Annotated in this window: 28 protein-coding genes (1 of these 28 cut by a window edge); 10 read left to right on the top strand and 18 right to left on the bottom strand. The window is 37.5% G+C overall.

Annotated features, from left to right (window positions below; genetic code table 11):
• Positions 1-40: 40 nt before the first annotated feature.
• From NEOC65_RS08790 to NEOC65_RS08770, 5 genes are all read right to left on the bottom strand, one after another.
• Positions 41-4,669, bottom strand: coding sequence for an ankyrin repeat domain-containing protein (locus NEOC65_RS08790; RefSeq protein WP_213156279.1), 4,629 nt, complete (start codon positions 4,667-4,669; stop codon positions 41-43).
• 29 nt (positions 4,670-4,698) lie between these two features.
• Positions 4,699-5,337, bottom strand: a complete 639-nt coding sequence (locus NEOC65_RS08785) for a hypothetical protein (RefSeq protein WP_166156251.1) — start codon at positions 5,335-5,337, stop codon at positions 4,699-4,701.
• A 623-nt stretch (positions 5,338-5,960) separates the two neighbouring features.
• Complete coding sequence (locus NEOC65_RS08780) at positions 5,961-7,358, bottom strand: alanine/glycine:cation symporter family protein (RefSeq protein ID WP_166156254.1); 1,398 nt, start codon at positions 7,356-7,358, stop codon at positions 5,961-5,963.
• A 16-nt stretch (positions 7,359-7,374) separates the two neighbouring features.
• Positions 7,375-8,766 (bottom strand): alanine/glycine:cation symporter family protein, encoded by a 1,392-nt coding sequence (locus NEOC65_RS08775; protein WP_166156257.1) that lies wholly within the window; start codon positions 8,764-8,766, stop codon positions 7,375-7,377.
• 170 nt (positions 8,767-8,936) lie between these two features.
• Complete coding sequence (locus tag NEOC65_RS08770) at positions 8,937-10,490, bottom strand: hypothetical protein (RefSeq protein ID WP_166156260.1); 1,554 nt, start codon at positions 10,488-10,490, stop codon at positions 8,937-8,939.
• A 193-nt stretch (positions 10,491-10,683) separates the two neighbouring features.
• Between NEOC65_RS08770 and NEOC65_RS08765 the strand changes: the two genes are divergently transcribed.
• Both NEOC65_RS08765 and NEOC65_RS08760 read left to right on the top strand, forming a co-directional pair.
• Complete coding sequence (locus NEOC65_RS08765; protein ID WP_213156278.1) at positions 10,684-11,775, top strand: 3-deoxy-7-phosphoheptulonate synthase; 1,092 nt, start codon at positions 10,684-10,686, stop codon at positions 11,773-11,775.
• Position 11,776: 1 nt separating this feature from the next.
• The gene (locus tag NEOC65_RS08760) at positions 11,777-12,220 is read left to right on the top strand and encodes a hypothetical protein (protein WP_166156267.1); all 444 of its coding nucleotides are present in this window, start codon (positions 11,777-11,779) and stop codon (positions 12,218-12,220) included.
• 189 nt (positions 12,221-12,409) lie between these two features.
• Here NEOC65_RS08760 and NEOC65_RS08755 read toward each other — a convergent pair whose 3' ends face one another.
• The 8 genes from NEOC65_RS08755 to NEOC65_RS08720 form a co-directional block, all read right to left on the bottom strand.
• Positions 12,410-12,769 carry a hypothetical protein gene (locus tag NEOC65_RS08755; protein ID WP_166156270.1) on the bottom strand — a complete coding sequence of 120 codons (360 nt, stop codon included), beginning with the start codon at positions 12,767-12,769 and terminating at the stop codon, positions 12,410-12,412.
• Positions 12,766-14,991, bottom strand: a complete 2,226-nt coding sequence (locus NEOC65_RS08750; RefSeq protein WP_213156277.1) for a hypothetical protein — start codon at positions 14,989-14,991, stop codon at positions 12,766-12,768. Before NEOC65_RS08750 ends, NEOC65_RS08755 begins: the two co-directional genes overlap by 4 nt.
• An 814-nt stretch (positions 14,992-15,805) precedes the next feature.
• A complete protein-coding gene (locus tag NEOC65_RS08745; protein WP_249299140.1) occupies positions 15,806-18,670 on the bottom strand; it encodes a valine--tRNA ligase in 2,865 nt (954 codons plus the stop codon).
• A gap of 793 nt (positions 18,671-19,463) precedes the next feature.
• Positions 19,464-22,541, bottom strand: a complete 3,078-nt coding sequence (gene pknD, locus NEOC65_RS08740) for a serine/threonine-protein kinase PknD (protein WP_213156276.1) — start codon at positions 22,539-22,541, stop codon at positions 19,464-19,466.
• Positions 22,542-22,957: 416 nt separating this feature from the next.
• Positions 22,958-23,326, bottom strand: a complete 369-nt coding sequence (locus tag NEOC65_RS08735) for a hypothetical protein (protein WP_166156281.1) — start codon at positions 23,324-23,326, stop codon at positions 22,958-22,960.
• 190 nt (positions 23,327-23,516) lie between these two features.
• Complete coding sequence (locus NEOC65_RS08730) at positions 23,517-24,038, bottom strand: DUF192 domain-containing protein (RefSeq protein ID WP_242678205.1); 522 nt, start codon at positions 24,036-24,038, stop codon at positions 23,517-23,519.
• Between the two features lie 99 nt (positions 24,039-24,137).
• Positions 24,138-29,834, bottom strand: a complete 5,697-nt coding sequence (gene uvrA / locus NEOC65_RS08725; RefSeq protein ID WP_213152482.1) for an excinuclease ABC subunit UvrA — start codon at positions 29,832-29,834, stop codon at positions 24,138-24,140.
• Between the two features lie 359 nt (positions 29,835-30,193).
• Positions 30,194-30,571, bottom strand: a complete 378-nt coding sequence (locus NEOC65_RS08720; protein ID WP_166156288.1) for a hypothetical protein — start codon at positions 30,569-30,571, stop codon at positions 30,194-30,196.
• A 74-nt stretch (positions 30,572-30,645) separates the two neighbouring features.
• Between NEOC65_RS08720 and NEOC65_RS08715 the strand changes: the two genes are divergently transcribed.
• The 6 genes from NEOC65_RS08715 (at position 30,646) to pyk (ending at position 38,292) form a co-directional block, all read left to right on the top strand.
• The gene (locus NEOC65_RS08715) at positions 30,646-30,852 is read left to right on the top strand and encodes a hypothetical protein (protein WP_166156290.1); all 207 of its coding nucleotides are present in this window, start codon (positions 30,646-30,648) and stop codon (positions 30,850-30,852) included.
• A gap of 258 nt (positions 30,853-31,110) precedes the next feature.
• Positions 31,111-32,529: an AAA family ATPase gene (locus tag NEOC65_RS08710; protein ID WP_166156292.1), complete on the top strand. Its 1,419-nt coding sequence runs from the start codon at positions 31,111-31,113 to the stop codon at positions 32,527-32,529.
• A 17-nt stretch (positions 32,530-32,546) separates the two neighbouring features.
• Entirely contained in the window at positions 32,547-33,191 is a 645-nt protein-coding gene (locus tag NEOC65_RS08705) for a hypothetical protein (RefSeq protein WP_166156294.1), read from the top strand.
• Between the two features lie 208 nt (positions 33,192-33,399).
• On the top strand, positions 33,400-34,278 hold the full coding sequence (locus tag NEOC65_RS08700) for a hypothetical protein (RefSeq protein WP_166156296.1): 879 nt from the start codon (positions 33,400-33,402) through the stop codon (positions 34,276-34,278).
• 633 nt (positions 34,279-34,911) lie between these two features.
• Positions 34,912-36,096 carry a hypothetical protein gene (locus NEOC65_RS08695; RefSeq protein WP_166156298.1) on the top strand — a complete coding sequence of 395 codons (1,185 nt, stop codon included), beginning with the start codon at positions 34,912-34,914 and terminating at the stop codon, positions 36,094-36,096.
• A gap of 426 nt (positions 36,097-36,522) precedes the next feature.
• A complete protein-coding gene (gene pyk / locus NEOC65_RS08690) occupies positions 36,523-38,292 on the top strand; it encodes a pyruvate kinase (protein ID WP_207391806.1) in 1,770 nt (589 codons plus the stop codon).
• A gap of 250 nt (positions 38,293-38,542) precedes the next feature.
• Here the strand turns inward: pyk and topA are convergent, their stop codons facing one another.
• The 4 genes from topA to NEOC65_RS08670 form a co-directional block, all read right to left on the bottom strand.
• Positions 38,543-41,128 carry a type I DNA topoisomerase gene (gene topA / locus NEOC65_RS08685; RefSeq protein ID WP_166156300.1) on the bottom strand — a complete coding sequence of 862 codons (2,586 nt, stop codon included), beginning with the start codon at positions 41,126-41,128 and terminating at the stop codon, positions 38,543-38,545.
• A 486-nt stretch (positions 41,129-41,614) separates the two neighbouring features.
• On the bottom strand, positions 41,615-42,718 hold the full coding sequence (gene aroB / locus NEOC65_RS08680) for a 3-dehydroquinate synthase (RefSeq protein ID WP_213156275.1): 1,104 nt from the start codon (positions 42,716-42,718) through the stop codon (positions 41,615-41,617).
• A gap of 439 nt (positions 42,719-43,157) precedes the next feature.
• Complete coding sequence (locus NEOC65_RS08675; protein ID WP_213156274.1) at positions 43,158-43,355, bottom strand: hypothetical protein; 198 nt, start codon at positions 43,353-43,355, stop codon at positions 43,158-43,160.
• A 456-nt stretch (positions 43,356-43,811) separates the two neighbouring features.
• Positions 43,812-44,627: a RagB/SusD family nutrient uptake outer membrane protein gene (locus NEOC65_RS08670; RefSeq protein ID WP_213156273.1), complete on the bottom strand. Its 816-nt coding sequence runs from the start codon at positions 44,625-44,627 to the stop codon at positions 43,812-43,814.
• An 89-nt stretch (positions 44,628-44,716) separates the two neighbouring features.
• On the opposite strand from NEOC65_RS08670, the gene NEOC65_RS08665 reads away from it, so the two are divergent.
• Entirely contained in the window at positions 44,717-45,538 is an 822-nt protein-coding gene (locus NEOC65_RS08665; protein WP_213156272.1) for a ParB/RepB/Spo0J family partition protein, read from the top strand.
• 1,124 nt (positions 45,539-46,662) lie between these two features.
• On the opposite strand, the gene NEOC65_RS08660 is transcribed toward NEOC65_RS08665, so the two are convergent.
• Positions 46,663-47,409 (bottom strand): IS5 family transposase, encoded by a 747-nt coding sequence (locus tag NEOC65_RS08660; protein WP_213156271.1) that lies wholly within the window; start codon positions 47,407-47,409, stop codon positions 46,663-46,665.
• 622 nt (positions 47,410-48,031) lie between these two features.
• Here NEOC65_RS08660 and NEOC65_RS08655 point away from each other — a divergent pair.
• Positions 48,032-48,249: the 5' portion of a PP2C family serine/threonine-protein phosphatase gene (locus NEOC65_RS08655; protein WP_213156270.1), read on the top strand. 892 nt of this gene lie beyond the right edge of the window; 218 of the gene's 1,110 nt are visible here — the first part of the coding sequence; it begins with the start codon at positions 48,032-48,034; its stop codon lies beyond the right edge, outside the window.

Genomic DNA, 48,249 nt, shown 5'->3' with positions numbered 1-48,249 from the left:
GGATTACCGATGCTAGGCGAAATGCTACTTATGCACCTAATTATCTGAGAGGATTACTAGGTAAGGTGTTTATCAAATAATTCTCATCAAAATGCCCTGTATGTAAGATGGCTTCAAGAATTTCCTTATTTCCTCGGAATGCAGCTAGCATTGTAGGAGTCCATCCATAGGGGTTAGCATAGTTGAAGGAGGCAAAATTCTTGCGTAAGAGAAAAAAAGCCTTATTAGAATGGTGAAGAATGGCCTCATATAAAGCATCGTCTAAAACAGCTTGTGAAGGCTTGGTAAGCATTAATAAATCAAAAATCCTTTCATCATCTTTTCGTGCAGCTTCACATAAATCCTCTCCACTTATAAGGATTTTGTGCTTGAGTAGGAATGTGACCAATTCTAAGCTATTGGATCGAATAGCATAAAATAAGGGAGAATGGTTCTTATCGTCTATTTTTGAAAGGTTGGCACCTTTTTCTACCAATAGCTGTACTAATGCCTGTGAACCTGTTTGGGCAGCTAAATGAGAAGCGCAGCAATTACGATCATCAAGAGGAATGTTGACTAAATCGATGGTTGTAAAGCTCTCCAACAGCAGTTCAATGCAAGCCTGCTGCCCTGATTTCATAGCTGCATAGAAAAGGTGTTTTTTTCCATAATGATTCTCTAAAGAAATATTGTTTTTCTTTACTATTTGAATAAGGAAATGCAATACACGTAAACTTCCATTTTCTGCAGCAATATAAGCAAGTGTTTTACCATATTCTTTTTCTAACGGTTGCATTCTATCTTTTACCTTATAAATCAAACTTCTAAAAAGAAAGATACCATCAGCCTTTGCAAGATAATGTAACAGCTTCCATCCGTTAGGTCCCTCGATGGCTTCTAAATTTGCTCCCATAGGTTTAAGAATGAGTGAAATAATCTCATAGCTTCCTGCCTGCGCGGCTACTAATGTATACTTATCCAGCTCCTCAGAAGATATATCTATAGAATTAAATATTTTTTTGATGCAGGCGTTATAGGTACTTGTTAATAAGGGCCGTGGGTAGATGGAGGCATGTTTTTTGAAAAGTTGTTTGACAATAGACCAAGCTCCTAGGGAAGCAGCTATGCTAAAAGGTGTTTCATTTTCTATATTAACGCTATTTAAATCTTCTGTAAAATTGATTAAGAGCTGTGCTGCAGAAAGATTGCCATAACGAAGTGCAATATGTAAGGGAGTATCGCCACAGCAGCTTTTATATTGGCTAAATTTAGGAGTATTAAGTGCTACAAACTCTATAACTTCAGAGGATCCTTCTTGCGCGGCTGCTTCAATGGCAAGAGAAGAGGGTTGGGTGGCTTGAAAAAGTAATTTAAGGATAGGAAGGCAATTATTTCTTATAGCAATTTCTATAGCTGTAACGCCATCTTGGCGCTTGATAGATGGATCAGCTCCTTTTTCAAGTAAAATGCTTACTACTTCCACTAAATTATGCTCGCAAGCCATCATCAGGGGAGTTCCTCCTTCAGCAGAGCAAATGTTTATGCAAGAATTGACGATAGATTTACTTTCCAATAGCCTGTGAATAATTGGAAGGTCTCCCTCATGTAAGGCGCAATGCAATTCTGTATATCCGCCAGTGAGAGTAGCTAAGACAGATTTCCGTTTTAATAAATGATGTATGAACTCTAGCTGTCGATGTTGAATAGCGATAATTAAAGCAGTCGATCCATTATTGCTTGCTGCAGAGAGCAAATTTGCATTCTTTTTTAATAATAACTCTAAGTGTTTTACATTTCCTGCCATAGCAGCATAGTGGATAGGTAAATAGCCGTGCACATCTTTTAACTCACAGGCTAGAGTTTGACTCAATAAAGTGTCCAAATAAAAAGGATTTCTAGCTAAAGCAGCAATATGGAGAAGTGTTCTTTTATATCTATCGACCATTTTATGCAAAGGCGGCTTTGTTGCCATTAATTTCATAAATTCATCTTTTTGGTCCGCCTGGATAGCTTTTTCAAGCTTTTGCCTTTGCTCTACCGCTTTCCAGTCGCTTCCTTTAGGAACTAGAAGATAGGATTCCATCCAACTGTAATCTTCAATCCGTTCTAGGGGAGCATCTTCATGCATTAAACTAAAGGCAACTCCTTGGAAATTTTCGCTTTTTATTTTAGTCCATGTCTCGGGAATTAATTCATGTAATTTGCTCCAGTTATCGTGGACAATGGTATTGGCCAGGGGAGAACCTTGTATCTGCTCGGTGACTAGCTCCATTCCGCAACCTCCTACCACTCTTTTGGACTTTTCTTTGATCTCTTTGCTAACCTGGGGTGAAATATGAATTTGATCATATTGAACTTTATTAAGAGTAACAGAGTTATTGCTAATTTTATTTAGATCAAAAATCGCCTCAAAAAGCTTGAGGTATAAACGGCTTCTAATTTGTGAGTCGCTAAGATTCCACGAATAATAATTGTTTTTTAAATTTTTTAAAATTTCAACGTAGTCTGACAAAGTTTGCTCAAAATAAAGAGAAGCTACTCGTTTATAAGTAGGTTGGAATAGATCATTTTGATTTAAAAAAGTTTGAAGCGATGAATTCGCACGTTGGAAAACATTTTGTTTGACGATGTCTTGTAAGAGATCAAGGAGGTCTACTTTTTGATCTAAAAAAAACTTTTTTTCTAAATTTTCTTCTTCTCTATGAAGTAGCATTAGCTCGCTAAGGTTTTTAAAGTAATTTTTTAGTTTTTCTTCGTGGTTTTTCAAAAATTGACGCATGACTTCACGCTTATTAACTTCAAGCTTCTCTGTATGGTGTACAGAGATAGGAAGATAAGGAAATAAGGGAGGGCATCCGTGCACAAGAGATTGCTCACATGATGGTAAGATAGGAACTTTGCCATATTTTTTTAATGTGGAAAAATAACTAGAAAAAAAGTTGATGATCCCAAGCATAGAAAAATAATGGCGACAAAGAGGCATCTTGACCATATGATTGTGAATTCTCTCTGACATGAGTTCATAAGCATTTTCCAAATCGGTATAGGCTGCAGGCATACATCCATATTTTCTCACATGCTTTGCGAGCGCTTCATTATAGGCTGGAGAAGGCTCTATGGTATAGTGAACCTCAAAATCTGTATCAATTAAGAATAAGTTTTTTTCTTTACGATAACTATTTTGTTTGGCAATAATTCTAAATGAATTTTTGAATCCCTCCTGGCTTTCAAAAATTTTTTCGTAGGGCTCATCTACAAAAAGAGCATCATGGATTTTATCCCATAATCTTTTACTTTTAATTAAATGAGTTAAGCCATTAACTGCAAAATAATTTTTATCTCCATCATTTAAATAAGCTTTGCAGTATTCTTCAAAGCTTATTAGCTTTTCTAAAGCAGAGGCCGACTTTTTATCCCAGTCTGGATTTTTATACCATTCATCTACGAACTCTTCGGAATAAATGCCCCCATTTAGGTAACCCTTCATCATATAATCTAGCATGCTGATTACACGACCTACGAGAGTATTTTCATAAGCTGGATGAATGACGGGAAATAGATCAGCTGTTCCCTGTTTGAAATGCAAGCTGAAAAAAGGTATAGCATTATCTACATAAATCCCTACAGCTAGCTCTCGCAAAATTTGCTGAAGCTCTTCATTTGAAAAAGGAAATTCTCCTTCAGGGAGTTGGGGGGTGCAGAAAAAGTGAGTGTTTTCAAATAAAGCGTCCGGTGAATCGAATAAGCCTTTAATATATTCCATGCTGCAGGCTACTCCGCCAATCTCTCCTTCTGCTCCACCTTTAACAGGGATAGGAGAATGGGGATGGGTAGAGTTATAAGAATTTGTCAGTCGCGTTTGTTGCAAGGTTTGATAGAATTGTTTACGGGCTGGAGTAGCTGCTTTAGTGGTAAATTTGCGAGAATCATCTAAAATTTTACTTGTTTTAGCTAAGATACTCTCGAGCTCTTTTCTCTCATCGGCTGTAAGGTCATCAAAACGCAATCGTAATTTAATGTCTCTTATAATTTTTTTTGCCCCGTTCTGCTGATCACTTACATCTTTTATATGGTCATAAGGCTTACCGTTTTTCGGGTTTAGGAGAGGTTTTCCTTCTCTGTTTAATAGTACTATGCCTTGTGCTTCTTTTCGATAAGCTGTATAGTGATAACGATTCAAGGCTCCCTTTTCAGTCAGACGCATTAAGCGTTCATTCAAATCTTTAATCACTTCCTGGCAAGGCTTTTTATCATACTGGCTTTGAGCTACTTTTCCTTCTAGAATGTAATTATGCCTACCTGCAGCTTCAAGATGGGGCCAGATAGAGAGGCATAATATGTTAATATCATACACCACATCCCACTTACGCAAGCTACAGCTTGTTAAACGAGTAATAAGCTTAGCCGGTGGCTCTTGAGGATTTAAAGAATTAATGATGTTTTTTTCAGGTACAATCACCAAGTGGCCTTCTCTATCTAACACAGCCCCTACCAGTTTATCATCCATTTTCCAAAGCTGAATGATGCTGCCCTCAATATCGTAAAAGGGAAGCATAAGAGGAATTAATTTTTGTTTTAGAAAATGCACCTTATCGTAGTTGATAGGTTGAATACGTTTATTTGTAAATCCTTCCCGGGTAGAGAGATTTAAAGGAAGATGTAAAGTAAATTGTGAAGGCGAGTTAACCATTTTTTATTCTTCCTTTATTAGAAAGGTAGTTAAAATTTTTGCTTGAGCCTTTGGCGAGCTTTTTCTAGCACACTTAAGTCTAGAAGCTCCATTTGACTGTTGAGGAGGCAATTTTCTATATCATCAGTATCAGGAAGGTTCTGATACTTTTCTCCCGAAGCAATAGCTAAAGCATTAAAGGCGCAGCTTCGTATAAATTCGCGAGCATAAGTACTATGTTCATGAAAACTATCCAGTTTTCCAAGGTTTTCAAAAACATCTAACACAAGCTGTAAAAGCTCTGGATCATAATTTTCTTTAAGAAAATCTCCGGCAATGCTTAACGCCCATAAGCGTATGTCATCATGAGGATCCCACTCTACACCTCTAATAAACATTTTAAGTTCTTTCAAATAATCTTTAGTGTACTCCCAGTAAGTGCAAAGGGCTTTTAAAGCTTGCATGCATACCCATGGTTCCGTTTGATGATAAAGAAATTTTTCCAATAAAGGGCGGTGACGAATTAATCCTAATCTGCCTACAATAAATATCCATGTATCTAAATCCTCATCTTCATCAGCCTTCTTATCTTGAAGTTTGTGTTCCACATAGGCAATTTCTTCAGGGGTTAGCTTACCCCATTTTGCTTCATGGGATAAATCGCTTGCTCTGCGCATTTTTTTTGGCATATCTTCGTTGATCCCCTAATAAGCGTTATAAGATTAAAGCTCGCCTAATTTTCTCTTAGTATAATTTATTATATAAATCAGGAATCTTATTGTTTTATCGTAAATAATACAAGCATTACTTTTACTAATGTTAGTTTTTTATTAGTTTTCCCTCTGAAAAAAAACTAAGCAGCGTGTTTATTTGATAATAGAATGATTTATAGTTCCTCAAAGAAGATTGTTATAAAAAGTGGGTTAATAGGTAGCTGGCAACCAACGTTTTAGATTCTATGATGCAGCTAAAAAGCGAAGTAGGACACGATGAATAACTTTTAAGTCGGAAATTTTCAATTTGATTTGATAAGAAGTTTTAGTGAAATTTAAGTCTATAATTTCAATAAGACATTTAAATCTTTCCCAGCTAACCCTTTTAAATTAAGGCTATAGTTTTTTTAAAGCAGATGATTAAATAAAGAGCTGCTTAAAAACTTATGACTGATATATCAAAGAGCAAAATAAAATGATTAGTGAACGATTTTAAGAAGCGCTTTCTTAATTTAATCTTATTCTTCTTTCTAACCCGATTATCCTACTTGAATTATAGCTGCATTGCTAAAGAGGCAGTTTACCTTAAGAAAAAAGTTTTAAGCCCTATCTTCTTGTTCATGGGAAAGCACTTTAAGAAATGAGCGGCTTTCAGCGATCACTACTTTTGACAGGGCACAGAGACCAATTAAGTTTGGAAAGGCCATTAAGCCATTGCATATATCAGAGATTTTCCAAACGACATCGAGCTCTAAGATGGCGCCAGGAATGACTACTAAGGTAAAAATAGCCCTATAAAAAGGAACGGATTTAGAGCCTAGTAAATATTCCACACATTTTTCTCCATAATAAGCCCATCCTAGGAGAGTGGTAAAAGCAAACAGCACAAGGCCTAGAGTCACTACATAGGCTCCCCCTGAAAATGTTTGGTTAAAAGCTGCAACGGTCATCGAAGCTCCGTTGAGGAGCTTACCCTCTGCATCTAAGCTACCAAAGACTTCGGTGACACCTAACACCAACGCCGTAGCGCTGCACATTACAATGGTGGCTAAAAAGCATCCTGTCATGGAGACTAAAGCTTGCCGTCCTGGTAAATCTGTTTTGGCGGCTGCGGCAGCAATCGATGCTGTTCCTAATCCTGCTTCGCTAGTCATGAGGCCACGGCTGACACCCACCTGAATAGCCATTAACATAGTCGAACCTGCAAATCCCCCAAAGGCGGCTTGTCCCGAAAAGGCATACTGAAAAATGTGTGATAAAGCAGTAGGCAAGCGATCATAATATTTACACAGTATCACGCCTGCTCCGCCAATATAAATGATGGCCATAAAAGGAACTAATAAACCGGCAACCTTACCTATCGATTTGATTCCTCCCAAGAGGGTAGCCCCTGTTAAAAGTGCTACAATGAAGCCAGTCACCCATGGCTCGATGTGAAAGACATTTTTCATTACATCTGCCACAGAGTTGGCTTGAAGCATATTACCGCCTCCAAAGGTTCCAATGGCTCCAAAGATTGCAAATAATACCGAAAGCCACTTCCATCCTAATCCATATTCAATGAAATACATGGGCCCCCCACACATCTCGCCTCGCCCATCCATCTTGCGATATTTAACAGCTAAAATGGCTTCCGCATATTTAATGGCCATACCTATCAATGCGGTGACCCACATCCAGAAAAGTGCCCCTAAGCCGCCTATGGCAATAGCTGTGGCTACACCCGCAATATTTCCTATTCCTATGGTAGCTGCTAGCGCCGTCATTAAAGACTCAAAATGGCTAATGTCACCTTGACCTGATACATCTTTTTGTCGGCCAAAAGCTATTTTTAAGCCATAGGGGAGGTAACGAAATTGTAAGCCTTTTAAGGCTATGGTAAGGTAGAGCCCCACTCCTATTAATAAGATTAAGAGGGGAGCGCCCCATATCCAGCTGTAAATATTATCTAAAGTGTGCAGGAGTAAAAAGCTTAATTCTAAATCTGGGGTTGCCATCGCTAAGGGGTCCTAGTTATTGCTTTGATTCAAAGGTTTTTTGTAAAGCTAATCTTTCTTTTTGAACTAAAGCTAAGAAATGTTCATTTTCTGCCACAACCACTGCCGATAGACCTATCAAGGAAATTAGATTAGGGATGACCATTAATCCATTCGTAATATCTGCTAAATACCAAGCGACCTCCATCTTGGTTACAGCACTGGGAATAATAATCAAAGTGAACAAAATGCGATAAACATTTACAGAATTAATGCCAAAAATGTATTCAAAGCATTTTTCTCCATAGTAGGCCCAAGCCAGCACGGTAGAAAAAGCAAATAAAATAAGGCCAATAGAAACGATATAACTGCCGCCAGGGAGGGTGGATTCAAAAGCTGCAAAGGCCATCGCAGCCCCATTTAAAACCTCTCCAGAATCGTTTATAGCTCCTTGCACTTGGGTAACTGCTAATACAAGGCCCGTTACTGTGCAAACAATGACTGTAGAAATTAAAGCACCCGTCATCGTAATCATGCCTTGACGCCCGGGGCTATCCGTTTTGGCCGCCGCCGCTGCTATAGAAGAAATCCCTAAACCTGCTTCATTGGAGAACACGCTACGCGAGACTCCTGATTGTATAGCCATCATAAGAGTAGCTCCTACAAATCCACCAGTGGCTCCTTGTCCTGTAAAAGCAGTTTTAATGATAAGGCCAAAGGCATGAGGTATTTTATCAAAATGAAAAGTAATGACGATAAGCCCGCCGATAATATAAAATAGAGCCATAATAGGGACTAATACTCCGGCCACATGTCCAATACTTTTAACCCCTCCAATAATGACTAATCCTGTAATGCCCGCTAGCACAATTCCTGTCCAAAAAGGATCCACCGCTTTAAGATGCTGAATAGCTTCGGTAATAGCATTGACTTGCACTAGATTGCCAGTAGTGATAGCTGCTAAAGCTCCTAAAAGAGCAAACAGTAGAGCCATCCATTTCCAACCCAAACCTTTCTCTATATACTGCATGGGGCCACCCATCATCTCACCACGATCATCTATTATCCGATATTTCACGGCTAATATAGATTCTGCATATTTAGTAGCCATTCCTACAAACGCTGTGACCCACATCCAAAAGATTGAGCCTAAGCCGCCGACAGCTAAACCTGTAGCTACTCCCACAATTGCTCCTGTTCCAATAGCGCCAGCTAAAGAGGTCATTAAAGCTTCAAAAGGGCTAATATCTCCTTTAGAATTTTGGCGTGTGCGGGCAAATACTTGTTTGATTGCATAACCGAGATAACGAAACTGCACACCTTTCAAAATAATAGTCAAGTAAGCCCCGGTGCCGATAAGAAAAATAAGAAGAGGTGCACTCCAGATAGCGTTTTTAAAGTTACTCAGAAAAATATCCACATTTTCCATCAGGAAGTCCTTTGTTTGAGGAAGAAAAAGGATATCTTAAAAAAGCTTTTTATTAAAGTCTAAAGCGGTTAACAGCAGCTAGGCGATTAAACTAAAAATTATATTAAATACTTTTGTATGAGTTAATTTCTTTAGCTTTTAAAGCCCCTTCAGAAGAGCGGGCAAAGAAGTTAAAAAAGAAATTCCTTTCCTTGCTTTTGCTCATGCATCAAGCGGCGTTTTGAACGCTGCTCTAAAGAGCTTTGCCTATCTTTCTCATTAAGTAAATGAGGAAGCGATAGGTTAAGGTCAGGAAGAATCTGCAAAATAATGAAGCGAGCATCTTCGGCGAAAAATTTAAAGTATTCTCCAAGGGCGATATTTTCGCTTTTTTGTAAGCATTTTCTTTCTTCTTTATCAATTCTACTGATAAGGGTATCGATCTGGACAAGAAGTGAATCTACAAATAAGCGGCATTCATGGCTAGATGGATGGCCGGCACTTTGCTGTTTAGCTAAAGAACGCAGTTGGTTTAGCTGTTTTGATAATAGGCCTATTTGGTAAAAAAAAGGAGCATAAAAATTGTAATTCCAATCAGGACGATGAGCGGAAAACCATGTTTCTACCCACATAAAGGCAGGTATCTGGGCCTTCCACATCATTTGAGAAGCTGTCCATAGGTTACAGTGGTGAATTCCTTTTTTAGCAGGAAGTTGATTAGCTACGCATAAGACTCCTAAAAAATGCTCATTTTGGCAACGTAACATGTATTCATCAATTAAATCGTGCACTAAAAGAGGCCATAAGCCCTCACTTTGAGGCACTTGCCCTACATTGAGGACAGGCATTAAAGGGGAGAAAGATTTCTCAATTTGATGACGGAGTTGATTCCAAAAGGGATGCGGGGATTGATTATTAAGTAAGCAATCTTCAGCCGTAACAGAGTAAGCTAACACGGTGTTTTGTCGCAAATCGTTAGCTAGGCGAGACATCCAGCTAGCGCTTTGCTGAGCAGATTCTTCTTGATCTGCAGGCACATAAAAAATTAAAGTTTTAGACTTTTCTAAAATATTTTCCACTAGGCGTGCTTCTTCTAAGACCAGTTCGGGTAGAGTATAAAAATCCATCCCTGGGGCTTCTAAAAATTCAGGATGTTGCCATTGGCTTTCCCAAAAAAGAAAATCATAATGGGCATTTTGAGAGGAAATTTGGTTAATGTAGCTTTTAACTTTATCGCTATAAGCGGGGGTTAAAGGTGAGCAAATAGCTTGTTGCTGAGCTTGAAAATGCGAAAGTTTTAAAACAACTTTTAGTCCATAACTTTGCAAAGCTGCGCAAAGGCTCGTAAGATTTATTTCATCGTTATATTGATCGACAACAATTGTATTATATCCTAATTCCAGCACGGTTGTAACAAATTCTTCTATTTTATGAGGCTGGCCCAAAAGGGCTTTAATACTATCTTCTATCCATAAAGGGCGGATTTTAAATCGAGGTTTAATATGCCCTAAGAAATCGGCAAGATGGCCGCTGCGTATTCCGGTATGGATTTGCTGCAGAGCATAAATTGCTCCTAGATAACCTTGAGCTTTTATGTTTATCCTTCCTGCAGCATGGCTAGCGCGGAAGCTTTCCAACCCGCTATTATCGATGGATAGCCAATGAATTTCGGGATAAGGCTTGAGGGCTTTAATAGAAGAATATTTTTTTCGTAGCGTTTCGAAGAGTAATTTTATTTTTTGCATTTTTAAGAAGAGATGGGTTTAGCTCATTATAAAAATTTATAATTCCTTTTTTATTAGTAAATGTTTTTAAAAACCATTATATAGCTTGTAAAAAGAAAAAGTCTGCCATCAGGCTGCGTATCCTAGTTGGTATTTAATCTTGCTTTTTGCTAACCTTCAGCTTTTCAATTCATATTTAATTTAATACTAGCTTATGCTTCATTATAAACCACTTCCGTCACCGAGGGAGTTAAAAACCTTATATCCTTTAGATGCTGAGGCTATCCTATTTATAGAAAAGGCACGAAAAGAAATCTCTAATATTTTGGAAGGAAAAGATCAAAGGCATCTGATCATTGTGGGACCTTGTTCTATTCATGATATGAAATCTATACGAGAATATGCTCTTAAATTAAAACCTTTAATGCATGAAGTTGCCGATCAATTTTTACTTGTCATGCGCACCTATTTTGAAAAACCTCGTACCGTCGTAGGCTGGAAAGGTTTTTTGCATGATCCTGAACTTAACAATAGCTATAATATCGAACAGGGCCTTAAATTAACAAGGCAACTTTTAATAGATCTTACCCGTTTAAAAATTCCCACGGCTGCAGAATTTCTTGAGCCTCATTCTTGTGCTTATCTTGATGATCTAATTGCATGGGGATGCATTGGAGCGCGCACTTCAGCTTCTCAGATACATCGCCAAATGGCTTCTGGCTTGCCTATGCCAGTAGCTTTTAAAAATAGTGTAGAAGGAAATGTGGAAATTGCTATTCATGGCGTTATTTCTGCTGCCCAACCCCACTCTTATATGGGAATAAATCAGGATGGCCAAATCTCTGTTGTGCATACGCAAGGTAACTCTAAAGGGCATATAGTTTTAAGAGGAAGTGATTCGGGTACCAATTTTGACCATGCCTCTCTTGCGCAAGTTATAAAATCTTTGGCAAAATTTAGTTTACCTTTGAGTTTTCTTATCGATTGCTCACATGGTAATTCTAAGCGTCTGCATGAGCAACAGCGCCAGGTGTTTCATTCAGTCATTGATCAAATTACCGAGGGCAATGCTTCCATCCGTGGTCTAATGTTAGAAAGCCATCTACATGCAGGTAATCAGCCCATGCTGGAGAACCCCCAGCTTCTACGTTATGCTGTTTCTCTTACAGATCCCTGTATAAGCTGGGAGGCGACCGCTGCACTTATTCGTGAGGCTTATAATAAAATGCGCGATGCGCTTCCTATTGAGAACAACTCTACTCAGACCTTGTATTCTGCAGGCTGTAGTTTCCAAAAAAGCAGGTAATGTGAGAATCATTTGTTTCGTATTATTTTTGTATATTTTGGGTGGATGCTCCAAGAACGCTTATCTATCCGTCCAATCTTCCTATTTTACAAAAGAGTCTTTAGCAAGCTATCATGTAGGAACGCCCGATCCTATGCTTGCCAATCCGCCCGCAGAACAGCAACTACTCATCTCTTGGTCTTTTCCTTATACCTATTTAAAGAGTGAGAATTTGCATTTGGATATCCATATCCAACTGCGTAATAAAGAGCAGGTGAAATTAACTCTTCCTTTAAAAAAATCACATGGCTCATATCTCTATGTATTGGCTAATGAGCGCTACTTTAAAACTAAAGGAATTTTAACTTATAAAGTTGACTTAATAGCTAATGGTAGGATTGTAGAAGAATGGCGGCATCATTTGTGGCATGAAATTATTCAAGTAGGAGAAGATGAACCGGACTAAGCAAGAGAGATTGGTTATTAATAAGCTCGATTCCTTACTTATAGCCTCAGCCATTATCCGCCAAGGTAGCGAAAATTAAGCTGTCTAATCATTAAGATTAGTCAATTCAAATAAGGGCCCGAGCAGCCCTGTAAAGGTAGCGATAATTTCTATCTGCTGGCTTAATAAATATGCTAGTTATTTGAAAATTTAATAGCCATAAAAATTGGTATTTAAGTAATAATTTTGCAGCTCTTGCGTGGTCCCAAATTTGGGTTGCATAGCTGCATTTTTAGAAATATGTTTATCAAAAATTTCTTTAGTAAGGTAGACTAGCTTAAGCTGATGGGTATCTGAAATAGGAACGATGATTTCTGTAGGACAATAAGAAATCATTTCGTCTTTAGTACTAGGGCTTGTCTTAAGTTTGCTCCAAAATCCATGGCCTGTGTCTTCCCACTCAATTACTTTTCCTTGATTCTTTATTTGTGGGCGTATTGCCAAGGGGTTGATGCCACCTTGTTCGCTTTCCAAAACATAATAAACAGCTGAGTAAGTTGGTACACTCATTTCCACATCTCCATATTAAAGCTATCATTTATGATAATAAAGTCATTTATATTTCTGTTAGGTTGCTCGATTAATCCTTTAATGTGCCATTCATTTTCTTTTTTTTCAACAATATTATCGTGAATAAGTCTGCTAATAATGTTTTCTTTAGCTTCTTCAGTTTGCACAACAATTTTTTTTATGAAATGGGGAGCTATGTAATCCCTAATCATCACTTCATTACTTCTTCCAGGATGATCATCGAGACTAGAGGACTCCATATTAAAAGTTAAATCTTTTAAGCTGACTCGTCTAGCAGTGCGTGAGCCGAAGGCATCATGCCGATGACCGTAAGAATTGGCAGGATTTACAGCTTTTAAATCTATTAACAGTTGAATATGTCCAGCTTTAGCAAACTCTTCTACCTTATAATTCAACATCTTTTTGGTCACTAGTCGAGTAAAGACAGATTCTGCTCCTCCTGATTGGTAGTCTTGCGGCACACTTGATCCTTGAATGAAATTTCCAGCGCTATATCTTAATTGGCTAGAAAGCAAACCTACTTTAAGGATAAGAGATAAGGTTCTTTCAGGGTGCGGACCTGTTAATCCTAGCATAAGGCCTAGGGCCCCTTCTTGGCGCATTTTATCAGACATATTAAAAGAAAGTACTTTTTTACCAGGGAGGGTTTCCACCCAACAGTATTTTTTATTATCTATGTATTCCTTTATATAGGGGTTCATCTCAGGCTTTTGCTTGATAATCACGGTTTTTAAGGCGTCTAAAGATAAATTAAAGTATCCTGGCTGCTTATTTAATATCTTAGCATCATCTGGGAAAAATGCATTAAAAAGCTGATTAAAAACTAGCCTTTCCTTATCTATGTTGCGACTAGGAACTAAAGCGGGAGGACAGCCTACTATACTTAAAAGCATGTGGACTTTATTAACTACTTCTTGAGGCAGAGTATCACCTTTTAGATCAATATTGACCTCTACAATGACTTCTATTTGATCTGCTAAGGTTTTGATCTTATGAGAATGAGGGATGATAATTTGCCCTAAGTTTTTAAAATCAATGATAATGGTTGGAGCTTCCGGCAGCTCATATGCTTCAGTGGGCACAAACTTTCCATTGATTTGTTTTTCATAGCGGTATCCTCTTTCCTCAAGTTGTGGAGAAAGATCGATTAAAGAAGTTAAACTTTTTTTCCATAGGTTTTCTTGTTGAATGATAACTTCCAACCATTGTTGTAGGTGTTCGCAGGCTTGACCGTTCAGTTTAATTTCCCAGCAAAATTTTTTTTCGTTATCATAAGTTTTAATAAAGGAGCGAATGGCTTGATCCTTGATCGCCCAGGTGCCTACATCGTTTAATACGATGCCATTTAATGTATCCACGGACATTTTTATTATCTTTTCAATTTCGGATAAATTCTCTGGCGAGAAAGGAATCGCTTGCTGGGCAGCTTCGGCTAATAGTTCAAAGCCCATTTCAACATTACCAGCAAGCAGGTTACTTCTGGCAGCTTGATGATAAAGCAGCTGAGAGGTAGTGATAATATAAGACTCATCTATAGATGTGGGAAGGCTAGCTAAATGCTTTGCTTGATGGATCATTTCTTTAATCACTTCATCTTTAGAGAGCTTGCCTAATTCTTCGAAATTTTCTATTGTTAAAAGATTGTTGGCAGAAACATAGAGAAGGTAATTTTTTTCTTTCGAGGAAGCGAGGAATGTTTCTGCGTCATTAATACTTTCCTTTTCTTCTTTTTCTTTACCTTTTACTTTTTTTCTTTCCTCTATCTTTACAGGAGTTAATGGAAGAGATTTTTCAGAAAAAGGAGGGAAAACAGTAATGCTTTCAGGAGTAGAAATAGTAGTATGAATAGGCTGCCCTTCTTGCACTTTCTCAAATAACTTTTTTAATTTTTCAACTTGTCTAGGTCTTTCAAAATGCGTGCCTTTATCATGTGTAGGTAAAATTTCTGATGAAAAAAGCTTGTCTTCAGGATTGTGAGTTTTAATGGAAAGCTGAGTAGCTCGTGTGCTATTCGCTCTCTGTCTTTCTTCAAGAGTGCTTAAAGGCAAGGTGCTATTTGCCAAACTTTCCTTGGCTTGTTCACTTATCTTTGCCTGTTCTAAATTATGCTTTTGGCTTGAACTTAGATTGTGATTTTCTTCAGGTTGCGTCGCTGATTTTTTCCAAAAATTTAGTAAGCTATTGTAATCGTTACTCATCATTATCCTAAATAGAAAATTTCTTAATTACAAATTATATATTATATATGGTTTATTTAATAGCTTTAATTTAATTAAACATTGATTTAAAATTAAACTATGTTTTATTTAAATTTTTATTTTGAATAAGTTAAAGAGTTGCTAGCTTGAGATATTTTAATTGAAGTATAGCTATTATGCTTTGCTTAATGAAAAAGACTAAGTATCGTGGATTCTAAGCGATTAAAGGAAGTTACGTAAGCGGCCACGGGAGGGATCATTACTTAAGGCGTCAATGCCTAAGGGCTTACTATAAATCAAAAAGGGCAATAAATAGAAAAACAGTTGCCTGAGAGCATTCTTGACATTGCAGATGCCCGCAGAATCGCACCTAAAGCTGGGTATACCCCGTGACCGCTTACGAAGTTACACCTTTTAAAGAAACTACGTCTGTATAACCCAAAAAGAAATTAGCGTTTTTCCAGACCGATTCTATCCCTAAAAACTAGCTTTTTATTAAGTATATGATTACATAAAGAGCTGCTCAAAAGCGTATGATGTGTAACCGAATAAATGCTAGAGAATGTGTAGTAAGATCTTTTTTCTTCTCCTGCTATCCCTCTATTTATCATTTTTCAGCATTTATAGATGTTTTCCAGGGCTTTTGATAAGGGAAAAAAGTTAGGGGAAAAAAACTTAAAGTAAGTAAAATTTATTTATACTAAAAGGGGGGATCTACTTATTTATTTAAGTCAGTTCAAAAATTTTATCTACCTACCAGGTAGATAAAACTTCTTAAACTATTTTCGAAAGACGTGAATCTTAAGTTTTCTTGCATTTATGCCAATTGGCTTAATTTTGCGGTAACTTCCTCTAAGCTTTTCTTGGCTTGTACCAACTGTTCTGTATGTTTTTGTATCAAGGCGGCAGGAGCTTTGGCTACAAAATCATGATTAGCTAATTGTATATTAATTTTATCAATGACAGAGTTTAAGCGCTCTTTTTCTTTCAATAGGCGAGCTTTTTCCTGCTTCATGAGCTCTTCGGGTATAGGAATAATGATCTTAAGACTTTGATAAAAGGTAGAGGAAGAAAGTCCAAATTCTTTTTCCACATGGTGGAGTTGAAATTCATTAATTTTTATCAGTGCTTTAATAATGCTTATATTTTCTTTTATTAACCTAAGAAGCTTATTATCTTCTTTTCCCACGATGTGCACATTGGTAACTGCATTAAGAGGTAGCTTCATTTCACCCCGCAAGTTACGAATGAGGTAAACGATATTTTCGATAACATTAAAAGCATGATCGATTTCAGCATGGCAATCTAGCTTATGAGTCACTTGGGGATAAGGGGCCACAATACAGGCTGGGCTCTGTAATGCCTCTATAGCTTCTTGCGTATAAAGATCCACGTCGGTATGCCTTGGGCTAGCCCCTAGCAAACGCTTGAGTTGCTGAAAGAGCTCTTCACTGATAAAAGGTGCCATAGGGTGGATAAGACGCATTGACTGACAAAGCACAATAGCTAACAGCTTTTGTTTGTTTTTTCGGTCTTCGCTTGTTCCTTGTTTACCAAAAAGTATGGGTTTGGCAATCTCCAGATAATAAGAACAAAATTCTTTCCAGAAAAAATCGTATGCTTCCAAGGCAGCTTGATCAAATTGATAATGAGCTAATTTAGTATTAACTTTATGGACCACGCGATTAAGTACAGAAAGAATCCAGCGATCTTCTAGAGCAAGAATATTTTCATTAAGTCCTCGAGCAAATTCTTCGGGGCTTAAAGCATGCTCTCCCTGAAGATTCATAAAAATAAAGCGGGCTCCATTCCAAATTTTGTTAGCAAAATTACGAAATTCTTCAAAACGTCGTCGATCTAAATCGATCTCTCGCGCTTGATTAGCACTAGCACATAAAGCCATGCGCATCGCATCCGTGCCATACTCATCGATAATTTCTAAAGGGTCAATAACGTTGCCTTTAGTTTTGGACATTTTTTCCCAATTTGATTGGACATCGGGAGGGGTCGGCTTGCCTAGATCATATTCTAAGCGTTCTTTATCGGTAAGATAGGAGATTCCTCCTTCTGCTGTCTTTCTCCAATAAGATTTGCCGTAAATCAAGCCATGTAGATAAATATCAGGAAAAGGAACTTGCTCCATAGCCTGCTCACCCATAAAAATCATACGGGCTACCCAAAAGAATAAAATATCATGACCGGTAATTAACACGGAATTAGGATAAAACTTTTTAAGTACGGCGTTCTGTTCTGGCCATCCTAATGCTGCAAAGGGCCAAAGGCCTGATGAAAACCAGGTATCCAATACATCTTCTTCCTGCACCCAATCGTCAGGATTTTTTGCAATCTCCGGAGGCAGTCCTTCTCCTTCATAGCAGATAATCTTCTCAGGGTTTTTACGATGGTACCATACCGGGATGCGGTGTCCCCACCATAGCTGTCGGCTAATGCACCAATCACGTAAGTTATCTATCCAATGGAGATAGGTGTTTTCCCAATTTTTAGGAATAAAATGAATGCGCTCTTCGGTCAAAGCAGCACGTAATTTTTTAGCAAAGCCCTCCATCTTGATAAACCATTGCTTAGACATGTAGGGCTGAATGATGGCTTTAGAACGGTAGGAGACTCCTACGCGGTGAAGATGAGGAACCACCTGTTTCAAAAGGCCTTGCTGTTGCATCTCTTCTATTACCGCTTGGCGCGCTTCTTCCATCGATAATCCTGCATACTTTCCGCCTTTTTCGTTAATTTTGCCATCGGGTGTCATGATATTAATAAAAGGAAGATGGTGTGACAAACCTATTTGATAGTCGATAGGATCGTGGGCAGGTGTAATTTTGACCACTCCCGTTCCAAAGTCAGGATCTACAAGATGATCAGCAATGAGGGGAATATGCTGTTTAGTTAAAGGGTGATAAACAGTTTTACCTATCCATTGTGCATAGCGTGGATCTTTAGGGGATACGGCAAGAGCTGTATCTCCCAACATAGTCTCAGGGCGGGTAGTGGCAAAGCTTACAAAACCAGAAGCGTCGCTTAAAGGATACTGGAAAAACCATAGAAAAGATTGCTTTTCTTCATATTCTACCTCGTCATCAGCCAGAGCGGTTTGGGTCACAGGATCCCAATTCACCAGATAATCTCCACGATAGATCAACCCCATCTCATAGAGTTTTTTAAACATCGTTTTGACGGCGCGGTTATTTCCTTCATCGAGGGTAAAGCGTTGGCGTGTCCAATCACAAGAACAGCCCATCTTTTTTAACTGGTTGGTTATACGGCTTTCATTTTCTTCTTTCCATTTCCACACATGTTGTAAAAATTCTTCTCGGGAAAAATCTTTACGTTTTTTACCAGTAGTTTTAATTAGATGGCGTTCCACTACTGTTTGAGTAGAAATACCTGCATGGTCAGTTCCTGGAACCCACAGAGTTTCAAATCCAGACATGCGTTTCCAGCGAATAAGAACATCTTGTAAAGTATTAGTAAGTGCATGCCCCATATGAAGCTGACCCGTCACGTTAGGGGGGGGGATAACAATACAAAAAGGCTTTTTGGGAGAATTTGGATTGGCGTTAAAATACCCTTTGCTTTCCCAAAAACTAAACCACTTGGTGTCAACCTGCTTGGCCTCATAAGCTTTAGGTAGTTCGGTAGACTCAACAGGTAAGGGGCTCATCATAAACTCTCAATTTTATAAAAGAGCATGATTATAGCTAAGCCGCTATTTTTTAATAGATGCATTTTATAAGATTTTTAAGGAAGCCAGCTTGTTTTTATTTTAATCTAAGCAACTAGGCAATGTAAGTGATTAAAAAACAATTGCTAAAACTCTTAAAATTATTTTTTGTAAATCATGGGAGAAATTAAAGATCTCTTTCACAGGGTTTGCTTAGCAACTCGGGCACTAGAGGCTTAAGAATGGGCTATCGCAAAAAAATTAGAAAACAATGAATTTTTTAATAATACGCTTTATAAAAACTTCGTCTGCATACCCAATCCTCCGAAAGATGTCCCTCTGCTTAACAAAAGGGATTTTATAAATTACGTGATTGCGTAAGGAATAGACTAAAAGCGTATAAATAGAATGTTACAAAAAAGGTAGAAAGATAGGTAGATAAGATAATGAAAAGCGCTTAAACAATTAAGCTCTCTAGAATTTTTATGCGCGCGTGATGTTATAATTATTTATAAGTATTGAATCCATGAACTATAAATTGATGATTGTCATTGCGGTAAGCTCGTTTAGCTTAATTTATCCCTATCTTCTTTTGAGAATGATTATACGCTTTCAAGCTACTTCTTATGTAATCCCATACTTTATAAAATGGCTCTCATTAAATAGAGAGGTAATTTTTAAAGGTTAGGTATCTAGTATCTAGACTTAATTTTTTTCAAAACGTATTATTAAAAAATTAGGATGTACCCCCAGCTAGCCTAAAGTTTTTTAGCGACAGATGAAAAAGAGGCTCGCTTTAGATTTTAGCATAAACATATTGCTGGGCTTCAAGGCGAGAGTAATGAGCATGTTTTTCTTCGTCGCCAATACAATGGAAAAAAAAGGAAGCCTGTGAATAGAGCTGGCGCTTTTCCCAAGTGAAAGCTTTATTTAACCAGGCAGGACTTTCATCGATTTTAAAAGCTATCATATGGCTAAATAGAGTCCACGAACGAGGAAAAGGCACCTCTAATACTTCTGAAAAGTGTAGGTAAGCTCTCTCCTTGCCTTTAGTCATGTATAGCCATATGCCGTAGAATAGGTGGAGAGGATGCCATTCCTGATTGATAATTTCAAAAGGATATTGTTGCAGCAATTCACCCGCTTTTTCCCAATTTTTTTCAGCCAGATGAGCGAAAATCAGGGCACAATTAAGCCCAATTGAAGCTTCGGGAGCTAAGGTAAAGGAGTGCATTTTTTTTACGGCTTCGAAAATAAAAGGGTAGTTGTGCTTCTTAATGGCAAACCTGATAAGATGGGTTAAAGCTCGAAGCTCGTTTCTTTCAAGAGAACGCTTAGGTAATAGTTTAATTAGGTGATCCAAACATTTTTCGATAGGCTGTTGGTAAACTTTTATAGCGATTGTAAGAAGCTCTGTTTCATGTAAAAGCGCTTGAGAAGAAGGGGTTTTTTTATTTAGCTCGTTCAATTTAACTTTGGCAAGGGCATAGCTGCCAAGCTCGATAAGCGCATAAATAGCGTTAGTGCATAAGGTTAAGGGAATAGGCTCAAGCTTAATAAGATCATCGAGGATTTCACTTAAGGCATAAGGCTTTGCTGTCCAAAAGGCAAGATGGATAGCAAAGTCAAAATTTTTCAATTTCTCAGAATTGGCCATCTCTATTTCATTTAACATAAAATGTAAGGGCTCCCAATGCCTTTGCAGGCTATGAAATAGCTTTCTAACATTGTTTTGTGAGATGATAGAAGGAAGGTAGCGTAAAACAAATAATATAAATTGATAGGTAGCTTTACGATTATGCCTGGAACTTTCAAGCATGCGATAAAGGATTTGCTCTTCAAGCACAGGAAGAAGAGGATGTTGAGGGTAGCGACGATACGCTAGCTCAAAACATTTGATTTCTTCATCAGGATCATCTAATGCTTGATAAACGAGAGCTTTACCTAGATATTCTAGGGGGGCACCAGGAGTAGAATGCAGTTTCCAGAATTCCTCTAAAGAGTCTTCATAAAGTTGCTGTTTCTTTTCTGGGCTATGATTGTTGCGAGCTTGCTCAAGAAGGGTTATCCCAGCTCTAAACATAGCTTCTCTACCTTCAGCCGTTCCCGGAAAGGAGTAGCCGATACGTCGATATTCACTTAAAGCTGTAGTATAATCTTTATGAGCAAGAAAGGCATCAGGAACAGCCAGGCAATTCACCCGGATATTAAGGCTTCCTACTGAAATACTAAGAGGAGAAATTTCATAATCAGCGTCGCGCGATAGTAGTCCTAGGTGAGTGCCCGCTAAGGGTAAATGACTAATATATGAAAATTGATGAATGTTATTTAAATAAAAGTGAATATTTTGATCGATTTTTTCAATGCGTATATGGTACCACTCCTCTCCTTGTAAAAAAATATCCGGATGATGCATCACCTCTACTGCCGAGCGCAGCAGCTTTGTGGAACGATGAGATTGAGAACCTAACCATAAACAATAGCCATCATTTAGATGCGTGCGCTCAGCAATTTCTGGGATACTAAGAAGAAAGCCAATGCCGTGGCATTTTTTTCCTAATTTAACCTGGGCTTCAATTTTAGTATTTTCTGCGAAAGAATCCTTAGAAATCATCAAGCTGACCCAATCAGAAATTTCCGTCCCACGCGTAATGGCAGTATATTCAGCAATTAAAACATTTTCTTGGAATTCCCAGTCGTTTTTATTGCTTACTTGTAATTCTGTTATCTGAAACCATTCTGAGCGGCCTTCGAGGTAGGTTTCTAGATCGTGAATCACATCATCAACCGTTGAATAACGTTGGTCTAATGCTACAGCTAGGCACTTTAAAGCAATTCTAGAGAGGATGCGTGGTACATCACGATAAGGAGCTACTTCCATGGGATCATATAGCTTTTCTTGAGTCATATTTTTTCTAAAGTCTTTTAAAGAACCTCTTTTGAAAGGATGCCTTAAGGTTAGCATCTGGTATAGGATCACTCCCAGTGAGTAGATATCTGTCTGAAAAGTGGCTGGCAGACCTAAAGCCCTTTCGGGTGCCATATAAGCAATCGTTCCAACAACTTTTCCAAGACGCGTAATATGATAGAAAGAACCCTGCTTAAGATCTTTGGAAGGCTCTTGATAAATTTCCTCTTCTGCACTTTCTGCTCTTAAAAGATGAGCTAACCCCCAATCAAGGATCACGGTTTCGCCATATTTTCCTACAATGACATTTTCAAGTTTAAGGTCTCTATGTAAAATACCTTTGGAGTGAGCATAAGCCACTGCTTGGCAGAGGCTAAGGAAAATGCGCATCAATGAGGGTATCGAACTAGTTTGCCCTGATTTTAAACCTAACTTATCTTGTTTCCTAGCATTCTTTAGAACTTGTTTTAAGGTCTCTCCTTCCACAAAAGGCATGGTGTAGTAAGCCTGGTTTTTTTCTGCATAAATAGAATAAATAGGAATAATAGCAGGATGAGTCAGCTGGCTTGTAATGTGGGCTTCTTTTAAAAAGCGATGATGAACTTGAGGATGTTGAAGTAGATCTTCACGAATGCGTTTAAGGGCTAGGCGGCGTCCACAGGAGGTATCATAGGCTAAAAAAACTTCTCCCATCCCTCCTTTACCAATGCTTTCAAGAATTTTGTAATTACCGAGAGAAAATTGAACTTGCTTTTCTTCAGGCAGCTGGTTAGAAACAAAAGAAGTGGCTGCTTCTGCTACCATTGGAGCAGCTTCCTCGTGAGGCAGTTCGTTAGGAGGTAGAGATTTAGCTTGAGACTTTTTATGAAGAGGCGTTGAGCAGTAAGGGCAAAATTTTGGCCGCCCTTTCTCTGCATGATTTTCAAGAGAAAATTGATGATGGCAATATGAACAGTAAAATTCCACAATATTTTTTAAAGCCTTAAGTATAAGAAAATTTATCTTTTAAAATTTTTTAGAGTTGCTTAAAAGCCCCTTTGGCGAAAAGTAGGGTGCCTATGGGCTTTTATCAGCCCTAGTAATAGTCGCATAATTGATATAAGCTTCATCAGCTAACATAGTTGTTAAACAAAGCTTAAGTAAAGTGAAGTCTGTTGCTAAGCATTTTTGATGCTAGAACCTTTTGCTTCTAAATAGGCTTTTAGATAATTATCCGCTAGCTTCAAGGAACCAAAGCACCTATTCTATTTTTTTTATTAAGCTCTTGCGCGCCTGCTGCCACCTACACCTTATATTTCTTTGCTTCTAATTAATAACAAGTGCCTGTAGGTAATCTAGCCAGCATAGATATTATGCCTTAGATGATTGTAAAAGGACTTTCCTTACTCCTCCTTGTGCTCATTAGCATTTCTTGGGCGTTCATCTAAAATTTCATTTTCTACGCTTTCATCTGCATAAAAATATTCTCGGAATATTAGATAAGTGCCTCCGATAACAAATAAAATAGGAATAATGACAGACCAATTTATTTTGATAAAGGAGACTAAAAACAAGCCTAGTAGGATAATAGTTGAGACAATTGTATCGTAAACTCTTCCTGTTAAATATTGCCTTAATAGAACGGCTATCCAGAGGACTAGGAGAATACCTGGCCACCAATCATGAGTGTATAATAAGATGCCAAGTCCTACAAGAAAAGCTCCATTTGAGATTGCATCTGCTTTCTTTTTGGAAACGAGAGGTTTTGCCATGCTGTCCTTAGTTGTTATAGTAGAGCTGAATTTATTTCTCTTAATCTAAGGGGAGAAATATTTTCTATCAATAAAAAATTGAGGGATCACCTTTGCCAAAAAAATTTATATTTTTTAAGCTTTTTCCTTAAAACGTAGAGTCGCACCTTTCCTGGTTAAATAGTTGATTAACCATTTTCAATTGAAGCGCTTACTCACCTGTCGAAGGGGAGGAGAGCTTTACTATAGAGGCCTGGGAAGAATTTAAATGCCACACGACTTTATCTCCTACAGTGACTCCCTGTTTTTTGAACCATTCTTTATTCATCTCTAAAACATAGTAAGTTCCCTTAGGTAGCGCCTTACTTTTTTGCAAAAAGAATAAATATATTTTATCATCCGCAGGATATTTCCACATCTCGTTTAATTTATTTACAGGTCGATGAGGATCCATCTTTTCGGGATAAGATTTTAGCTCGGCTATCTCTAAGATGCTACCTTTCTTATCTAAAAATGCTGCTGAAAGATCTATTAAAGTATTGAACATCCAAAGATTTCCTTTAGGAAAGTAAAACAACATTCCTTGATTCTCTGGTAAATGGGAGCGTTGCATCAAGCCCCAGGCGCGCTCTTCCTCTGTAAAAGCTATTTCTACTTCGATAGGAATTGTTCCAGCATGTAAAGGTAAAACTGTATACATTAAAAGCAAAAATAAAAGATAAGCTGGATGCATATTCAAGCTAAATTTTTAAAATATTAGAAAGCTAATTTATAACCTTAAATTAATAGGAAAGTCTAAAGCCAAACGAGCAGAGATCTAAGGGATAATTTTTCAAAGTAAATTTTTTAAATATTTTCCAGTAATAGAGGTCGGGTTTTGAGCAATTTCTTCAGGAGTACCGGTAGCTACAATTTCTCCTCCTCTTTCTCCGGCTTCTGGTCCTAAATCAACGATAAAGTCTCCATTTTTAATGACCTCTATATTATGTTCTATGATGATCATCGTGTTGCCTTTATCTACTAACTTGTGTAAAACTATCAATAATTTTTTAATGTCATCGCTATGTAACCCTGTCGTAGGTTCATCTAATAGATAAAGAGTTTTACCTGTCGAGCGTTTGGTAAGCTCACGACTTAACTTAAGACGTTGTGCTTCTCCACCCGATAAACTTACGGTTTCTTGGCCTAATTTCAAATAGCCCAAACCTACCGCAATTAATGTATCTAAAACTTTAGCAATACGGGGATGATTTTCGAATACCTGGCGTGCTTCGTTAATGGTTAAGCTTAGATATTGGCCAAAATTTTTTCCTTTATAAGTAATTTCTAAGCTAACAGGATTTAAGCGTTGGCCCTGACACTCTTCACATACTACGCGTACAGGGGGTAAAAAATGCATTTCGATGCGTTTATAGCCCATCCCCCAACAATGGGTGCACATGCCGCGTCGATGATTATAGCTAAAGTGCTTGCCTTGTAATCCTTTGGCTTTGGCAGCAGGAAGGGAGGAAAAAAAATCACGTAAGCGCGCCAGTAAATCGACGTAAGTTCCTACATCTGAGCGCACTGTATGGCCTAAAGGATTTTGATCAATAGTAATCACTTTATCAAAATTTTCAATGCCTTCCACTTTTGCTATATCGGCAGCAATTTCATAAGAATTATAAAGGCCTTTTTGGACTGCTGGTTGAATAACTTGGTGCATTAACGTAGATTTACCTGAACCCGAAACCCCTGTTAAAATGGTAAGAGCTTGGATAGGAATATCTAATTGGATGGATTTTAAATTGTTGGCTTTTGCCTCCCTGATTTGTAGCATGCCATTTTTAAGAGAGCGTCTTTTTGTAAGCATGGGAATAGTGAGCTTGCCGGATAAATACTTACCCGTCAGTGAGCGTGAATTTTTTATGATCTGTTTAAAAGTTCCTTGTGCCGTAATATGGCCGCCTAAGGCTCCTGCCTGAGGGCCAAAATCGAGAATATAATCAGCTTTTGCAATCGTTAAAGGATCATGTTCGACCATTAGTAAAGTATTACCAAGTTCCTTAAGCTGTTCGAGGGCTAGATTTAAGCGTTCATTGTCCCTTGGGTGTAAGCCGATGGTAGGCTCATCTAAAACATACAATACTCCTGTTAACCCGCTTCCTAATTGGCGCGCTAGGCGAATACGCTGTGCCTCGCCGCCACTTAAAGTGGGAGCCGGCCGATCTAAGGCTATATAGCCTAGACCTACTGCAGCTAGAAAGCGTAATCTATTGAGAAGTTGAAGGTGAACTTCTTCCAAAATTTTATTATCCTGTTGATTAATGACAAGTTTTTCAATGAAATTAAGAGAGTTATCCACAGGTAGACTACATAATTTGCTAATAGATAAGCCTTGAATAGTCACATGGCGGGCCAAAGCGTTGAGTCTATCTCCTTGACATGAAATGCATTTATGCTCTTCCAAAAGAGGCGTAATAAGTTCGCGTAGTTGAGATTGTGCACTGCGCCCCGCCTTTGCTAATACATGGTTGATTCCTATCCAGCGAAATTTTAAACCGTTTGTAGCAGTATACCACTTATCTTCCGGAGAGCCATTTAAAATCAGGTGGAGCTGTTTAGTAGGTAGCATATAAAGAGGAGCAAGCAGATCAATACCCTCTGCTTCCAAAAATGCTGCTACCCAAGCAAAGGCAGCAGCGTTATAAAGATCTTGCCATAGATAATACATCAGGCCGGCCACAGATTGCTCCATAATCTCTGGCTTTTGTATTAAATTAGCACCATATTGATATCCTAGACCTAAGCACTCCGGGCACATTCCCTCAGCATTGTTGAAAGCAAAGGTATGAGGAGTAATTTCTGGATAAGATTTTCCTGTGCTTTCTACGGCAAATGCTAAATTGAAAAAAACATCTTTTTGGTTTTCGCGAAGAATAACAATTTTGCCACCACTTATATGGGTAGCTGTCTCTACCGCTTCTGCTAAGCGGTTTTTAATCGTAGGATTGATCTTTAAGCGGTCGATAACCAATAATAACTCATTTTTGCGTTTACGATCGAAAGCTAAGCTAAGGCCTTCTTGGTCTAGATCAAAAAATTCACCATTTAGGCGCACGCGTAGGAAACCTTGCCGTTGAAGGCGAGAGATAACTTCTTCAAATCGTTCATTTTTTTTCCCTTCAATAGGAGCTAAAACTTGGATCTTTTCTCCTAAAGGATAGTTCATCACACGATCTACTACATGATCTTTGCTGATCGCTTTAATCACCTCACCTGTTTCGGGGCAGTGAGGCGTTCCCATGCGGGCATAAAGGATACGCAGATAGTCATACAACTCGGTCATAGTACCAATTGTGCTGCGAGGATTACCTGCGTGTGCTTTTTGCTCAATAGCAATAGCGGGTGAAAGTCCTCCTACATAACCTACCTTAGGCTTAGGCATTTGCTTAACAAATTGGCGTGCGTAAGGTGAAAGGGAATCGATATAGCGTCTTTGTCCTTCGGCATAGATAGTGTCAAAGGCTAAAGAGGTTTTTCCTGACCCCGAAGGGCCGGTACATATAGTGATTTTTTCACGCGGAATACTCAATGAAATGCTTTTAAGATTATTTTGCTCCGCATCCGTTACAGTAATTTCTTTGATAAAATGTTTTTGACGTTCTTTATAGTGGATAAGATTATGCTTAGAGGCTTGCACAGCTTGGGTGAGACGTTCGGCTATATCATGATGCAAGATCTCTTGGAGAGCACGGCCTGTAGGGCTCTCTAAACGAGCGATTTGCTCAGGTGTGCCTACAGCAAAGATTTTTCCTCCTTGAATTCCTCCTTCAGGGCCTATGTCAATAATCCAATCTGCCGTTTTGACAATATCCATATTATGCTCAATGACTAAGACAGTATGACCACGGTCTACAAGTTCTTGCAGCACTGTCAATAAATGCTTAATATCATGAAAATGAAGGCCGGTTGTAGGCTCATCAAAAATATAGAAAGTGTGTCCTGCGGTAGGCCTGGCAAGCTCTTTAGCTAATTTGATACGTTGCGCTTCTCCACCTGATAAAGTCGTGGATGACTGGCCTAGCTTAATATATTCCATTCCCACTTTTTGCAGTGTTTGTAGTTTATGGTAGATGGAAGGAATATTAGCAAAAAATTCTAATGCTTCGATGACCTCCATCTCTAGCACATCATAAATACTTTTACCCTTGTAAAGAACTGAAAGGGTTTCTTGATCAAAACGCCTTTTTTTACAAAGCGGGCAATCTATCCAAGCATCTTCCATGAAATCCATATCAATTTTCACCATGCCCATGCCCCCACATTGAGGGCAAGAGCCTTCTTTGACATTAAAGCTAAATCTTCCCGGCTTATATCCACGTGCTTGGCTTTCAGGTAATTGGGTGAATAAATCGCGAATATCATCGAAAAGTTTGATATAAGTAGCGGGGTTGGAACGAGGGTTGCGCCCAATAGGCGATTGATCAATAGCAATTACTTTGTCAATTTTATCTATTCCTACGATTTCTTTATGGCGGCCTACAGGATATTCGCTTTCATGGAGTGCATTCGATAGGGCAGGATAGAGAATATCGGTGATAAGTGAAGATTTTCCAGAGCCGGAGACGCCCGTTACAGCAATGAAAATTCCTAAAGGTATTTTAGCATCTACATTTTTTAAATTGTGATGAGTAGCTCCTTTTATCAAGAGATGGTCTTTTTTTATCTTTCGACGCTTTTTAGGAATGGTAATGGCTAATCTTCCCGATAGGTAGCGTCCTGTAAGAGATTTTTCGCTTTCTAGCAAGCCTTTAACATCACCTTTGTAGACGATTTCACCTCCTCGTGTACCTGGCCCAGGCCCAAAGTCTACAATATGATCAGCTTCCCAAATGGTTTCCTCGTCATGCTCTACCACGATGACGGTATTACCCATATCGCGGAGACGTTTAAGCGTAGCTATCAACTTTTTATTATCACGGGGATGCAAGCCAATTGAAGGCTCATCTAAAACGTAAGTAATACCTACTAATCCGCAGCCAATTTGAGAGGCTAGACGTACGCGTTGAGCCTCTCCTCCCGAAAGCGTAGGCGCTGTTCTGTCCAAATTTAAATAATGTAAACCCACTTCAATCAAAAATTGTAAACGCTCACGAATCTCCTTGATTAACTCAGCAGCTATTAGCTCATCCTGAGCAGACAGGGGAAGATTGCTAAAAAATTCGTAGCACTCAGCAATAGTCATAGCTGCTAATTGGCTAATACGCTTGCCATTGAGTAGGGTCGCAGCAGGATAGGGTTTTAAGCGTTCACCATTGCAAGCAGGACACCTTTGCGTATGCATAAGCTTGAGCATTTTGCTGCGATAGGAATCGCTTTTAGCTTCAGCAAAGCGGGTATGCGCTTCATGCAAGACGCCTTTCCATTGAACATTATCTACCCACTTTGCCCCAGTAATAGGATGAACAAAATGCATTCTGGTCCACTTCTTTTCCACCCCGTAAAGAAAAACTTTCTTAGCTTTTTCAGACAGCTTTTTCCAAGGAGTATGGACGCTAAAGCTATGCATATTCGCTAGATTGTTATAGATGTTACCATAACGTACTGTTTGGTAAGAGCTTGCAATGCTACAACAATCTTGAGCGATACTAAGGTTTGGATCCATAATTTGTTCTAAGTCAAATTCATTGACAATACCTAATCCATTGCAGCTTGAGCAAGCTCCTGAGGGGCTGTTAAAAGAAAAATCGTGCGGCTCTAAGGAGGAATAAGAGAGCCCTGATTTAGGGGAATAAGCATGCGTAGAAAAAAGCTTTTCCTCGTCTGTTTGTACATCCAATATACTGCAGACTCCATTTCCTAAATCTAAGGCTGCAGTAATAGCCTCAGCAATGCGCGAATTGTTTTCAATGTTTATGACAAGACGGTCAATGACTACGTCGATATCATGAGAAACGCTACCATCTAAACCCCATTCATGCTGTAAAGTAACAATTTTTCCATCCACCCGTGCTTTTGTAAACCCTTTGCGCATGAGGTCTTGAAAATCTTCTTTAAACTCAGCTTTTTTAGCTTTAGCATAAGGGGCTAGGACAATGAGCTTAGTATTGGAAGGAAGGCTTTGGATAGATTTGATAATTCTTTCCCTGCTCTGAGGGGCTACAGGTTCTCCACTGACTGGGCAATGGGGGACACCCACGCGAGCATACAATACTCTTAGATAATCGTATATTTCTGTCATCGTTCCCACTGTTGAACGTGGGTTACGGCCTGCGGTTTTCTGCTCTATAGAGATAGTAGGAGAAATTCCCGAGGCATGCTCAAGGTCAGGTTTGGCCATTTCGCCTAATTGGCGTCTTGCAAAGGTAGAAAGGGATTCTACATAGCGTCTTTGCCCTTCCATATAGATGGTATCAAAGGCAAGAGAAGATTTTCCTGATCCAGAAACTCCGCTAAAAACTATTAATTCATTGGTATTAAGCTGTAAATCCACGGCTTTAAGATTATGAACTTTGACTTTTTTTAAAATGATGTGCTTATGATCCATGCTTACTACCCCAAATTAACTAAAAATACTATACATTGAATAGGGATTTTGGGGTAGATTCGTTTAGATTTATCCAGTAGGACAGCCTTTCGGCAAGCAATCCTTATCTTAAGTTTTTTTAGCTAAAGCTTAGCGGCCGTTAGGCCGTAGACTGTAGTTATCTTCATGTAGGTACGGGTTTTAGTTTGAACCTGTGCATTAATAATCTCCATGTAAACACTCTTATTTTTAGCTAAAAAGTAGCTTTAGCCAGAAGTACAAGTAAAACTTTTGCTTGTGCCTAACATATTTTTGGGTGATTTATTTAATAAGATAAGATTGTTATAAGAGAATTTTTAAAAAAATATTTAAGTCGTGTTTTACACTAAAAAAATTGTTGTATGGGATAAGCTTGCTCCTTTCTTTATTAATTTTTTCTGCAATTTTTTTAATAAATATAAATTTAAAGGGCTTTTCCAGCTCATCTGTGCTAAAGCTAAATTATAAGATAAATAAGATTGAATCTCTATCGTATCATCAATAATCAATACACCTCCTATATCTTGTTCTAGATGGTGCACTTGCTTTTTAACATACTGCCATAGTTCTTTCAATCCTCTTAGATTGTGGTTAAGAAAACGGGTGATTTTCTCGTGGCTAATCTGGCCATCTAAAAGATTAGATAGCCCAGTGGCTGTTGCTTGTTGGTTTTGGCTGATAAGATAATCTGTATAAATCTCATGAAGATCAAGTTTCATTTTTTTCTCCTCTTTTCAAAAAAAAATATACCCTCAGAATAATTTTTTCAACTCATCAGCGCGTAAGGTGAGGTATGATGCTAGCTTTGCTGATCGATCAAGTGCAACAGCGCTGCTGCAGTATGTTTTTAGCTGCCCTCAAAAAAGCTGGTTCAAGAAGTAGCTTATGGATGCTAATATGGGCTTTTTTTGTCTCTTACTTTATCGATACCTGGGAAGATCTTTACCACTCAATTGCCTATGGATTTAAAGGAGCAAGGCTTACTCCGAATACTTCTTAACAAAAAAGCTTGAAAGTGCCTTTTGAACCCTTGCGTGTAGAAATTCTTAACTTTAAACTAAATATTAACTTCGGCAAAGAAAGCTTAAAACTTAAGGTATCCTTTTGCTTTTAGATAAGTAAACCTTAAGATTAGCTGTAAATAAAGTTAAAATTTTTATTTGCGGGAATTGCTGAAATTTTTATGATAATATTTAAAAAAGATTCTTTAAATAATGTTCCCAATTGAGAAAAACCATACTATTGCCAGGAGAAAAAAATGATTAATGATTTTGATAGCATGATCTCTTCTTCATTAATAGCGTATATTAATGAACTGATGCCTGAAGTAGCCACCTTAAAAAAAATATCTAATGAAAAATTATATGAGGAGCTAGCTTTCAAAGCTCTTATGGATTATTTAGGAGACCCTCAACAGCAGAACAGCCCTACGCAATTTCAATTAGCGCCTCATCAATTAGGCGAAAATCCTCCAGGGGAAGCTTTAAAATATTTTAGGAAAGTAACGTGCTTAGAAATAAACTCAACGACCCAACATATTAGAGATAATTTTATAAAGCTTTATCCAAGCGTGGCTCGCACTCTCATAAACGAAAAAATAGTGCAGAGTGTACAAAAAGAAAAGTTAAAGCCAGACCCTTATGCGCAAATCTTACAGAAATTAAAGCAAAGTGTAGTAGGTCAAGACCAGGCGGCTACTCTACTAGCCACTGCATTAAAAAAACAAAAAGAAGGAAATCATGTATTCATATTTGTTGGACCAACGGGGGTAGGAAAAACAGCTCTTGCAAAGGCAGCAGCTGAGTATAAAAGAAAATATATTTTTTTTCCTATGAATCAGTATCAAAGTGAATATACTGTTTCTAATTTTTTTGGATCAGGCGCAGGTATTTTAGGCTCGGATGATAAGCCTTTTTTTGCAAAAGAATTAGATAAATGCAAGCCGACACTTTTAAGCAGTGATGAATCTACCGAGCAATATGAAGTGGAAAACATACTAATATTGTTAGATGAATTTGAAAAGGCTCATTCTAAAGTTAAACAATCCCTCCTTACGATCTTTGATGTAGGCATGTATAAGGGGCAGTATACTAAACGCATTAATGATAGGGAGAACAAAAATGTAAGCATTATTTACTCTCTTAAGAACTGCATCATTATTAACACTTCTAATTTATATCAAGATTGCATTCTGCGCGCTTTCCAACAAAAAATGAACATTGAAAAAATTTGTGAATTATTTAGAAAGCAAAATCAGCTTTATCCTGAAGGAAATAGCTATTCCCCCGAGCTATTAAGTAGAATGGATGTCATTCCTTTTGGCCCTATTCCATCAGGAAATTGCTATCATCAAATACTTAAAAATAATTTAAATTTTTATTTTGAAGAATTGAAAAAAGAATTTTCATTTAAGGAGATTATTGTTGAAAATGAAGCCAAAGTTTTATTAGCGCTAGAAAAAAAATTTTATGGAAATGGCACTAATATTAGAAAGCTTGCTCAACATTTTGCAAAATTTACTGTTTTTATTGAGCAACAAAAAGGAGAATGGGGAGACTTAACCCAAGTAAAACTAACACTTTATCCGGAAGAAGAAAAACTACTACTTAGAGCAGATATGTTTATTGAGTTTTTTAGCACCTATAATGACATGAATAAATCCATTCAGTTAATTTAAATTAAAAAAGGAAAATTATGAATATAACTACCCACCTTTCAGGAATGTCCCATAGTGAATTGGTTAGTTTGGCTACACAGCTAGCACGAGAAAAGGAAAAAATAGAGCAAGAAAACAGAAAATTAGAAGAGGAAAATGCAAAGCTAAAAAGAGCTAAAGTATGTAATCTTTTAGGAGGAGACGATCTCAGTTCAATTTCAAATTCTCATTTAAGCGCTCTTGTAATTGCTAGGCTTCCCGAGTTTACATATGAGGGAGTGTCTGTTACCCGAGTAGGTTACACATTTTATGGTGATAATAAAGCAAGTCAAGCAAGAAAAATTGAACTAATTCGTACTAATACTAGCATTATATCTCACTCACTGTCAGCTTTTTTTAGCTCCTTATTCAAAAGCAATTCAGTTTACAGAAAAGTTTTAGACCATACTAGTATTCAGCAATATTTGTTGGCATCGGATGAATTAGCTACTGATGCAATAACTGAAAAAAAATGCCAGCATGAAATACAAACTGCCTACATTCAATATAAAACTATCTATATAATAGTACCCGAAAATCTTGAGAAGGACGCAGAAATTCATATAGATACCGGCTCAAAATTAGTTCAAGTGGGAATAGATAGCGGTAAAGTCATGCGTCAATTTTTTATAAGCAAAGATTAAAAAGTAGTAACTATTCAGGTCTAAGTAAGCTTTAACAATCAGCTGCTTATGAAAATTAAGTTTTTGACTTTATCTATCCCTATCCTCTAAGAATAGGTGACAAAGCGGTACACTCTAGTGGTCAAAAGTAAGGAGTTCATAAGCAGCTGATTGTTAAAGCTTACTTAGACCTGAATAGTTACAAAAAGTACAAGCAAGGTAGAATAAAATGAACATAAATTTATCAAGCGATTATAATTTAAATACTATTAGTCCTTCATCAAGTCAAAGCAATTTTGAATCTCAAAGTGCTAAAGCAATAGACAATCGAGAGTTAATACAAACAGCCCACACGCAAGCAATACAAACTTTTGAGGAAATATCAATTCTTTTTAAGCAATTTTATTATCTGGCTACCCAGGTACGTGGTGACTTGTCAAGTGAGCACTATGGGGCGCTAGTAAAATTAGCCGAAGAAGCTTTAATTAAAGCTAAAGACTTAGTGGAGGCACACCAGGATAAACATATAATTGAGGAAATGGAAAAACAATTTGAGGACCTTTGTACAAACATGCCTTTAGGTAAAAGTGTATTGCTACAAAAAGACGTAGATAAGATAAACAGTTTAGGAATGGTTTCAATTAATGAAACTTACAAATACAAAGAAAATGAATATTATGAACCTCATATTTCTTTATTGGCAATAGCTAACTATTTCGAAGATTTTAAGAAGGGGAATGGTTATTCTTCTATAGCTGTATCAATGAAAAGAGACATTTACTATCATATGTGCAAAGGAAAAATGTTTACCTTGATTGGGTTTAGAAAGACAGCTTCTTCCATGTCTACGTGGTCATCAAAACTTTCAACAGTTTTTAAGATGTCTGAAGAAGAGAAAATAATTAACCAAATGAATCAATTAAGAAAATCAATTAAGAAAAATATTAGCCGTTGGGGATATGAAGGCTTTACACTCTTTCATATGGATAAAATTAAACATGTGTTGGATGTATCCGACAAAGATGAATGGGGTGCTAGCATCTTTCTTTTCCATCGAAAAGTTGGAAATGAAAATTTAGCAATGTATGAAGAAGATATTTTTTTGTGATAGTCTTACTTTAAAAAAAGATTGACACAAATACACACGAATAAACAAAACAAACTTTATCCTTCACTTAATTAATTTAAAAGTAAATGAAGAGAATTTAATCTTTAAAGCCTTTTATGTTGCATTTTTTATAACTAGTTTTTTATATTTATTTAAATAAACGGATGTATGCACACCAAGAATACGAGGAAATCCTTTACGGGGACACGAAGTTCTGAAATGCTTTCAAATACTAGGTTTGAGATACTAACATATGTTAAAACCTACTTTAAAAACTCTATCGTTTTCTAGAAGGCTTTGCTAAATCCTTTATTGCTAGGTTAACATTAGAAGTGAAGGGGGCCAAATTACTCGCTAATGTGCACAAGGATAGTGACATTTACCTTTAATTCACCTTCTTTGGCTAAATGGAGTAAATTCAGCAATCATTTTTGCTTGCGCAATAAGGATAAGAATAGCATGCGAAGGGGAATGGGATGTAAAATCCATGGTAGAGACTAAGCCGAGGAAATGGGCTAAAATTCATCTAGGCATACATACCGTTATATTTAGAGGCCAATCATGAACAAATTAAGCATACATGGCCACACTACTTTAAAAAGAGCAAGGTTTAAATAAACAGGATGCTTATAAATGAAAAAAGTTTTTTTTAATCCCTCGGCTCTCTTACATTTTCATCCTATCCTTGTAGCAGATCAGAGGGAACCCCTATCTTTTGCTTCGAGGGAAGAAGAGACTCAAGCTTTGGTTCAAGCAACCCATACTACTGCTATGCAGGCCTTTGAGCAAACTTTTAATCTTTTCGCACATTTCCATAGCTTAGCTAAAAAAACACGTGAAGGAACAACAAGTATACAATATGGCCAATTAGTAAAAAAAGTAGAATCTATTTTATTACAAGCTAAAAACTTAGTGGCTAAAGACCCTACGATCTCGCCTCCACATATAATCGAGGAAATGGAAAAACAATTTGAGGAACTTTGTACAAACATGCCTGTAGGTAAAAGTGTATTGCTACAAAAAGATGTAGATAAGCTAAAGAGTTTAGGTAAAGTTTCAATTAATAAAACTTACAGGTATAAAGAAAAAGAATATTACGAACCTCGCGTTTCTTTATTGGAAATAGCTGGCTATTTCGTGGATTTTATGGAAGCAAATGGCTATGCTTCCATAGCTGTTTCAATGAAAAGAGACATCTATTACCATATATGCAAGGAAAAAACTTTCACTCTTGTGGGCTTTAGAAAGAAAAAATCTTTTTTTTCATCTTTTCCCCTTCTTTCCAAATCTAAATTTTCTGAGCAACAAAAAATAAGTAAGCAATTGGATCAACTAAGGAGATTAATTAATGAAAAAATTAGTAGCTGGGGATATGAGGGTTTCACAATCTTTCATATGGATGAAGTAAAACATTTGCTTACCCAAGCAGACAAAGACGAGTGGGGTAGCAGCATCTTTCTCTACCACAGAAAAATGGGAAATGAAGATCTAGCTTTCTATGAAGAAGTTATTCCGTATGAAAATCCTTATATAGAGGAAGAAAAAAAAGTTAATGGTCTTCCCCGACTAACTAGAAAAAGGTTAGAAGTCCCAGAAATACGCCCTATTCTTGATGTAAACTTTGAGAAAAAAAGAAAATTTTTTGGGATGAGAGCTTTTTTTAATAATTATTTACTTTTCATTTTTATAGCTATACGGAAATTTTTTTCCAGGTGTAGTAAAATCGCTCATAATCAAATTTCTCGCTTAATAAAAGCTCTTTATACACTTGTAAATTGCTGTAGAGGTAAGCATAAAAAGAAGTTGCCTTTGCTATAAATGAAGAGTTATCTGTTCTGGGGACATAGAAAAGAAATTTACACTGCATTTATTGAGAAAAAGAATAATCACTTTGGGGTTTTCCTCTTTTAGGCATAATTTTTCCTAGCTCATCATTGGCTCCTTCCTTTATTAATTTTTTCTGCAATTTTTTTGATAAGTATAAATTTAAAGGGCTTTTCCAGCTCATCTGTGCTAAAGCTAAATTATAAGATAAATAAGATTGAATCTCTTAGACTTGATATGGTAGCTTTCTTGATTGCTTGTATGGCGTTTAAAAACAATCTTTTATTTAAAGCAAAGTTTTTGAGTTATTATTGTCAAATTTGGTCGGTAAGATATAATAACTTTTTCTAAACACCAGGTGCTAAGGCAGACACACTATTTAAATGACTATTAACGCACACCCTTATCAGGTATTTTTCTATGTTGGTCACTAAGACAAAAATTATTTGTACCATTGGCCCTGCTGTAAATACGGTAGAGAAGATGATGCGATTGATGGAAGGCGGGATGAATGCTGCCCGTCTTAATTTCAGCCATGGGAGCTATGAGGAACATGCGATTGTGATTAACAACCTTAAGAAAGCTCGTACTCAGAAAAAGATGCCTTTAGCTATTATCTTAGATACCAAGGGACCTGAAATTCGAATTGGTAAAATTACTGGGGGACAAATTAACCTCAGGCATGGACAATTATTAAATTTATTTAAAAATTCTATAGAAGGAAGCGAGCAAGGAGTCTGCGTTCATCCTTTCTATGTTTTAAATGATCTTAGTATAGGCACGCGGGTTCTTTTTGATGACGGTTACATCTGCTCCCATGTCATCGAATCTACAGCTGAAAAGGTGGTCGTTAAGATTGATAATGGAGGTGTCCTCAAATCAGGTAAAGGGGTGAATATCCCGAATGTCAGCTTGAGTCTACCAAACATTACTGAAAAAGATATAGCCGATATTCATTTTGGCTGTAAGCATGATGTAGATGTTATAGCCGCCTCTTTTGTACGTTCACCAGAGCATGTACTTGCCATCAAAAGACTTTTGACTAAAGAAAAAAAGCCAGATATTCAGATCTATGCGAAAATTGAAAATAAGGAAGGCATACAAAATTTTGACAGCATCGTTCAGGTTGCAGATGGAATTATGATCGCCAGGGGCGACTTAGGGGTAGAAGTTCCTTTAAGTGAAGTTCCTAGGCTTCAAAAAATGATGATAAGAAAAAGTTATCTGGCAGGGAAACCGGTGGTCACAGCTACCCAGATGCTAGAATCTATGATCAACAACCCTCGTCCTACGCGTGCTGAAGCCTCTGATGTGGCTAATGCGGTATATGATAGCACTTCTTCGGTAATGTTATCAGGAGAAACGGCGATAGGAAAGTATCCTTTTGAAACCGTACAAGTGATGCGAAGTATCGTGCAGGAGGCGGAGGCAGATTTCAATTATCGTGCTTTTTTTGATTTTCATTCAGGTCTGATTCATCATGATGTCCCTTCTGCGGTTACTTTGGCTACGGTAAAAACAGCTTACAGCTCTAGAGCAAAAGCTATATTTGCTTTTACTAGTGGAGGCTCAACAGCATGCCTTTTGTCTCGATTAAGACCCGAAATGCCTATTATAGCTATGACTTCCCATGAGAAATGCTACCATCAGCTGGCTTTAAGCTGGGGTGTAAAGCCCTATTTAAGCTCTCACCCTACAAAAAACATTTCAGAGGCTTTTACTAAGATCAGTACTTTTGCTTTAAAGGAAAATTTAGTAAGCAATGGCGATTTGGTAGTCGTAACAGCGGGCTCTCCGTTTGGCATTTCTGGAACTACCAATATGATGATGGTAGAGAGCATAGGAGATGTATTGGTGCGAGGCCATCATGGTGTAGGTTCCCGCGTGCATGGAAATGCCACCCTTGTTTTATCTCCGGAGTCTGCTAAAGATTATGCGGTAAGGGGGCAGCTACTTGTCATGACGAAATGCGACCCTTCATTCCTTTCCCTCATTCAAGAATCGAAAGGAATTATTTTACAAAACCATATTGATGATGTGGAATCAGAGAAGTTTGCTATCCATATTGCTCAGTTGCTGGATAAGCCTGCCATTGTAAGAGCAGACGAAGCCAGTAGAATATTAAAAGAAGGCCAGCTTGTCACCTTAGATCCGGAAAAAGCGCTGGTTTACAAGGGAGTAATTTTTTGAACCTTAAAGATAAGCGGACCTTCAGCCTAAATATATCATAGAAAAGCATCTAGCTGTTGAATGTTTCTAAATGAAGAGATGGCTTAAAAATTTATCTAAAAAATTACAAATGTACCCTGCCAAGAGCTCTATTGAAATTTTTTTCTCTGTTCCAGCTCTCTTCAGCCTTTGTCATCTAACCAGTTAAAAACTTAGCCTTTAGGCTATTGATTCGATCCCTTTCCTTATATGATTTTTTCCTATAAGGTGGTCACTTTTGGATATGTTTATTAACCATACCTGCTATTTTCATCATATTTACCCCTTCTTGAGTTCCAAAAACCTTTGCCAAAGGCTCATCGGGGACAATTAAGCGCTTGTCTTGAGGATCTTGTAGATTATGATCTTTAATGTAGGCCCATAGCTTTTTAATCACTTCTCCTCTAGACATTTCAGAAGCTCCAATAATAGCAGCAAGCTCTTTAGAGACTTTAACTTCTGGCTGCTTACGGGTAGATTCTTTTGGAGTCGTTTTCTTTTTACTGCTCTCTTTTTTAGCGGCTTTCTTTTTAGAGGAAGTTTTTTCTTCGCTGCCTTTGCGAGTAGCTTTAAGCTTTTTTATATAGGCGGTACGCGGATGATGAGGATATTTAGACTCTAAGAGCTTTAAATCGTTAACAATTACGTCGCACTCAGGGTAGGTAGAGCAACTGTAAAAAGTTTTTCCAAAACGCGATTTTCTTGCCATTATCTGTCCTGGACACTCTAAGGCGGGACAAGCTGGCATGCTTTTTTGAGAAATAAGAGCCTCGCCTTTTTTGGGGATGTTTACAATACCTTTACATTCAGGATAGTTAGTACACCCTAGAAAAGCTCCAAATCGTCCATGGCGGACTTTCATGCTTTTGCCGCATTGAGGGCAGGGTTGCTCCCAGTTAAAATCGGAAGCATACTCTTCTTTATTAAAGGAGAGTTCTTCAGATTGAGCCGTAAAATCACAATCAGGGTAGCGGGAGCAGCCATAAAAATATTTAGATTTAAACCAGATTTTTTGAAGCTTGCCACCACATTTGGGACAGTCGATATCTGTTTGAACTTTTGGAATAAAAGCTTCTTTTTCAGCAATTTCGACAGTAGGTAAAAATTCCTTCCAAAAATCTTGTAGAAGTACTTTCCAGTTTTTACGATCTTCAGCAACTAATTCCAGATCATCTTCCATCTGAGCTGTAAAGCCTATATTCATAATCTTTTGAAAGTTTGTTTCAAGCATTTGTGCTATCACAAAACCTAATTCCGTAGGTTTTAAGCGCCCACTTTCTTTAATCGTATAGTCGCGGCTTTGAATCTTATTCATAATAGTAGCATAAGTTGAAGGACGCCCAATCCCAGATCTTTCTAATTCTTTAACCAAAGAAGCTTCTGTGTAACGGGGAGGAGGTCGAGTAAAGGCTTGCTCAGAAGTTAATTGGATAAGTTGTAGGCTTTGACCTTCCTGCAAGTTAGGTAGCTGGCGACTTTCTTCATCTTTATCGTCATCATCTTTCTTTTCCTCATATACAGCTAGAAAACCAGAAAATTTGATGACCGACCCGGTAGCTCTTAAAATTATATCTTTTCCTACCTTTATGTCTGCTGAGACTGTATCGTAGATAGCCGGCATCATCTGGGAAGAGATAAAGCGTCTCCAAATTAATTGATATAATAAGAATTGCTCTCGGCTCAAATAAGGCTGAATTTTCTCTGGTGCATGATTTAAATTAGCAGGTCGAATGGCCTCATGAGCATCTTGGGCACTTTTTTGGGTGGAATATTGTTTAGCTTCAGTAGGAAGATAATCTTTACCATATTTTTCTAAGATATATTCCCGTGCTGAGCCAAGGGCCTCATTAGAAATACGTACAGAATCCGTACGCATATAGGTAATTAGGCCTTCTGCACCTTCATTTCCTAGATCAATACCTTCGTAGAGGCCCTGAGCTATGTTCATAGTTTTAGCCGAAGAAAATCCATAATGGCGGCTTGCTTCTTGCTGCAAGGTTGAGGTAATAAATGGAGGGACAGGATAACGACGTTTTTCCTTTCTTTCTACGTTAGCTACATGATAAGGCTTATCTTTCATCCGTGCTAATATATCGTCTGCTGTAGCTTTATTGTCGATGATTAAGTAATTTTTACCTTCTACTTCCTCTTTTTCAACTTTTCTACCATCTACAGAGTAAAGATTGGCGCGAAACTGACGTTCTTCTAACTCATTCTTAAGAATAGCTCCAATATTCCAATACTCAATGGGCTTAAAGGCTGCAATTTCTTTTTCTCGATCGACCACTAACTTAAGCGCTACCGATTGCACGCGACCGGCCGATACAAAACTATCTTTTCCTCGATGAATACGTCGATTAAGAAGAGGGGAAATTTTATAGCCTACAATGCGATCTAAAAGACGTCTGGCTTGTTGGGCATTAACCAGAGCTTCATCGATAGGTCGAGGTTGGCTAAGTGCCTTAACTACAGCATCTTTAGTAATCGAGTTGAAAGAGACACGTTTGATATTGGTTTGGGGTGGAAGAATTTGGCTAATATGCCAGGCAATAGCTTCTCCTTCCCTATCAGGATCAGGAGATAGATAAACTGTATCGCAACCTTTAGCAGCTTTTTTCAGTCGTTGAATGACCTGGTCTTTATTAGGCATAATGATATAGGTAGGCTCAAAATTATGTTCAATATCGATACCGAATTCTTTTTCTGGTAAGTCACGTACATGTCCTAGTGAAGATTCGAAAATATAGTGAGGCCCTAAAAATTTTTGGAGCGTTTTAATTTTCGCTGGTGACTCGACAATAATTAAAGATTTTGCCATTCTTGCCTCAAACAACCTTTTTATATATTTAACAAAGATACTTTTTTACTGCTTTTTACTACTACAGCTTATTAAAAAGATATACAATTTGTAGTTATTAGTTTTTTATGCAGCATGCTTGTATAGAAAAAGCGTGCCTTTTATATTTTTTTATAATTTAAATTCCACGGTATTCATCTTAAAAAAGTTGCTTTTTCTCTTTTTAGAACCTCAAATACTTACGCCTGTTTTTTACCCTTTTCCTGGACAGGGCGATCGCTAAATAGAAAATGGCTGAATAAATTTCTACATTTAGCCTTTTGCCAAACTATAATTTGCTATAGAATGGGGTTATAATTTTTTCCTTATGCGCCAAGCTCTTAAAAGGGCTGCAAATATATAAGGCAGCTTCCCTTATTTCTCATGCTGTTAGCAAAGAAATTATTAATCCAGGGGCCTTGCGTTTCAAAAAGAGATTGAGCGCAGAGAATAACAAGGTTTTTTAACTCATTCAAGTTCTTTTTCCGCTTTCTTTTGCTTTAAAGCTGTTAAGATAAGCTTAGGTTCAACCGCCTCTATCCTTTCTACGCTACCAATTTTCTTCACTAAGATTAAATTTAGCTTTCCTTTCACTGTTTTTTTATCCTTATACATATAGCTAATCAAAGTTTCTTCTGATAGCTCTTCTGGTAATGAAAGGGGCAAGTTTAAGCTTTTGAGCAAATTATGCAAGCGAATAATGAGAGAATGCTCAATAAAACCTAAAATTTTACTGGTATAAAAAGCGCAGCTTAATCCTATTGAGACTGCTTGGCCATGCGAAATTTGATAGTCCATAGCCGCTTCGATGGCATGTGCAAAGGTGTGTCCCAGATTTAATGTAGCCCGAATGCCATAATCTCTTTCATCTTTTTCTACGATAAAGGCTTTAATTTTGCAACATTCTACGATGAGAAGATGCATAATTTGAGAATCTTTAGCAAGTATGGCTGTCGTATTTTTTTCTAATTCCTCGAAAAGCTGAGGACCTTGAATAATCCCATATTTAACTATTTCAGCTAAGCCTGCACTAAACTCTTCTGCAGGAAGAGATTGAAGGTAGGAAGAAAAGATCCATACCTGTCGGGCAGGATGAATACTACCAATCAGATTTTTGCTCCCCCTAAAGTTTACTGCTGTTTTTCCTCCTATAGCCGCATCTACCATGCCCATTAAAGTAGTGGGAACATGGATAATGTCTAAACCACGCATATAGCAAGAGGCTACAAAGCCTGCTAAATCAGTGATGACGCCTCCTCCTAAGCTAATAATCAAAGCATGACGATCTATTTCGAAGCGTTGGAGTTCTTGCCAGCAATAAGTGGCAGTTTGCAGGCTTTTAGATCTTTCCCCTGGGGCTAGAATGATTTTATTTATTTGCCTTAAAGGCAATTGCTCGGTAAGGAAAGGCCCGTAAAGAGGATAAACATTAGCATCCGAGATAATAACCAGCTGGGAATAATCTCTTTTAAGCTGCAGATTTGTAAAAAGAGGAACGGGATTAATAAGAATAGAAGAATCTTGCGAGGCAAGGTTAATCGAGGTCCATTGACTAAAGCTTAAGGAATCCATATCTCTTGATTTTTTTATGCATAATTTTATGGACTAACTATAAATCTTTTTAAGCCCTTTGGTTAAAAGCCTGATTTTTGCATAGGTAGCTAAAGCCTACAGAGTCAGTAAGAGGATAAATTGCTTTATAGGCTTTTTTTTAGTTTAGAGAAAGCGCTTTGCATTGTTGGTTGAAAGAGTTATCCAGTATTGGGGGTTTATTATAGAGGGAGCGGATCTATTCTCTTTGCTTTCGTAGGGGGGCACCTAGCTACAGAAATTAAAAATAGGAGAGCACAAGCCCATTTTAATTGAAAGTAATTTAGCCTATTGAACTTAACCATTTTCTAATGGCTTGCTTCCTAGTTTAAAATAGCTAATAAGCTAGGAGGGTGGCATACCGAAAAATTAAGACGGCTATTGAAAGGTAACCCTCATAGCATTGGTACTCTTTTTCCTATTAGAAAGAAACAGTAAACATTCCTTTTACTTCCACGGCGTTCATTGCTAGGTCTGACGCTATGGAAAGAGATGGGGTGTTATTTATTATTGTATGTCGCTTGTTAACGATTACGTTCAAGGCAGGAAGAAAGCTCTCTTCCCCAGCTTGTTCATGGATATCGTTAAAAGTAAATGAACTATTTTCAACACTCACCATTGTTTCTCCACCTGCCCTAATCGAGCGGTTAAGAGGGAAACTTTTTCAATGATTGAAGGCTCGTTTGTGGTCTCAAAATTTTGATTGAGATTTCAAAAGCGGCGCTTTATATTTTTTGCTTTTTTTAAGGTGATATTTTGGAAAACCAGGCCTTTAGATAAAAAATCTCAAAAAATTTAAATTATGCAACCTATTGATTAATCTTCCCTATTCATTTTAGCCCACCATTTTTTTAAAATAGATAGGCATAATTATTTCATTTATAACTTCTTTATATTTCTTATTTTTAAAAAATCAGTCGGGACTTTTATATTTCTGCACTCTTTTTCATGTGGCTTTCTATGGCTCTAGAGGTTGTATAGGATTTAGGAACTCCTCTAGCGAGCATGCCTATTAAAACTTATATGATAAAATTTGTTATAGCAGCTTAAAAAAAATATTAGCAAGTCTTATTAGCTATTTTGTTATCAGCTTCTTTCTTGCTTCTATATAATCAGCCAAGGAAGCTTTCCCTTCAGATAACAAGTTATTAAAGGATAAAAATAATTGATCTTTTAAATAAAAAGGAAGGGTACCTTCGCGGCTTTTTATCGTTAGCTCTTCCCATTCTTTCCAGGTGGCAAGCTCATCTGGAAAAAGAGACAACTGTTGCTGCAGCATGGCTATCCTTAATAAGTTAAAAGCATATAAAAAAGTCCCATATTGCAGTTTTTCTGGTTTATCTTTGAATGCCTCTCCCTGTTCTAGCATCGAATTTCTTAGGTGAAGTGCGGCTTTCAAGCCTTCTTCATATTCTTCTCTAGCTAATAAAAGAGTTGTTTGGGCATAGCTAGTATAGAAAGGATCATTTTCATAGGCTGTTCGCTTAATTGCTGACGTCGCATACAGGCTAGCCTCTTCATTTTTTCCTCTTAGTAACAATGTCTCAGCAATTAATCCCTCATATTTGGGGTATAATTCTGGATGTGCTGCCATGATTGCATGAAGATTTCTTAGCGCTTCTACTTCCGCGGCAGGATCGCTACTTTCTTGAGAAGAGATAAAAAGAGAAAATTTTTTCTCCGCACGTATAAAATCAGCTTCAGAAGCGGCATGATGGCGCCATATAAATTGAAAGAGAATAAAGCCAAGGATTATAAGCCCTAAAAAAGAATAAAGAAGAATTTTTCCGTTACCTAAGGTCCATTGAGTCAAAGGATGCGCTAGGAGGGCATCAGACCAAGAGAGGGATGTGTCGGAGGAGAGCAATTCGCGTTTTAGATTTTTTTTCATATTTGAGGGCTTTTTTGCTTGATTTTTGCGCTGTCTAGAACGAATATCATATAACATGTTTATTTATTGTAAAGTTAAAAGTAAAACGTATGAATGTTTCCCAGGAAAAACTTTCTTTGTTCGAAGAATTGCGTTATGTGCCGCTCAATCATATTAATATAAGTCCTTTTCAGCCTAGACGGCAGTTTGCTGAATCTGAGTTAAAAGAATTGGCTGAATCTATAAAAGCAGTGGGCTTAATTCATCCACCTATTGTTAGAACTGTGGAAAATTCTTCGCATTATGAACTAGTGGCAGGAGAAAGGCGCTTTCGTGCTGCTAAGCTAGCAGGCTTATTCGAAATTCCTGTGCTTGTGCGATCGTCAAGTCATATACTTTCTGCCCAAGCTGCTTTAATTGAAAATATTCAGCGAGTGGATTTAAATCCTATAGAGATTTCTAAAGCCCTATTTAGCTTGATGGAAGAATTTAAATTTAGCCAAGAAAAGCTAGCCGCCTCGGTGGGAAAAAAACGTTCGACGATTGCCAATTATCTACGTTTATTGTCTTTACCTAATCTTATACAAGATAGTTTAAGTAAAAATCTAATTACCATGGGGCATGCCAAAGCTATCCTAGCGGTAGAAGGGGCCGAAAAGCAGGTTTATCTGCATGAATTGATTCTAAGAGAGAGTTTAAGTGTGCGTGAAACTGAAAAAGCGGTACAAAAACTTAAGCAAAAAATTAAGCATAAGAAACTCTCTTATGAAACGCGTGACTTTTATTTAGAGCAACTAGCAGAAAAACTGCAGTATAAACTAGGCACTAAAGTTTTTATCCGCGCCAAGGGAAGGCAAGGGCGCATTTCTATCGACTATTTTAACCTTGACGATCTTGAGCGCTTGTTAGAAGCTTTGGGAGTCAGGGAATAAGTTTATATCCCCTGTATTTGAAAATTGATTGCTCTTATCTTACATGATTGATGAGATTTGTTTAATCATCAATAGGGCTTTTATAGGTCATATTGGATTTTTATATTAGCGGGTAGCTAATCTTTTAAGATTTTTCTGAAAAAATAAGCTGAAACAAAGCACTGAAGAGTCTTGAAATATTAACTAGATTGGAGGCTGATAGGTTAACCTTTTATCAAGGTTGTATAACACTTTCTCTTAGCGAGATATAGCTTTTTAAGCTGGGTTCTTGAATCTATCTGCTTTTATCGGCTACGAATTATCAAGATGATAAAAATTTTTAGGAAATTTAGTTTTTAGAGCTACGGGATAAATTTTTTTCAATAAAGTGCAACAATAAGATTACTCCCTCATTCTCATGTTTTTATTAAAGCCTGGAGTCAGGAGGAATAATTTTAGTTTTGCCGGTATTTATTGTTGTTTGAAGATAGTAGGCGATCATAGGGCGGATACCAAGCTTTAAAGGCGATTTTGCTGGCACCTGCGAAGCCAAAAATGCTTGCAAATAACTGTTTTTTCTATTGGCTGCGTGTTTTTATTTTCCCTTCATCCTCAGTGCATCAAGTAGGCATATCTCCATGACCGCTTGCTGAAAAGATGTTAATAATCATTTAACTGTAAACACTAGCAAATGTAGGGGTGGTCATCTCTTTCATCTCTATTCAGCTGTTTTTCCGTGTCAGAGGCTCGCATGTCATGTAAGGTCTTTTCTTTGACTCGTAGGATAGAAGGAGCCAATGGAAAACTTTCTTTAGATTTTTATTACCTCTTTTTTCACGATATTTATCTCAATTTCTACATCTGCCGATAAATAAACCTTCCTTTTATCCGGCCTTGTTGCGTAAATGATCTAATAGTTGGTCTGTTTAAAAGCTTATCAAGTTAGTACCCATTGTCCTTTGGGCATTCCAAGTTTTGTCATCTTATTCATCGCCAAAGATTTAGCATATAATTCTGCCCGCTGATAGTCTAGCTTCCTAGAGCGAAAATCTCCTCCAAAGCTTCTTTTAAAGCGGTACATTGCCGTTTCAGCAAGCGATCTTCTATGATAGCCACTAAGCTTTTTCCAAAGCTGCCTAGCCTCATCATCTCCTCCCCAAGCCTTGAATGACTTTTATGTTATCATTTCTTTTTTTCATCCACGGTTTGTCCGTCTCTTGGCTTAGCCTTCCTCCTCTTCTTGGAGGCACTACAGGATCCATCCCCCGAGCATAAGACGATCGATAGAAAGCTTGCCTATCATAAGCACCATCTCCATAAGTGGTCTTTACGCTCTTTGGCAGCTTGGGGATCATTTGGCTTGCCACTAAATCATCAGCTTTATTGCTAGTTGTTAGTTCACTCAAAATAATCTCATGCGAGTCTGGGCAAACGCTTAAGTGAATCTTTCTCCAAGTCCTCCGCTTTGCTTTGCCATGCTGGCGTACTTTCCACTCTCCTTCGCCATAAACTTTCACTCCAGTGGAATCAAAGACTATGTCTGTCGGACGCTTACGGCTTAGCTTTGTAAGCTCTTGCCCAAGCTCTTTAGCACGCCTACAAATGCGGGTATAACAAGGAACAGGCAATCCCAAAGCCAGCAAAGTAATCAGCGATGACACAAACCCTCGTACAGCACGGAGGGGTAAATGATAAGCCGCCCTAATCATCAACACGCATAGGATAGCGTCAGCAGAGTAAATTCTTGGACGGCCCTTCTTCCCCGTGCTTTTATTTTCCCTCCATCCTTTAATAGTTTCATCCGAAAACCATAAAGTTATGCTTCCTCTTTGTTCTAAAGCTTTGTTATAATCCGACCAGTTACGTATGCGGTAGTTAAGCTTTTTTTCCATAGCCTGCCTATATTTTTGTTTAAGCAAACTAAATTTTATAGCTCTTATGTGTTAAAGGGCAATCTTATCGCCTACACTTCTTAGCATTTACGCAACAACGCCCTTTTATCCAATAAGTTGTATTTTATTTTATAAATTTAAAATATTAAAATATTAAAATATTAAAATATTAAAATATTAAAATTTTATATTTAGTTATTATTTTTAATGCTATTATTATAAGTAGGGTTTAATTTAAAAAGAACTTAATCGGGTAGGTTCTTAAAAAATTTTGCGCCCAGATAACTGGCTGTTCTTGGGAGATTTATTTTTTGAAAAATTTTTGCAAGTGAAGTAAAAAATCAGGAGCGGGACGATTAGCTAAAGAAGTACTTTGGAAAAAATTATTTAAAAACGTAGATGCGCTAATTAGCAGCATGATCACCCGTTAAAGATAAGTAATCGATTAGACTCTATCTAAAAATTGTCAAAGGAAAAAGTTTTAATAGAGTCGGTTTTTTAGAATATAAAAGAATGCTAGCCTCTTTAGGTATTTAAATACAAATTTAATTTCGTTTATAACCTTATCCTATTTAATTGCTATTATAACTTTATCCTATAATCAGTAAAGTGGAGACCATCTATGAGCTCAGGAAGTCATATAAATTCATCTTTAGAAAGCACTCTTAATGCTTATTATGATTTGTATAGTAAAACGAAAGAAAATAAAAATGATAGAGGCCAGAGGCCTATTTTGTTGCTTCGTACAGCTAATGGAGAAAAAACCCTTCAAGTTTTAAGTGATAGAAGCCAGCTATCGTTTCTGCAGAAAATTTTAGCCTATCTAGGTAAAGGAGAAGC

Source organism: Neochlamydia sp. AcF65 (assembly GCF_018342435.1).
Taxonomy (GTDB): Bacteria; Chlamydiota; Chlamydiia; order Chlamydiales; family Parachlamydiaceae; genus Neochlamydia.
The sequence above is the reverse complement of the archived record's forward strand: the minus strand, read 5'-3'. Positions and strand labels throughout refer to the sequence as shown.

Bases quoted from the DNA above. Each gene is read 5' to 3' on its own strand.
- NEOC65_RS08790 (WP_213156279.1), bottom strand. From the start codon at position 4,669: ATGGTTAACTCGCCTTCACAATTTACTTTACATCTTCCTTTAAATCTC.
- NEOC65_RS08785 (WP_166156251.1), bottom strand. From the start codon at position 5,337: ATGCCAAAAAAAATGCGCAGAGCAAGCGATTTATCCCATGAAGCAAAA.
- NEOC65_RS08780 (WP_166156254.1), bottom strand. From the start codon at position 7,358: ATGGCAACCCCAGATTTAGAATTAAGCTTTTTACTCCTGCACACTTTA.
- NEOC65_RS08775 (WP_166156257.1), bottom strand. From the start codon at position 8,766: ATGGAAAATGTGGATATTTTTCTGAGTAACTTTAAAAACGCTATCTGG.
- NEOC65_RS08770 (WP_166156260.1), bottom strand. From the start codon at position 10,490: ATGCAAAAAATAAAATTACTCTTCGAAACGCTACGAAAAAAATATTCT.
- NEOC65_RS08765 (WP_213156278.1), top strand. From the start codon at position 10,684: ATGCTTCATTATAAACCACTTCCGTCACCGAGGGAGTTAAAAACCTTA.
- NEOC65_RS08755 (WP_166156270.1), bottom strand. From the start codon at position 12,769: ATGAGTGTACCAACTTACTCAGCTGTTTATTATGTTTTGGAAAGCGAA.
- NEOC65_RS08750 (WP_213156277.1), bottom strand. From the start codon at position 14,991: ATGATGAGTAACGATTACAATAGCTTACTAAATTTTTGGAAAAAATCA.
- NEOC65_RS08745 (WP_249299140.1), bottom strand. From the start codon at position 18,670: ATGATGAGCCCCTTACCTGTTGAGTCTACCGAACTACCTAAAGCTTAT.
- NEOC65_RS08735 (WP_166156281.1), bottom strand. From the start codon at position 23,326: ATGGCAAAACCTCTCGTTTCCAAAAAGAAAGCAGATGCAATCTCAAAT.
- NEOC65_RS08730 (WP_242678205.1), bottom strand. From the start codon at position 24,038: ATGCATCCAGCTTATCTTTTATTTTTGCTTTTAATGTATACAGTTTTA.
- uvrA (WP_213152482.1), bottom strand. From the start codon at position 29,834: ATGGATCATAAGCACATCATTTTAAAAAAAGTCAAAGTTCATAATCTT.
- NEOC65_RS08720 (WP_166156288.1), bottom strand. From the start codon at position 30,571: ATGAAACTTGATCTTCATGAGATTTATACAGATTATCTTATCAGCCAA.
- NEOC65_RS08715 (WP_166156290.1), top strand. From the start codon at position 30,646: ATGATGCTAGCTTTGCTGATCGATCAAGTGCAACAGCGCTGCTGCAGT.
- NEOC65_RS08710 (WP_166156292.1), top strand. From the start codon at position 31,111: ATGATTAATGATTTTGATAGCATGATCTCTTCTTCATTAATAGCGTAT.
- NEOC65_RS08705 (WP_166156294.1), top strand. From the start codon at position 32,547: ATGAATATAACTACCCACCTTTCAGGAATGTCCCATAGTGAATTGGTT.
- NEOC65_RS08700 (WP_166156296.1), top strand. From the start codon at position 33,400: ATGAACATAAATTTATCAAGCGATTATAATTTAAATACTATTAGTCCT.
- NEOC65_RS08695 (WP_166156298.1), top strand. From the start codon at position 34,912: ATGAAAAAAGTTTTTTTTAATCCCTCGGCTCTCTTACATTTTCATCCT.
- pyk (WP_207391806.1), top strand. From the start codon at position 36,523: ATGTTGGTCACTAAGACAAAAATTATTTGTACCATTGGCCCTGCTGTA.
- topA (WP_166156300.1), bottom strand. From the start codon at position 41,128: ATGGCAAAATCTTTAATTATTGTCGAGTCACCAGCGAAAATTAAAACG.
- aroB (WP_213156275.1), bottom strand. From the start codon at position 42,718: ATGGATTCCTTAAGCTTTAGTCAATGGACCTCGATTAACCTTGCCTCG.
- NEOC65_RS08675 (WP_213156274.1), bottom strand. From the start codon at position 43,355: ATGGTGAGTGTTGAAAATAGTTCATTTACTTTTAACGATATCCATGAA.
- NEOC65_RS08670 (WP_213156273.1), bottom strand. From the start codon at position 44,627: ATGAAAAAAAATCTAAAACGCGAATTGCTCTCCTCCGACACATCCCTC.
- NEOC65_RS08665 (WP_213156272.1), top strand. From the start codon at position 44,717: ATGAATGTTTCCCAGGAAAAACTTTCTTTGTTCGAAGAATTGCGTTAT.
- NEOC65_RS08660 (WP_213156271.1), bottom strand. From the start codon at position 47,409: ATGGAAAAAAAGCTTAACTACCGCATACGTAACTGGTCGGATTATAAC.